At 62.9% G+C, this 57,341-nt stretch carries 50 protein-coding genes and 2 riboswitches (1 of these 52 running past the window's edge); of the genes, 31 read left to right on the top strand and 19 right to left on the bottom strand.

From position 1 onward, the window contains the following. Positions 1–335: 335 nt before the first annotated feature. The 4 genes from ABJO61_RS00300 to ppk2 all read right to left on the bottom strand — a co-directional run bounded on the left by ABJO61_RS00300 (position 336) and on the right by ppk2 (position 4,859). Positions 336–1,637, bottom strand: coding sequence for an MFS transporter (locus tag ABJO61_RS00300; RefSeq protein WP_348323404.1), 1,302 nt, complete (start codon positions 1,635–1,637; stop codon positions 336–338). A gap of 198 nt (positions 1,638–1,835) precedes the next feature. After that, positions 1,836–2,699 carry a 23S rRNA (adenine(2030)-N(6))-methyltransferase RlmJ gene (gene rlmJ, locus ABJO61_RS00305; protein ID WP_348323405.1) on the bottom strand — a complete coding sequence of 288 codons (864 nt, stop codon included), beginning with the start codon at positions 2,697–2,699 and terminating at the stop codon, positions 1,836–1,838. Then, positions 2,696–4,039, bottom strand: a complete 1,344-nt coding sequence (locus ABJO61_RS00310) for a DUF4010 domain-containing protein (protein WP_348323406.1) — start codon at positions 4,037–4,039, stop codon at positions 2,696–2,698. The genes rlmJ and ABJO61_RS00310 overlap by 4 nt, the downstream gene beginning before the upstream one ends. A gap of 4 nt (positions 4,040–4,043) precedes the next feature. Beyond that, positions 4,044–4,859, bottom strand: coding sequence for a polyphosphate kinase 2 (ppk2, locus tag ABJO61_RS00315; protein WP_348323407.1), 816 nt, complete (start codon positions 4,857–4,859; stop codon positions 4,044–4,046). A 180-nt stretch (positions 4,860–5,039) separates the two neighbouring features. Between ppk2 and ABJO61_RS00320 the strand changes: the two genes are divergently transcribed. After that, positions 5,040–7,148, top strand: a complete 2,109-nt coding sequence (locus ABJO61_RS00320; RefSeq protein ID WP_348323408.1) for a TonB-dependent receptor — start codon at positions 5,040–5,042, stop codon at positions 7,146–7,148. Positions 7,149–7,151: 3 nt separating this feature from the next. On the opposite strand, the gene ABJO61_RS00325 is transcribed toward ABJO61_RS00320, so the two are convergent. Beyond that, a complete protein-coding gene (locus tag ABJO61_RS00325; protein ID WP_348323409.1) occupies positions 7,152–7,835 on the bottom strand; it encodes a ChrR family anti-sigma-E factor in 684 nt (227 codons plus the stop codon). Beyond that, complete coding sequence (locus ABJO61_RS00330) at positions 7,832–8,500, bottom strand: sigma-70 family RNA polymerase sigma factor (RefSeq protein ID WP_348323410.1); 669 nt, start codon at positions 8,498–8,500, stop codon at positions 7,832–7,834. Before ABJO61_RS00330 ends, ABJO61_RS00325 begins: the two co-directional genes overlap by 4 nt. Positions 8,501–8,694: 194 nt before the next feature. Between ABJO61_RS00330 and ABJO61_RS00335 the strand changes: the two genes are divergently transcribed. The 7 genes from ABJO61_RS00335 to ABJO61_RS00365 all read left to right on the top strand — a co-directional run bounded on the left by ABJO61_RS00335 (position 8,695) and on the right by ABJO61_RS00365 (position 17,201). After that, entirely contained in the window at positions 8,695–10,071 is a 1,377-nt protein-coding gene (locus tag ABJO61_RS00335) for an FAD-dependent oxidoreductase (protein ID WP_348323411.1), read from the top strand. Next, positions 10,068–10,877, top strand: coding sequence for a DUF1365 family protein (locus ABJO61_RS00340; RefSeq protein ID WP_348323412.1), 810 nt, complete (start codon positions 10,068–10,070; stop codon positions 10,875–10,877). Before ABJO61_RS00335 ends, ABJO61_RS00340 begins: the two co-directional genes overlap by 4 nt. An 84-nt stretch (positions 10,878–10,961) precedes the next feature. Continuing rightward, on the top strand, positions 10,962–13,163 hold the full coding sequence (locus ABJO61_RS00345; RefSeq protein WP_348323413.1) for an EAL domain-containing protein: 2,202 nt from the start codon (positions 10,962–10,964) through the stop codon (positions 13,161–13,163). Between the two features lie 172 nt (positions 13,164–13,335). Beyond that, positions 13,336–14,529 (top strand): acyl-CoA dehydrogenase family protein, encoded by a 1,194-nt coding sequence (locus ABJO61_RS00350; RefSeq protein ID WP_348323414.1) that lies wholly within the window; start codon positions 13,336–13,338, stop codon positions 14,527–14,529. A gap of 13 nt (positions 14,530–14,542) precedes the next feature. After that, positions 14,543–15,640, top strand: coding sequence for an acyl-CoA dehydrogenase family protein (locus tag ABJO61_RS00355; protein ID WP_348323415.1), 1,098 nt, complete (start codon positions 14,543–14,545; stop codon positions 15,638–15,640). Positions 15,641–15,745: 105 nt separating this feature from the next. Beyond that, positions 15,746–16,024 carry a SemiSWEET transporter gene (locus ABJO61_RS00360; RefSeq protein ID WP_348323416.1) on the top strand — a complete coding sequence of 93 codons (279 nt, stop codon included), beginning with the start codon at positions 15,746–15,748 and terminating at the stop codon, positions 16,022–16,024. Positions 16,025–16,106: 82 nt separating this feature from the next. Next, positions 16,107–17,201: a zinc-binding dehydrogenase gene (locus tag ABJO61_RS00365; protein WP_348323417.1), complete on the top strand. Its 1,095-nt coding sequence runs from the start codon at positions 16,107–16,109 to the stop codon at positions 17,199–17,201. Positions 17,202–17,210: 9 nt separating this feature from the next. Here ABJO61_RS00365 and ABJO61_RS00370 read toward each other — a convergent pair whose 3' ends face one another. The 6 genes from ABJO61_RS00370 to ABJO61_RS00395 all read right to left on the bottom strand — a co-directional run bounded on the left by ABJO61_RS00370 (position 17,211) and on the right by ABJO61_RS00395 (position 22,881). Next, positions 17,211–17,813 (bottom strand): glutathione S-transferase N-terminal domain-containing protein, encoded by a 603-nt coding sequence (locus ABJO61_RS00370; RefSeq protein WP_348323418.1) that lies wholly within the window; start codon positions 17,811–17,813, stop codon positions 17,211–17,213. A 95-nt stretch (positions 17,814–17,908) separates the two neighbouring features. Continuing rightward, positions 17,909–18,391: a hypothetical protein gene (locus ABJO61_RS00375; protein WP_348323419.1), complete on the bottom strand. Its 483-nt coding sequence runs from the start codon at positions 18,389–18,391 to the stop codon at positions 17,909–17,911. Between the two features lie 4 nt (positions 18,392–18,395). Further along, a complete protein-coding gene (locus tag ABJO61_RS00380) occupies positions 18,396–18,896 on the bottom strand; it encodes a phage holin family protein (protein ID WP_348323420.1) in 501 nt (166 codons plus the stop codon). Between the two features lie 10 nt (positions 18,897–18,906). Further along, on the bottom strand, positions 18,907–19,167 hold the full coding sequence (locus ABJO61_RS00385) for a hypothetical protein (RefSeq protein ID WP_348323421.1): 261 nt from the start codon (positions 19,165–19,167) through the stop codon (positions 18,907–18,909). Positions 19,168–19,266: 99 nt separating this feature from the next. Further along, entirely contained in the window at positions 19,267–20,715 is a 1,449-nt protein-coding gene (locus ABJO61_RS00390; RefSeq protein WP_348323422.1) for a phospholipase D-like domain-containing protein, read from the bottom strand. A 39-nt stretch (positions 20,716–20,754) separates the two neighbouring features. Then, the gene (locus tag ABJO61_RS00395; protein ID WP_348323424.1) at positions 20,755–22,881 is read right to left on the bottom strand and encodes a TonB-dependent receptor; all 2,127 of its coding nucleotides are present in this window, start codon (positions 22,879–22,881) and stop codon (positions 20,755–20,757) included. Positions 22,882–23,087: 206 nt separating this feature from the next. On the opposite strand from ABJO61_RS00395, the gene ABJO61_RS00400 reads away from it, so the two are divergent. Together ABJO61_RS00400 and ABJO61_RS00405 are read left to right on the top strand one after the other, a co-directional pair. Further along, positions 23,088–23,741 carry a cytochrome c oxidase assembly protein gene (locus ABJO61_RS00400; RefSeq protein ID WP_348323425.1) on the top strand — a complete coding sequence of 218 codons (654 nt, stop codon included), beginning with the start codon at positions 23,088–23,090 and terminating at the stop codon, positions 23,739–23,741. 78 nt (positions 23,742–23,819) lie between these two features. Continuing rightward, on the top strand, positions 23,820–24,560 hold the full coding sequence (locus ABJO61_RS00405) for a rhomboid family intramembrane serine protease (RefSeq protein ID WP_348323426.1): 741 nt from the start codon (positions 23,820–23,822) through the stop codon (positions 24,558–24,560). Here ABJO61_RS00405 and ABJO61_RS00410 read toward each other — a convergent pair. After that, entirely contained in the window at positions 24,557–25,453 is an 897-nt protein-coding gene (locus ABJO61_RS00410; RefSeq protein ID WP_348323427.1) for an aldose 1-epimerase, read from the bottom strand. The genes ABJO61_RS00405 and ABJO61_RS00410 overlap by 4 nt on opposite strands. A 149-nt stretch (positions 25,454–25,602) precedes the next feature. Continuing rightward, positions 25,603–25,730, top strand: a riboswitch (guanidine-I (ykkC/yxkD leader). 92 nt (positions 25,731–25,822) lie between these two features. Between ABJO61_RS00410 and ABJO61_RS00415 the strand changes: the two genes are divergently transcribed. The 8 genes from ABJO61_RS00415 (at position 25,823) to ABJO61_RS00450 (ending at position 36,496) form a co-directional block, all read left to right on the top strand. Further along, on the top strand, positions 25,823–26,905 hold the full coding sequence (locus tag ABJO61_RS00415; protein ID WP_348323428.1) for a putative urea ABC transporter substrate-binding protein: 1,083 nt from the start codon (positions 25,823–25,825) through the stop codon (positions 26,903–26,905). Between the two features lie 30 nt (positions 26,906–26,935). Then, complete coding sequence (locus ABJO61_RS00420) at positions 26,936–27,751, top strand: ABC transporter permease (RefSeq protein WP_348323429.1); 816 nt, start codon at positions 26,936–26,938, stop codon at positions 27,749–27,751. Positions 27,752–27,753: 2 nt separating this feature from the next. Continuing rightward, positions 27,754–28,527 (top strand): ABC transporter ATP-binding protein, encoded by a 774-nt coding sequence (locus tag ABJO61_RS00425; RefSeq protein ID WP_348323430.1) that lies wholly within the window; start codon positions 27,754–27,756, stop codon positions 28,525–28,527. 117 nt (positions 28,528–28,644) lie between these two features. Beyond that, complete coding sequence (locus ABJO61_RS00430) at positions 28,645–29,481, top strand: urea amidolyase associated protein UAAP1 (RefSeq protein ID WP_348323431.1); 837 nt, start codon at positions 28,645–28,647, stop codon at positions 29,479–29,481. 4 nt (positions 29,482–29,485) lie between these two features. Beyond that, positions 29,486–30,115, top strand: coding sequence for an urea amidolyase associated protein UAAP2 (locus tag ABJO61_RS00435; protein WP_348323432.1), 630 nt, complete (start codon positions 29,486–29,488; stop codon positions 30,113–30,115). Between the two features lie 44 nt (positions 30,116–30,159). Continuing rightward, on the top strand, positions 30,160–33,780 hold the full coding sequence (gene uca / locus ABJO61_RS00440; RefSeq protein ID WP_348323433.1) for an urea carboxylase: 3,621 nt from the start codon (positions 30,160–30,162) through the stop codon (positions 33,778–33,780). After that, on the top strand, positions 33,777–35,585 hold the full coding sequence (gene atzF, locus ABJO61_RS00445; protein WP_348323434.1) for an allophanate hydrolase: 1,809 nt from the start codon (positions 33,777–33,779) through the stop codon (positions 35,583–35,585). The genes uca and atzF overlap by 4 nt, the downstream gene beginning before the upstream one ends. A gap of 89 nt (positions 35,586–35,674) precedes the next feature. Then, a complete protein-coding gene (locus ABJO61_RS00450; protein ID WP_348323435.1) occupies positions 35,675–36,496 on the top strand; it encodes a type II CAAX endopeptidase family protein in 822 nt (273 codons plus the stop codon). Here ABJO61_RS00450 and ABJO61_RS00455 read toward each other — a convergent pair. Beyond that, positions 36,493–37,617: a site-2 protease family protein gene (locus tag ABJO61_RS00455; RefSeq protein WP_348323436.1), complete on the bottom strand. Its 1,125-nt coding sequence runs from the start codon at positions 37,615–37,617 to the stop codon at positions 36,493–36,495. The two genes, ABJO61_RS00450 and ABJO61_RS00455, sit on opposite strands and share 4 nt — an antisense overlap. A 289-nt stretch (positions 37,618–37,906) precedes the next feature. On the opposite strand from ABJO61_RS00455, the gene ABJO61_RS00460 reads away from it, so the two are divergent. Both ABJO61_RS00460 and ABJO61_RS00465 read left to right on the top strand, forming a co-directional pair. Beyond that, on the top strand, positions 37,907–39,226 hold the full coding sequence (locus ABJO61_RS00460) for a tetratricopeptide repeat protein (protein WP_348330611.1): 1,320 nt from the start codon (positions 37,907–37,909) through the stop codon (positions 39,224–39,226). Between the two features lie 18 nt (positions 39,227–39,244). Then, entirely contained in the window at positions 39,245–42,313 is a 3,069-nt protein-coding gene (locus ABJO61_RS00465; protein WP_348323438.1) for a hypothetical protein, read from the top strand. Positions 42,314–42,384: 71 nt separating this feature from the next. On the opposite strand, the gene ABJO61_RS00470 is transcribed toward ABJO61_RS00465, so the two are convergent. Further along, positions 42,385–43,032, bottom strand: coding sequence for a TetR/AcrR family transcriptional regulator (locus ABJO61_RS00470; protein ID WP_348323439.1), 648 nt, complete (start codon positions 43,030–43,032; stop codon positions 42,385–42,387). Positions 43,033–43,183: 151 nt separating this feature from the next. On the opposite strand from ABJO61_RS00470, the gene ABJO61_RS00475 reads away from it, so the two are divergent. Together ABJO61_RS00475 and ABJO61_RS00480 are read left to right on the top strand one after the other, a co-directional pair. Beyond that, a complete protein-coding gene (locus ABJO61_RS00475) occupies positions 43,184–44,431 on the top strand; it encodes a parallel beta-helix domain-containing protein (protein ID WP_348323440.1) in 1,248 nt (415 codons plus the stop codon). A gap of 5 nt (positions 44,432–44,436) precedes the next feature. Further along, entirely contained in the window at positions 44,437–45,501 is a 1,065-nt protein-coding gene (locus ABJO61_RS00480; protein WP_348323441.1) for an SO2930 family diheme c-type cytochrome, read from the top strand. Between the two features lie 23 nt (positions 45,502–45,524). Here the strand turns inward: ABJO61_RS00480 and ABJO61_RS00485 are convergent, their stop codons facing one another. Genes ABJO61_RS00485 through ABJO61_RS00495 form a run of 3 tightly spaced genes read right to left on the bottom strand, consistent with a single transcriptional unit; the run spans position 45,525 to position 47,849 of the window. Further along, positions 45,525–46,208: an ATP-binding protein gene (locus ABJO61_RS00485; protein WP_348323442.1), complete on the bottom strand. Its 684-nt coding sequence runs from the start codon at positions 46,206–46,208 to the stop codon at positions 45,525–45,527. Continuing rightward, positions 46,205–47,521 (bottom strand): type II toxin-antitoxin system HipA family toxin, encoded by a 1,317-nt coding sequence (locus tag ABJO61_RS00490; RefSeq protein WP_348323443.1) that lies wholly within the window; start codon positions 47,519–47,521, stop codon positions 46,205–46,207. The genes ABJO61_RS00485 and ABJO61_RS00490 overlap by 4 nt, the downstream gene beginning before the upstream one ends. Next, positions 47,511–47,849 (bottom strand): helix-turn-helix transcriptional regulator, encoded by a 339-nt coding sequence (locus ABJO61_RS00495; protein WP_348323444.1) that lies wholly within the window; start codon positions 47,847–47,849, stop codon positions 47,511–47,513. Before ABJO61_RS00495 ends, ABJO61_RS00490 begins: the two co-directional genes overlap by 11 nt. Positions 47,850–48,071: 222 nt before the next feature. Then, positions 48,072–48,292: riboswitch (cobalamin riboswitch) on the top strand. Between the two features lie 96 nt (positions 48,293–48,388). On the opposite strand from ABJO61_RS00495, the gene ABJO61_RS00500 reads away from it, so the two are divergent. From ABJO61_RS00500 to ABJO61_RS00515, 4 genes are all read left to right on the top strand, one after another. Beyond that, positions 48,389–48,952 carry a hypothetical protein gene (locus ABJO61_RS00500; RefSeq protein WP_348323445.1) on the top strand — a complete coding sequence of 188 codons (564 nt, stop codon included), beginning with the start codon at positions 48,389–48,391 and terminating at the stop codon, positions 48,950–48,952. Beyond that, a complete protein-coding gene (locus ABJO61_RS00505; protein WP_348323446.1) occupies positions 48,952–49,785 on the top strand; it encodes a cobalamin-binding protein in 834 nt (277 codons plus the stop codon). The genes ABJO61_RS00500 and ABJO61_RS00505 overlap by 1 nt, the downstream gene beginning before the upstream one ends. 144 nt (positions 49,786–49,929) lie before the next feature. Next, on the top strand, positions 49,930–50,253 hold the full coding sequence (locus ABJO61_RS00510) for a type II toxin-antitoxin system RelE/ParE family toxin (RefSeq protein WP_348323447.1): 324 nt from the start codon (positions 49,930–49,932) through the stop codon (positions 50,251–50,253). Next, positions 50,240–50,515, top strand: a complete 276-nt coding sequence (locus tag ABJO61_RS00515; protein ID WP_348323448.1) for an addiction module antidote protein — start codon at positions 50,240–50,242, stop codon at positions 50,513–50,515. The genes ABJO61_RS00510 and ABJO61_RS00515 overlap by 14 nt, the downstream gene beginning before the upstream one ends. A gap of 6 nt (positions 50,516–50,521) precedes the next feature. Here the strand turns inward: ABJO61_RS00515 and ABJO61_RS00520 are convergent, their stop codons facing one another. Continuing rightward, entirely contained in the window at positions 50,522–51,505 is a 984-nt protein-coding gene (locus tag ABJO61_RS00520) for a KpsF/GutQ family sugar-phosphate isomerase (protein ID WP_348323449.1), read from the bottom strand. A 236-nt stretch (positions 51,506–51,741) separates the two neighbouring features. Between ABJO61_RS00520 and ABJO61_RS00525 the strand changes: the two genes are divergently transcribed. From ABJO61_RS00525 to ABJO61_RS00545, 5 genes are all read left to right on the top strand, one after another. Further along, positions 51,742–52,545 (top strand): metallophosphoesterase family protein, encoded by an 804-nt coding sequence (locus ABJO61_RS00525; protein WP_348323450.1) that lies wholly within the window; start codon positions 51,742–51,744, stop codon positions 52,543–52,545. A 188-nt stretch (positions 52,546–52,733) separates the two neighbouring features. Continuing rightward, positions 52,734–53,378 carry a polysaccharide biosynthesis/export family protein gene (locus tag ABJO61_RS00530; RefSeq protein ID WP_348323451.1) on the top strand — a complete coding sequence of 215 codons (645 nt, stop codon included), beginning with the start codon at positions 52,734–52,736 and terminating at the stop codon, positions 53,376–53,378. 479 nt (positions 53,379–53,857) lie between these two features. Then, positions 53,858–54,391 (top strand): hypothetical protein, encoded by a 534-nt coding sequence (locus ABJO61_RS00535; RefSeq protein ID WP_348323452.1) that lies wholly within the window; start codon positions 53,858–53,860, stop codon positions 54,389–54,391. Positions 54,392–54,533: 142 nt separating this feature from the next. After that, complete coding sequence (locus ABJO61_RS00540) at positions 54,534–55,811, top strand: outer membrane beta-barrel protein (protein WP_348323453.1); 1,278 nt, start codon at positions 54,534–54,536, stop codon at positions 55,809–55,811. 455 nt (positions 55,812–56,266) lie between these two features. Beyond that, a protein-coding gene (locus ABJO61_RS00545; RefSeq protein ID WP_348323454.1) for a polysaccharide biosynthesis tyrosine autokinase crosses the window boundary here: on the top strand, positions 56,267–57,341 show its 5' end (the start). The gene runs 1,097 nt beyond the window's last position; only the first 1,075 of its 2,172 coding nucleotides appear in the window; it begins with the start codon at positions 56,267–56,269; its stop codon lies beyond the right edge, outside the window.

The following is a 57,341-nucleotide window of genomic DNA, read 5'->3' on the forward strand; positions in this document are numbered from 1 at the left end:
TTCGCCACGTAGGCGGGCAATCTCGCACCGGTCTTCCAGAGTGAACTGCTTGTATTTGTGCCCCATCGCAACACCTTAAGCCCAAGCTGGTGTTGCACTTCGTTTGTGAACTCAGGGGACCCATTGGTTCCCTCAGCAAGAGCGGCTATCGGCTGCGCCAACGCCAAGCTTCATCGAATAGCCGAACCACGCATTGACGTGGATTGGGTCCCGGCTTTCGCCGGGATGACATTTGATTTTTGTCGGGCGTTGGAGGGTTACAGGAGTTTTTTCCCGACGCCGCGTTCCGCGGCTTCTGGATTGCTTCGCCTTCGGCTCGCAATGACGGGCTTTTTCTAAAGCAGTTTGCGGCGCTTTCGCGGCTCGTCGACGAAGAACATGGTGACGACGGATGTGGCGAGCACCGCGATGGCAAGGCCGAAGAGCGCCTTGAAGGATGCGCCATGCGCGATGACGCCGCCGAGGATCGGCCCCAGCGCCTGCATGAGCGAGGTCGCGGTGTTCAGTACCGCGATGCGCATGGGCAGGTCGTCGCGCGCGCCGAACTCCACGATGATGTTCTGGTTGGAATTCATGAAGCCGCCCTGGCCCGCGCCGAGACCGGCAAAGACGAGGGCGAGACCCCAGAGATCATTCGTGAAAAGGAGCGCGGTGATGGAAACAGCCCAGAGGCCGACCGCCGACATGAAGACGATGCGGTTGCCGATCCTGTCGGCGAGCGTGCCCCAGCCGAGATTGGCGCAGGTCTGGGCGAGCAGGAAGGCGGTCGAGAGGATGCCGAGATTGGTGCCCGAGAGGCCGATGCGTTCGCCCGCAAAGAGAATGTAGAAGGGAACCGCCATCGTGCCGAGCGCGGCCATGGCGGCGGCGACATAGAAAAGCGCCAGCGCGGGGTCGGCGCGCAGCATGGCCGGGATTTCGCGCAAGCGCCCGCCGAGACTGCCGCGCGCGCGGATGGTCGGCGGTTCGGGCTCGCGCACCAGCATCAGGAGCGACAGGCCAAGCGAGGTGAGCACGAAGGCGGCGAGGAAGGTCGTCGCGTAGCCATTGCCGAGCGCGTGGCCTTCGACGAAATATTTGCCGCCGAGATATGAGACGCCCGCCGCCGTGAGGCCCGCCGAGAAATTGCGGAAGCCGGTGAGGCGGCCGCGCAGGCGCAGCGGGATCACCTTGGCCATCAGCGTGTTGAAGATGACCGCCTGCATGCCGTTGAAAAGGCCGAAGAGGCAGAGGAAGCCGATGGCCGTGATCAGCGCGAGATTGTCGGGCAGGAAGAAGCCGCCAAGGGCGAGGCCGAGAACGCCGGCCCGCATGCCCCAGCCGATGAGAAGGCCCATCGGGAGCACGCGCTTTCTGTGTTCGATCAGCGTGGCGCCGAAAATGGACGAGGCGGAGGCGCCGAACCATTGCGCGGCGAGCGCGAGGCCCACGGCAAATTCCGAACCGGAAAGCAGGTAGATATAGGCCGGGACGAAGGTCGGCGCATTGACGAGGCGGAAGCCCGTCTGGCCGAGAAGGCCGTGGGCGAGGTTTGCGACATAATTGCGCGGGAGATTGCGCTCGACCTCGGCCTCATAGGCGGCTTCGGCGTCTGCGAGGCGGCGCGTGCGTTCTTCCTCGGTGAGCGACTGGTCCATCAAGCGGTTCCCGGGCGGCCCGCTTTCTTTTCCGACTTTTTGTCAGCGGTGCCGGCGCCTTTATAGACTCAAATCTTCCGTTGGGTCAGTCCCGGTGCCGCAAAAGTTTCAAGGAGCGCTGTTCGCTGGCGAACGGCTGGTATTTGTCTGGAGCATTTCCGGACGGAAAACCGGCGTCCACTTTTCCTGGAAATGCTCCTAGTTGCTCAGCCATTCCTCGCGCGCACGGGCGCCGGGGCCTTGTGACAGTGTTATCGCGAGCCAGTCGAGAAGCGAGCGTGCGCCGGAGCGGCCATCCGCGCCTTGTTCGATGAGGGAGAAGGGCGGGTTCACGACGATCATGCCCGAGCCCGTCATGCGGGCGGGATCGGATGCCATCACATGCAGCTCGAGCGCGAGGGTTTTCGGCGGACCGCCGGCGGCGAGGCGCTCCAGAAAGGCGCCGGAGACGGAGGGGTCTTTCAGCGGGTACCAGACGAGGAAGGTGCCGGTCGCGAAGCGGCGATGGGCTTCCATGAGCGAGTGGAAGAGCGCGTCGAACTCCGCGCGATCCTCGAAGGGCGGGTCGACAAGGACGAGGCCGCGGCGCTCCTTTGGCGGCAGCATGGCCTTGAGCGCGGTATAGCCATCCATCTCATGTGTCTTCACGCGGGCGTCGCGGCGGAAATTCGCGCGGAGGGATGTCGCGTCTTCCGGGTGAAGCTCGCAGAAGGCGAGGCGGTCGTCGCGGCGCGCCAGATGCGCCATGAGGGCGGGCGAGCCGGGATAGCGCGTGAGGGCCTCATTACGCTCCTGGCCACCAAGCTCGCGAATGGCGGTCAGATATTTTGCGAGGGCGGGATGCGGGTTTTCTGCGGCGAGGAGGCGCGCGATGCCCTGATGATACTCGCCGGTCTTTTGCGCTTCCACGCCGGAGAGATCCGTCATGCCGGTGCCCGCATGGGTGTCGAGCAGGAAGAAGGGCTTTTCCTTCTTCTTCAGGTGCTCGACGGCGAGCGTCAGAATGGCGTGCTTCATCACATCGGCGAAATTGCCGGCGTGATAGGCGTGGCGATAATTCATGCGAGGCTGAGCGTAATGACGGCGGCGGCAATGCCGCCAAGGGCGAGAGAGAGAAGGGCGATGGCGGGAACGATGCCCGCCGCGCGCCCCGCGAAGGAGAGCGTGTAGACGCCTTTCAGCACATTGTTGGAGGCGGCCGCAATCAGAATCGCGGCGGCGCTGACGGCGAAAGGCGATGCCCCTTGCGCTTCCTGTGCGACGGAGAGCACCAGCGGATCGACATCGGTGACGCCTGCGAGCGCGGCGAGAGCAAAGAGGCTTCCTTCGCCGAACTCCGTGCGGGCCCAGCCGACGCCAACCGAAAGCGCGATGAAGAGAAGGGCGAAAACGAGCGCAGTCTGGATTTCAAGCGGGTTCGAGGGCGGGAGCACTTCTTCCGCGCCCGCAGAGGCGCCGCCGCCGCCGCGCCAGTAGAGAAGGGTGGCGATGACAAGGCCCGCGGTGAGCAGCGAAAGCAGCGAGGGCGCCAGCACCTTCGCGAGCGCGAGATTGAAGATCGCGACGACGATCAGGATGCGCAGAAACATCACGCCGGTCGAGAGCACCAGCGCGGCATGGAGCATGGGCGCGCCACCGGAAGCGCGGGCGCGGCGGGAGAGGACGACGGTGGTTGCGGTCGAGGAATAGAGCCCGCCAAGCGCCGCCGAATAGAGAAGGCCGTGGCGCGGCGCGACGAAGCGCTGCACGAGATAGCTCGCATAGGAAAGCGTGCTGACGACGACGACGGCGAGCCAGACCTGATAGGGCGTGATGGAGGTGAGGTTCGTCACCGGCTCGTCCGGTACGAGGGGCAGGACGATGCCGATGATGATGAGGAATTTCGCCAGCGTCGCGAGTTCCGTACCGCCGACGGTTTCAGCAAAATTGTGAAGCCGCTCGCGCGCGCCGGTAAGAAGAACGGCTGTGACGGCAATGGCGACGGGCACCCAGAGCGGCTGGGTCAGCGTGACCGGCCCGAGAAGATAGGCGAGGAGATTTCCGACCAGCGCCATGATGCCGCCATCGAGACGGATGCCGGGCTCATGCTCGATGCGCGGTTCGGCGAACTGGATTTCCAGACGGTAGCGGTACCAGATGGCAAGCCATGCTCCGAGAACGAAGAAGCCGCCGAGAAAGAGCAGCGGCAGGTCCGGCATGAGTGCATAGAGGAGGCCGCCCGCCAGCGCGAGCAGTGGAAAGGTGCGTACCCCGCCCGGCGCCTTCAGCCGGCGCTGACCGAAATACTCCTCGAAGGCGAGGCCGAGAAAAAAGCTCAGGCCCAGCAGCACGGCCAGACGCTCCGGCGAGAGAAGCGCGTCCGGCAAGCCGTCGAGAAAGGGAAGCGCCGTTTGTTCTTCCATGTGCCTACTTTGCGAGGACGCCTGCCTGGAGAAGCGCAGGCTCGAAACGCATCAGAATGCGGTGATCGGGATGAATGCCATCTTTTGGCTTGCCGCGATAGCCGATGCGGCAGAGCAGATCGCGAATGATGTTGAGCCGCGCGTGGCGCTTGCCGTCGGCGCGGACGACCGACCAGGGCGCGGCCTCGCTATGTGTGCGGGCGAGCATGGCATCGCGGGCCTTGCTGTAGGACGTCCAATGCTTGATGGCGACGTCGTCGATCGGCGAAATTTTCCACTGTTTCAGCGGGTCCTTGCGGCGGTCGTCGAGACGCTTTTTCTGCTCCGGTTTCGAGATGTCGAGATAATATTTCATCAGCACGATGCCGGAGCCGACAAGCATGTCCTCGAATTGCGGGACGGACATCATGAAGCGTTCATATTGCTCGTCGGTGCAGAAGCCCATGACGCGCTCGACGCCCGCGCGGTTGTACCAGGAGCGGTTGAAGAGAACGAGTTCCTGCGCGGCGGGGAGATGTTCCGTGTAGCGCTGGAAATACCATTCGCTCTGCTGTCTGTCCGAGGGCTTGCCGAGAGCGACGACGCGCGTTTCGCGAGGCGAAAGGTGCTGGACGATGCGCTTCACGACGCCATCCTTGCCGGCTGCGTCGCGGCCTTCGAGGATGACGAGCACCTTGCGGTCCTTCGCGATGATGTCGCGCTGGAGCTTCACGAGTTCGACCTGGAGGCGGTAGAGCTCGTCCTTGTATTCCTTGTGCGAAAGCTCCGGCGGCAATTCGGGAGGCTTTTTCGCAGGCTTCGTCTTTCCTGTTTTCGGCATTGCTCATGGCCTCCAAAGCGGGAACAGGTAAAGCCTAGACCTCCCCCCTTCCGGCGGAAAGAGGCTCTACCGCAGCAGGCTCTCTCCCACGCGCCCCTTTTGCCCCGCGGGACTTGACCGGAACGGCATGCTCTGCCATGAGTGAGATGTTATAACGTAACATTATAAACAGGGGCAATCATGCAAAACCGGGCCAATCTTCGTGCCGCGCTATTATCCGCGGCCTCTCTCGTGGCGCTTGCCGCCGCCCTGCCTGCCTTTGCGCAGGAGGCACAGGAGGCAAAAGAGGTGCAGGCGGAAGAGGCGGAAACGGCAGTGTCGCTGAAACCCCTGGTGGTGACGGCCTCGCCCATTGCCTCCCCCCTCGGCGAGATTGCGGCGCCGGTCGATATCGTGACGCGGGACGACATCCTCACCTCATCGGCCACGACGCTCGGCGGTCTGCTGGGCGATCTGCCGGGTGTGACGCAGAGCTCCTTTGCGGCGGGCGCGAGCCGCCCCATTATTCGCGGGCTCGACAATACGCGCGTGCGGATGCAGGAAAACGGCATAGGGGCTGCCGATGTGTCGGCGGTGAGCGAGGATCATGGCGTGCCCATCGATCCGCTGGCGGCCGAGCGCGTTGAAGTGGTGCGTGGGCCGGCGACGCTGCGCTTTGGCAGCGAGGCGATCGGCGGCGTCGTCAATGTCATCAACAGCCGCATTCCCAAGGCCATTCCGCCCGGCGGCTTCAGCGCGGAAGCGGGCGCGAGCTACGATACCGTCAGCGACGGTGTGCAGGGGCATGGCAAGACGGAAGTGGCGGCGGGTAATGTCGTCTTTCACGCGGACGGTTTCGCGCGCAATACGGACAATTACCGCATTCCCGGCGCAACGAACCGCCAGAGCGAAACATGGACGGAAACCTCCGGTGTCGCGGGCGGTGCCTCCGTCATTCTCGGCAATGGCGACTATGACGGCTATGCGGGCGGCTCGGTCAGCTATTACGACAGCCAATACGGCATTCCCGCACCGGGCGATCCGCTGAACCCGGTTCATATCGACATGCATCAGACGAAGGTGCAGCTCGGCAGCGAACTCGATTTCACGAGCGGCTTCATCTCGGGGCTGAACCTTGCGGGCGGCTACAGCGACTACACGCATGGCGAGGTCGATGCGGCGGGGATCACCGGCTCGCGCTTCGACAATGAGGAATGGGAAGTGCGCGCGGAACTTCTGCACCGCAAAGTCGGCCCCTTCACGGGTGCTTTCGGTGTGCAGCTTCACAAGCGCGATATTTCGGCGACGGGCGAGGGCGGGGAACTGCTTGCGCCGAGCGAGACGGAATCGGCGGCTGCATTCCTTTTCGAAGAGATGCCGATTGCCGGCGAGACGCTGAAACTTCAGATGGCGGGCCGTGTGGAGCAGGTGGATGTTTCCGGCCGCGCGCTCGATACCAGTGTGCCGCTCTTGCCGACGGATTATGCGGTGTCGCGCAGCTTCACGCCGGGCAGCGTCTCGGCGGGGCTTGTCTTCTCGCCGGCCGGGAGCTGGGTGTTCGGCTTGACCGCGCAACATGTGGAGCGGGCGCCCGATGCGCTCGAACTTTTCTCCAAGGGGCCGCATGAGGCGACCGAGACCTTCGAGATCGGCGATCCGACGCTCGACAAGGAAAAGGCGCTGGGCTTCGAGCTCAATGCGCGCCGCGAGGGAGACGACTATTCCTTCGAGGCGGCCATCTTCCACACCTCGTTCAGCGACTTCATCTACAAGCGGCTGACGGGCGAAGTCTGCGACGACAGCTACGACACCTGTACGCCGCATGGCGCGGGTACGGAACTCGACGAGGTGCGCATCACGCAGGCCGATGCGACGTTCCGGGGCTTCGAGACGAAGGGAAGCGTGACGCTGATGCGCTGGGGCACCGCACGAGCGGGCGTCACCGGGCAATTCGATATGGTGCGCGCGGAACTCGATGCGGGCGGCAACGTGCCGCGCATTCCGCCGATGCGTGCGGGTGCGGGCGTCTTCTATGCGGACGAACAGCTTTCCGGGCGCCTCGGTTTCCTGCATGCCTTCAAGCAGGATCGCCTCTCGACGGGTGAGACGGAGACGGGAAGCTATACCGATCTCAAGGGTGAAATCCGCTATATGCTGCCGGAGCGTTTTGCGGGCGGACAGAAGATCGAGCTGGCGCTTGTCGGCGAGAACCTGCTCGATGCCGATATCCGCAACCACGTTTCCTTCAAGAAGAACGACGTGTTGCAGCCGGGGCGCAATGTGCGCTTCGTGGTGACGGCACGGTTCTGACGGTCACAGGCCGATAAAGGGCTGGAGCAGTTTTGCCATCCAGCCCTTGAAGCGGGTCGGACCTTCGGTGAGGGCGAGGCAGATGCATTCCTCGTCCTCACCCGTCCGCAAGGCGTGAACGATATCGCTCGTGCATTCCTCGATGTCGCCCGCGCGGAAAACACCGTGCGGGTCTTCAAGGCTGCCCTTCAGAACCAGCACCAGTTCAGTACCGCTATGGCCGTGCATCGGAATATCGATGCCGGGCTTCGCGCGCAACATCCAGAGCCGCTGGTCGTTCGGGCCGCCGCGCCAGAGATTGACCCGCCTCATGCCGGGGCCGAGCAGCCTCCAGGGCAATTCGTCGACGCTTTTGCCGAGCCATGCACGCAGCGGCGGCGGCAGGGGGTCGCCTGATGCCGCGGGAACGGGATGGGGCGCGCGTGCGGGCGCGGGTCCGGGTTCGTCCAGCAGGGCGAGCGTTTTTGCGAGCGCGTCCGGCGACATGGTGTCGGGTGCAAGTTTCTCGACCATGGCTCCGCCCACGGCCTCAGCCGCGGCGAGACGCTTGCCTGCGTCGTCCTGATAGCTCAGATGGGAGGCGACAATGAGGGACTGGCCTTCGCTGAGGCTGCCCGCAGCATAGGCCATCGTCCATTCATCGCCGAGGCGATGGGTCACGGTATTGCGCATGGCGGGCGCGGTCATTTCAAATCCTCCAGCGCCGTACGCAGACGGGCGAAAGCAAGTCTCAATCTCGACTTCACGGTGCCGAGGGGAATGTCGAGCCGTTCGGCGATGGCTGAATGCGCCAGGCCTTCCAGGAATGAAAGCTCCACGACCTCCGCCTGATCGGGCGGGAGGTCTTTCATCGCCAGGCGCACACGTTCGCCGATTTCAGCGCCTGCCATTTCCTCGTCGGCGGGGCGGACCTCTTCGGGTTGCAGCATCGGGTCCGCGGGATCAAGGCCGGGCCGTTTCTCGCGGCGCACCGTGTCGATGAAGCGGTTACGCGCGATGGTGAATATCCACGTGCCGGCGGATGCGCGGGCGGGATCGAACTGGGCGGCCTTGCGCCAGACGGTGAGCATCGCCTCCTGGGCGAGATCTTCCGCGAGGCGCTCCTCGACATTCATGCGCCGCAGATAGGATTTGAGGCGCGGCGCATAATGGCCGAAGAGGCGGGCAAAGGCCGTGCGGTCGGCATGGCTGGCGATGGCGGCAATGCAAGCCGCCATTTCACCCGCAATATCCGCGGCCGTTTCTCCCGGCGCATCGTCCCGATCCATCAGGCCCAGCTTTCTCAAATGCGGCCGCCAGATGTGGCGGCCGGTGCGGGCCGGTCCGATCTCCGATGCGCGTTCCTTCAACATATCGTCGATACGGACCGCGCCCCGGTGCGGATCACTCGCAAAAGAGGCCCATTTTCGAGTCTAGGGAAAATCGGGGCCGAACGAAAGCAAGGCGCGCACAAGGCGGGTGATCCGCCGCCGCGGACGCCGCGTAAGCAATGCAAGTTCGCGTCTATTTTCTTCATGGCCCCGGCGGGGTTTTTCAGAGGCTTTTCATGGCTCCCTTCGACGACCGTACTCCCCCTTCCCCCGAGCGGGGTTCGGGTCCGCGCCTCAGGATCGCCGTTGCCGGGACCGGCATTTCAGGTCTTGCTGCCGCCTGGCTTCTCTCCGGGCGTCACGATGTGACGGTCTATGAGAAAAACGAGCGGCCGGGCGGGCATTCCAACACGGTGATCGCGCCCTGCGCGGAGGGCGACGTGCCGGTCGATACGGGCTTCATCGTTTATAATGAAGCGAACTATCCGAACCTGACGGCGATGTTCCGCCATCTCGGCGTGGAAACGCAGGAGAGCAACATGTCGTTTGCCGCCTCGCTGGAAACGGGCGGGAAGCGGCGTTTCGAATATTCAGGCTCGGGGCTCAACGGGATTTTTGCCGACCGGCGCAACATCGTCAGCCCCCGGATGTGGCGGATGATCGGCGATATCGTGAAGCTTTACCGCGCCGCGCCTTCGCTCATGTTTGCGGAAGGATTGGACGAGAAGCCGCTCGGTGACTTCCTGCGTGAACAAGGCTATTCGGCGAGCCTTTGCGACGATCACCTGCTTCCGATGTGCGCGGCGATCTGGTCCTTGCCGGTGGAGCGGGTGGAACAGTTTCCCGCGCTCGCCTTTCTGCGCTTCTTCGACAATCACGGGCTGATGCGGCTGAAAGGCCGTCCCGTCTGGCGCACGGTGGCGGGCGGGTCGCGCGAATATGTGAAAAAGCTTGCCGCGCCGCTCGAAGGCCGCATCCGTTACGGTGCGGGCATTGCCGATGTGCGGCGCGATGCGAGCGGTGTGACCGTTACCGACGAGACGGGCGCGAGCGAACGCTACGACCATATCGTGATCGGATCGCATAGCGACGAGGCGCTGGCCATGCTCGGCGACGCGGATGGCGAGGAGCGGCGCTTGCTCGGCGCGATGCCCTATCAGCGCAATGTCGCCTGGCTGCATTCGGACGAGAGTTTCATGCCGCGGGAGCGGCGCGTCTGGGCGAGCTGGAACTATATGGGCGGCGGCGCGGGCAGTCCCGTCTGCGTCAGCTACTGGATGAACCGTTTGCAGAACCTGCCAACGGAGCGGCAGCTCTTCGTGACGCTCAATCCCTCGCATGAGCCCGCACCCGGCAGTGTGGTGACGCGGATCGACTATGACCATCCCATATTCGATGCGGGCGCCTTTGCGGCGCAACGCCAGCTCTGGCAGCTTCAGGGCAAGCGGCGGACATGGTTTTTCGGCGCCTATTTCGGTTCGGGCTTTCATGAAGACGGGTTGCAGGCAGGGCTCGCGGTGGCGGAAGAACTCGGCGGCGTGCGCCGGCCCTGGGCGGTGGAGAATGCGTCGGGCCGTATTCACCTCGGCGCGGTGGCGAAGGAGGCGGCGTGAGAGAAGAAACACGCTCGCGGCTCTATTCCGGCCTTGTGTTTCACAAGCGCTTGCGGCCGCGCGCGCATGAGCTTTCCTATCGCGTCTTTTATACGCTTCTCGATCTCGACGAATTGCCGGAGCTTTCGCGCAAGAGCCGTCTTTTCGCGCATAACCGCTTTTCGCTTTTCAGCTTTCACGACCGCGATCATGGCGATGGCTCGGGGCGCCCGGTCCGGCAATGGGTGGAGGCGCAGCTCATGCGCGCCGGGATCGAGACGGGCGGGCGCATTCTCGTTCTCACCTTTCCGCGTATCCTCGGCTATGCCTTCAACCCGCTGACGCTCTATTTTTGTCACGGCAGGGACGGTTCGCTCGCCGCCATGCTCTATGAGGTGAACAACACGTTCGGCGACCGGCACAGCTATCTCATTCCCGTGGCGGACGGGAATGCCCGGACGGTGACACAGGAATGCGACAAGGCCTTCTATGTCTCGCCCTTTATCGGGGTCAGGGGGCGCTATCACTTCAAGCTGTTGCGGCCGGGCGACCGGCTCGTGATGACGACCCGCGAGAGCGACAGGGAGGGCGCGCTCCTCACCGCCTCCTTCGCGGGCAAGGCGGCGCCTTTCAGCGACCGGGCGCTTCTCGGCGCCTTCTTCCGCCACCCGCTGATGACGCTGAAAGTCATGGCGGGCATCCATGTCGAAGCCTTCCGGCTTTGGCGAAAAGGCATCCGGCTCGCGGCGCGGCCGGCGGCACCGGCGAGCCCCGTTACAGTTGTCCCGATCCGGGACAATCCAGGTGCTACCGTTCCGCCTGCGTAACTCAATTTTAGTCTCCTTCTACGTATAAATGTCTGAGTTCACTCAAGAACCGGGAGTCCCGGTTTTCGATGCGGAAGGACAGGCGTGAGCGAGACGGGATCAGGCGAGGGAGAAGAAGCGGGCACAGCCCCGGCTTCTCCGGCAAGCGTGGCAGGCGCAATGCATGCGCTTGCCCGGCTGCGCGCCGCGCCCGCTTCGCTGCGGAAAAGCATCTCGAACCGCTTCGTCTCTTTGCGTGCGAAGACAGTCTTTCTGCTCACACTGATCGGTGCTGTCCTCATTTTGCTGAGCGGCGCTTACACGATCTACGATTTCTGCACGAGCCTCGACTTCAAGGCGTGGTCGCGGGCGGCGGGCGTCGGCGATGCCATCGCCTATGCCGCGCGCAACGCGCAGACGCTTGACGATATCGAGCCGGTGATCGACGCGGTGGCGGGTGCGCCTGACCTCAAGGGGGCGGCGGTAACCGGGCCCGACGGGCTCATCGCCGTTTCCTCCCTTCCCTCGTGGAAGGACAAGCCGGTGACGATCGATACGGAGCTGGAAGCAAACAGGCTGGCCCGGATCGCCCAGCAGACGCGGCTTGACGGCTATGGCAAATATCCCGGCGACTATGCCCTCACCGTGGACTTCCCGCGCATGGGGGGCAGCGCGACCGTGTTCATCCGGGTGGATACGGATGCGCTCGCCGCGAAAAGCGTCGCTCATGCCTGGAACCTGATGATGTGGCTCGTCGTCACGGTAATCGTGGCGATCCTTTCCATATCGCTGCTGCTGCACCGGATTGTCATCGCACCCATAGAGGGGCTGAAGCTGTTCGCGGAAACGGGTGGCAAGGGAAAGGCGGAACCTGCGGGACCGGACGATGAAATCGGCATCGTTGCGCGCGTGCTTGCGGATTCCTTCAGCGCAAAGAGGGACGGCGAGGCGCGGCTTGTCACGCTTGCCGCGACGGACGGACTTACCGGGCTCGGCAATCGAACGCATTTCAAGACGCAGCTCGGCGCGGATATCGCCGCAGGCGAGCGGCTGGATGGCCGCAATGTCGGCGTGATGATCCTCAATCTCGACAACTTCAAGGATGTGAACGATACGCTTGGCCATGATGCGGGGGACCGGCTGTTGCAGCGCACGGCGGAAATATTGCGTGGCTGTGCGCGCGAAGGCGACACGGTAGCGCGTATCGGCGGCGATGAATTCGGCGTCATCATGCCCGGTATCAAGAATGCGGATGATGCGCTTCAGCTTGCGAGCCGGCTTGTGCGCGCGGTCGGAGCGCCGTTCCGTCTCGGCGCGCAGGATGTGCAGCAGGCGGCCTGCGTCGGCCTCACGCTCTATCCGCAGGACGGCCGCGACGCCGATGTTCTCATCAAGAATGCCGATCTTGCGCTGTCGCGCGCGAAGCTGGAGGGCTCGGGCGCCTGCGTGCTCTATCGCCACGAACTTCATCTGCGCGCCATCGAACGCAACACCATCGAGCGTGACCTGCGCGCGGCGCTGGCGAAAGACCAGCTCATGCTTTTCTATCAGCCTAAGGTCGATGTGGTGACGGGCCGCGTTGTCGGCGCCGAGGCGCTGATCCGCTGGCGCCACGAGGATCGCGGCTTTGTGCCGCCTTCGCTTTTCATCCCCGTTGCCGAGCGGAGCGGGCTTATCGTGCCGCTGACGAAATGGGTGCTGGATGAGGCCTGCCGCCAGAACCGGGCATGGCAGGACGAAGGACTGCCGAAGATCGGTGTGGCTGTGAATGTCTCCGCCATCGACCTGCGCCGCACGGACCTGACGGACACGATTGCGAATACGCTGATCCGGCGCGGGCTGTCGCCGCAATATCTCGAACTCGAAGTCACCGAAAGCATGGTGATGCAGGATGTGGATGTGGTGATCGGGACGCTCAGGCGCTTGCGCAGCCTCGGCGTCGGCATCGGCATCGACGATTTCGGCACCGGCTATTCCTCTCTTGCCTATCTCAAGCGCTTCCCCGTGAAGCGGTTGAAGATCGACCGCAGTTTCGTTCACGATGTGGCCGACCGGCGCGACGGGCATGTGATCCCGAAGGTCATCATCGACCTTGCCCATGCGCTGGGTGTGAAGGTGGTGGCGGAAGGCGTCGAGACGGCCAGCCAGTACGACCGGTTGCAGGAACTTGGCTGTGACGAGGTGCAGGGCTATTTCGCCGGGCGCCCGATGCCCGCAGCGGAGTTCGAGGTGTTTCTGCGCAATTCGCCCGCAGGCGGGGTTCGCGCGGAGGCCAAATCCGCCAAGGCGGGCAGCACGGCGGCCTGATTTCCATTTTCATGCGATGTTTGACGCAGCGGCGCGCGCAGGATTTCCTTGCACGTACGGTGCTCCTTTACGAATTCGTTAGGGACGCTAAACTTCCCGCCACCCAAGCCAGAGCAAGGCAAACCAGAACAGAGCGCGGGGCAAACATGCCGCGCCGCCGGGAGACGTCAGGATGGATCTCGCTTACGGGCCCGAATACGAGGCTTTCCGCACGCAAGTGCGCGATTTCATTTCGAAGAACAAGGACAAGGCGCCGAAGCGCTTTGGGGTGTCGCGGCCTTCGGAGGAGTCGATCGCGTGGCAGAAGCTGCTTATCGAGCACGGGCTGACGGCGCGGACGATCCCCAAGGAATATGGCGGCTATGGCGCGGAGCCCGACATTTTGAAGTCGCGCATCATCGCGGAAGAATTCACGGCCGCGAAACTCCCGATGGGGCTCGCGAGCCAGGGCATATCGATGCTTGTGCCGACGCTTCTGGAACTGGGCACGGAAGAGCAGAAGAAGAAATGGATCGAGCCGACGCTGAAAGGCGAGGTCGTCTGGTGCCAGGGCTATTCGGAGCCGGGCTCGGGCTCGGACCTTGCCTCGCTGCAAACCAGGGCAACGGAAGACGGCGACGATTTCATCATCAACGGACAGAAGATCTGGACCTCGACGGCGCATGCCTCGGACATGATGTTCTGCCTCGTGCGCACGGAGCCCGATGCAAAGAAGCATGAGGGCATTTCCTATCTCATCTTCCCGATGACGACGCCCGGCATCGAAGTCCGGCCCCTGAAGACGATGACCGGCCATGCCGAGTTCAACGAGGTCTTCTTCACCGATGTGCGCGTGCCGCAGAAAGACATCGTCGCGGGTCGCGGGCAGGGCTGGTATGTCGCGAACGCCACGCTGAAGCATGAGCGTGGCATGCTCGGCGATCCGAACCAGGCGGGCACAAGGCTCAAGGAAATCGTCGACCTCATGCATGAGGAGACGGTGGACGGGACGCGGCTTATCGACCACCCGGTCTATCGCGACCGGCTGATGCAGTTGCAGGCGCGTGTGCTTGCGATGCAGTTCCACGGATTGCGGCTGCTGACGGCGGCTTCCAAGAAGGAAGATCCCGGCATTGCGCGGCTGATCGTGAAATTGCAGGGCTGCGAGATAAATCACCAGCTTGCCGCGCTTGCGATCGATGCGCTGGGCGAGATCGGTGTGCTTTACGGCGACAGCCCGCATCTCAGGGCGCATGGAAGCTGGCAGCACCGCTACATGTTCGACCTCGGCCTCATCATTGGCGGTGGTACGGCGCAGATTCAAAAGAACATCATTTCGGAACGCGGGCTCGGTATGCCGCGCGAACCGAAGCCGGCAAAAGCCTGAGGGAGCGGGACAAATGGAATTCGGATTGTCGGAAGACCAGAAGCTGCTTCAGGAAAGCATTGGCGGCACGCTGGAAAAAGTCTCCCCGCTGGAGCGCGTGCGCGAGGCGGCGGACAAGGGTGAAACGCAGGCCGCCGATATTGTCCGGGCGCTGGCCGAGCTTGGCGTTTACGGCATGATGGTGCCGGAAGAACATGGCGGGCTGGGGCTTGGGCTGCTCGATGCGGCGCTCGTGGCCGAGATGCTTGGGCGCCACGTCGCGCCTGCGGGCTTCATCGCGACGGCGGTGATGGCGCCTATCGCGCTTGCGGGTGCCGGCTCGAAAGCGCAGCAGGAAGCATGGCTGGCGAAGCTTGCAAGCGGCGAGGCGAAGGCGGGAGCCGCCATTGCGGAAGCAGCCTCCGGCGCGCGCGAAGGTGCCGGCGTTACCGCTACGGGCGGCAAGCTCAGCGGCAAGTCGCTCTTCGCGCTTGAAGCGGAAGAGGCCGATATCATCATCGTTGCCGACAAGGCGGGCGGGCTTCATCTCGTCAAAGGCGATGCGAAGGGCCTCACAAAGGTGAAGCTCACCTCCATCGACCTCACGCGCGGTCTCACCGAACTCCAGTTCGACAATGTGGAGGCCGAGCCGCTTTCATCCGGCGATGCGGCTGTCACGCTTCGCCGCCTGACCGATGCGGGCCGCGTAATGCTTGCCGCCGACACGCTGGGCGCGGGCTGGATGATGATCGAGAAGGCCGTCGCCTATGCGGGCGAGCGCAAGCAGTTCGGCCGCGTCATCGGCTCGTTCCAGGCGGTGAAGCATATGTGCGCGGAAATGGCCTCAGAGCTTGAACCCTGCCGGTCGCTCATCTGGTATGCGGGGCATGCCTTCGACACGATGCCGGAGGAAGCGAGCCTGATGGCGGCGCATGCCAAGGCGCTGACATCGGAAGTCGGCCGCTTCGTTGCGCGCACCGCGACGGAGGTTCATGGCGGCATGGGCTTTACCGATCTTCTCGGCCTTCACTACTGGTTCAAGCGGATCGGGCTCAACCGGCAATTGCTGGGTTCGCCGGAGCGCGTCCGCCACGAGGCGGCGGCGCTGCAGGGCTGGGTGGCGGCGGACTGAACGGCAAAGCGGAACGGAAGGGAGAGAGGGCGGGAGACACTTGCCAAGCCTGCGGGCGGGGCGTCATATGCGCACATATGATCACCCGTTTCTCCGGTGCGCCCCATGAGCCTTGTCGGTTATCTCGCGGCCTTTCTCACAACTTTCGCCTTTCTGCCGCAGGCGCTGAAGACGATCCGCACAAGGGACACATCGGGCCTTTCGCTTGCCATGTATGCCTGCCTGACCGTTGGCATCTTCTTCTGGCTGCTGCATGGCATCTATCAGGGCGACATGGCGCTGATCGGGGCCAATGCGATCACGCTGCTGCTGGCGCTGCCGATCTTCGCGATCGTGCTGACCAATGCGCGGGCGGCGCGACGTCAGCCGGACGAGAATAAATAGACTCTGGTCTATTTATTTGCTTGCGCGATGCCGCCCCGCCTGCTTGCATACCGGCCAAACAAGAACCTTCGGAGGACTATCGATGCGCGCAGCCATTTTCCGCGACGGCGATCTCGTTGCAGACGAAATGCCGGAACCGAAACCCGAAACAGGTCAGGTGCTGGTGAAGACGCTTGCCTGCGGCATTTGCGGTTCGGACCTTCACGCCTTTCACCATGCCGACAAGATGGTTGAGCAGGCGAAGCGGTCCGGTTCGGCGTTCGGCATGGACACGAAGAAGGACATCGTGTTCGGGCATGAATTCTGCGCCGAGGTGCTGGACCACGGGCCGGGCACGGAAAAGAAGCTGAAGCCGGGTACGCGGGTCTGCTCCATGCCGCTTGCCATCACGATGAATGGCGAGAAGGCGAAGGTGCACCCCGTTGGCTATTCCAACGACAAGCCGGGCGGCTTTGCCGAGCAGATGGTGCTGAACGAGCTGATGCTGCTTGAGGTGCCGAACGGCTTGCCGACGGAGCAGGCGGCGTTGACCGAGCCGATGGCCGTCGGCTGGCATGCGGTCGAAAAGGCGAACCTCACGAAGGAAGACATTCCGCTCGTGATCGGCTGCGGGCCGGTCGGCCTTGCTGTCATTGCGGGTCTCAAGATCAAGGGCGTTCACCCGATCATCGCGGCGGATTTCAGCCCCGCGCGGCGCAAGCTTGCCGAGCAGATGGGCGCCGACATCGTGCTCGATCCGAAGGCCGATGCGCCTTATGCGCGCTGGACCAAGGAGGCGACGCCGGAAGGCTACGATCCCGAGAACATCATGACGCTGCTCGGCATGGGCCCGAAGATGCGCCCCGGCGTCATCTTCGAATGCGTCGGCGTGCCAGGCGTCATCCAGCAGATTTTCGAGGGCGCGCCGAAGAATGCGCGCATCGTCGTTGTCGGCGTGTGCATGGAGCAGGACCGCTTCGAGCCCTTCTTCGGCATCAACAAGGAGCTGAATGTGCAGTTCGTCCTTGGCTATACGCCGGAGGAATTCGCACTGACGCTCAACCATCTCGCCGATGGGAAGATCGACGGTTCGCCGCTGGTGACAGGCAAGGTGGGCGTCGAGGGCGTGAAGGAAGCCTTCACCGAACTCGGCAACCCGGAAAAGCACGCGAAGATTCTCGTCGAACCCTGGCGCTGAGGCAGATAATCACACAGGAGGCGCGGTTTCGGTGAAGGAAGGACGCTTCGCGAAGTCGCGCCACCAGCCGGCGAGTTCGGTCTGGCTATCCTGCCATTTCATGTCCGCGTGGCGGAAGTCGAGATAGCCGAGTGCGGCGCCGACGGCGATGGAGCCGAGATCGACCGGCCCGTCGAGCGACACCACTTCATCTTCAAGCATGGCGAGGCTGCGCGAAACGGCGCGGCTCCAGCGGCCCATCCACATGTCCGAACGCTGGGCCTCCGGCCGCCCGCGCTCGAAGACGATGGAGACAGCGGCATCCATGATGCCGTCGGCGATTGCCTGATGACGCAGCACGCGGAAGCGTTCGATGTTGGAAGCAGGGATCATCTGCGGGCCTTCGAGCGTCACGTCGAGAAATTCGCAAATGAGCGGGCTGTCGAACCAGGACGTGCCGTCGGGCATGATGAGGGCCGGAATCTTGCCGAGCGGATTTGCCTCGTGAAGCGCGGCGGGGTCTTCCAGCGCGGAGACGGTTTCCTCGCTCACATGGGCGGTTGCGTCCTTTTCACGGATGAGAACGCGGACCTTCCGCGCGAAAGGCGAGGTGTGCGAGCAATATAGCTTCATGGAGAATCCCTCCGGGCTTCGATGCGGCGCATCCTAGAACCCTTCGCCGCTTCTGCAAACGGCGATCCTGCGCTGGCGGGTGCTTGAGGCCGGTGCTAGAGGCAGGCCGTGCCGGAGGTGTGTCCGTTCATGGCGCGGATGGTGCGCCATTCCACGAAGTCGCGGCAGGTGCGGCCCTTCTCGTCGATGAATTCACGGGTCGGCGTGATCTTGCCGCTCGCCTTGTCCTGGGCGGTAAACCAGGTGACCTGTTCGCGTAGCGGCACGGTCATCATTTTTGCGATGGCTTCGTCGCGCGCACGGGCGGGCATGCCGGTGAGCATCGGCCCTTCCGAGCCGCCGAGGGCATAACCGGCGGCGACGCCTGCCGCGACGGCCCATTCCGTCCCGCCGCCCGAGCCAATGGCCATGCCGAGAAGGGCACCGCCCGCAGGCCCCACGAGCCCCGTACCGCCATCGTCGATGGGAGGGTCGATCAGTCCTTGCGGTTTTCGCATGGTGACTTCGGGTTGGGGCAGGCCTTGCTGTGCGCAACCCGCGGCCAGAAGAACGAGAAGCCCGAGGATGGTCTTGCGCATCCGCTCAGTCCTTCCGCAGGAAAGGCATGATGAAGCGGCGAAGCGCGGGGCTCATGGCGGCGATGGCACCGACGATGATGGTGAGGAGCGGCAGGCTGCCGCTGCCGCCCTTGACGAGGCCGAGAACGCCGAGCGTCAGGTCGTTCAAGGTGCGCTCGATGACGTCGAAGTCGCGCTTCACGCCTGCGCGGGCCTGAATAATGGTCTGGTTCGCGAGTTCCAGTTCGAGGCGGTCGGCGCGTCCGGGGGGCTTGGCGGCGAAAAGGAGCGCGATGAAGGCGAGCAAGGTCAGCACACCGCCGGTGATGAGCGCGCCGAGCGGATAGCCGTAGAGTTCCGAGAGGTAGAGGAAGCCCGCGACGATCAGCATGGTGACGGCGAAGAGCGCGATGAAGATCGCGATGCCGACAAGGGAAAGGCGGCGGGCGAGGCGGCGCGCTTCGAGTTCGGCACGGTAGAGCTCGGCCTCCGCGAGTTTGCGGACATTGGGTGTGGGATCGATCACCTGGTCTCTCCTATCTCGTCAGCAGACGGCCGATGAGGAAGCCGATGCCGAAAGCGAGCAGGGCGCTCGGCACGGGATGCGCGTCGATCTGGGTCTGGATGTCCTGGAGCCCGTCCTGTACGCGCTCGCGAATGGCCTCCGCATCGGCAAGGACGCCTTCCGCCTCTTCCGGCATGGCGGCCCGGGCTTCGTCCAGCGCCGCCTGCAGCGCCTCGACCTGTGCCTGGAGCTCCTCGACGCTTGCGGCTCCCTGAGACTTCTTTTCGGCCATTTCGGTGCCTCCCGGACAAAATTCGGTGTGTTCACTATCGGCCCGCCCTCACATGAGCATAGTCCGCAAAAGGACGCAGGCAAGCCGGGCCGTGAATTCTTAGAGATAAGGCGAGGCGAGGCGGAAGAACGAATCCCTGATACGCAGCGGCAGCGGGCGGTTCGACAGTTCCTCATAGGAAAGAGGGCGGGCCGTCGAAATCCGGCGCTCGATCAGCTGATCGAGTTCATGCGCGAACTCCGTGCCGTAACATTCGAGGTTGAACTCGAAATTGAGGCGGAGGCTCCGGTCGTCCCAGTTGGCCGAACCGACCATCGCCCACATGCCGTCCACCGTCATCATCTTGGAATGATCGAAGGGGCCGCTCGTCTTCCAGATACGGCAGCCGGAACGGGCCAGCCAGGCGAGGATCGGTGTTGAAGCCCAGTCGCAGAAAGGCAGGTTGTTCGTCTGCGGCAGAACGATGTCGACGATGACGCCGCGCATGGCGGCGAGCGAAATATTGGTGCGCAGCGTCGAGTCGGGAATGAAATAGGGCGTGACGATGCGCACATGGTGCTGCGCTTCGGCGAGCGCGCCGAGCAGCGTCCAGCGGATCGGATTGAGTCCCATGTCGGGGCCCGCCGGAAGGCCGCGCGCGACAATGTTGCCCGCGGGCTCGATCTCGGGAAACCAGTCCTCGCCTTCGAGCACTTCGCCGGTCGTGAAATTCCATTCATGCGCGAAGGTATGCATGAGATGCGAGACGACCGGCCCTTCCACGCGGAAGTGACTGTCGTGGATCGGCTTTCGCGGGTCGTTGTCGATCGTGTTTCCTTCCGCGATGTTCATGCCGCCGGTAAAGCCGTGCCGTCCATCCACCACGAAAATCTTCTGATGGTTACGCATGTTGAGATAAGGCATCTGCCAGGGCATGAACGAATGCAGGAAGCGCGCATAGTCGATGCCGCGCTTTTCGAGCAGCGGAATGAGCGAGGGGCGCGAATACCATGAGCCGACGCCGTCGATCAGCAGGCGCACCCGCACACCGCGATCCATAGCGTCGGAAAGCGCATCGACGAAGCGTTCGCCCGCGCTGTCATTGTTGAAGATGTAGGTCGAGATGGCGATGGAGCGTTCCGCCTTCGCCAGCGCCTCCAGCATGGCGGGGTAGGCCTCGTCGCCATTCAGGAGAACGCCGACCGCGTTTCCCTGTTCGAAGCTTTCCGGCAATATTTTCTGGCCGAAGCGGGCAAGCCCTTCCAGTTCACGCAGACGGATCACACCTTCCGCCGCGCGGTCTTCCTCTTTTGCCGGCAGCGGCGCGAGAAGCAGCATGTCGTGCTTCTGGCCGCGCAGCACACGGGCGCGGCGCTGGATGCGGTTTACGCCGAAAAGCAGATAGACGATCCAGCCGACGAAAGGCACGAGCACGACGAAGCCGACCCAGCCCGCCGCGGCGCGCTCGTCGGTCTTGGTGAGCATGACGTGAACAGCCGCACCCGCCATGCCTCCGAACTGGATGAAGGCGAGCAGGAAAGGCCAGATATCCGAGAATCCGGTTTCCATCGGGCTCCAGAAAAAGGGCGCGGCCGCGCGCTCAAGGGATCAGAAACGTAACGCGGTACCTACCATCAGGCCGCGGTCCTCACCGGGAAAATATCTTGGGCTGCCGAAGCCGAAATCCGCCCGGTCGGCATATCGTTTGTCGAAGATATTGGTCAGTTTGCCAAACAAAGTCACGTGTTCCGCAAGGGCATAATCGAGGCGGAGATTGAAGATGTCGTGGCCGTCATATTTTACGCTGTTGGATGCATCCATCCAGTATGAACCAACGTGAACCCATTCGAGTTCCGTGCGGAGCCTGCTGTCGGGCAGGGTATAGCCGAGCCGGACATTGGCGAGCGTGCGCGGCGCGGTGTCGACATCGTCTCCGTCGCGGATGATTTCCGATCCGGCGACATTGTCGAAGGCATAAGTGTGATGGGCGTAGGTGCCTGCGGCGGCGATATCGAAGCCCGCGCCAAGTGCGGCGGCGAGTTCGAGTTCGATGCCCGCGTGATGCGTCTTGCCGTTGGAGACGTTGAAGCCGTTTGCATCGCGGAAATAGTAGTTCTTCTTCTCCATGTAGAAGAGGTTCGTTTCGTAGAAAATGCCCTGCCAGTCGCCGCGCGCACCAATCTCGATGCTGTCGAGCGTTTCGGATTTTGCCTCGCCCGGCACCTGCAGGCGCTGAAGCCGGTAGAGATCAGTCGTCTGCGGCGCACGTGAGCCGCGTGCGACATTGATATAGCCGGTCACCGCGTCGTTGAACTCGTGCAGCAGGCCGATCTTCGGCGTGACATCGTTGAATTCGTCGACGCGGCTCGGAATGCGGAGAAAGCGGCCCGTGATGCCGTTCGGCGCATTGTTCGTGTAATCGTAGCGCGTGTATTCGAAGCGAAGCCCCGCCGTAAAGATGGTGGCAGGCGCAAGCTGCCATTCGCTGTGGATATAGGGCGCCAGTACCAGCGCCTTCACGTCGTAATCGTAATGGACGCCTTGCGGAAAATCTGCGGGTGAAGGAGGGCCCGGCGGCGGAAGCGGATTGTATTGTATCTCGGACAGCCAGCCATCCGTATATTCAGTATCGAAACCGAAGATGACAGAGTGGCCGCCATCGAGATCCATGACGAGACTCGAAAGCAGACCGCCGCTCCAATGACCGTTCTCCTCCACCGGTGTACCCGGCAGGAAATGCATGAGGAAGTTCATCTCGTTCTTGCGCGCATAGGGCGTGAGCACGAGCGTCAGATCGTCGGAAAGATCACGTTCCATGCGCACCGCCGCGCGCACGGCCCAGGCATCGCGATAGGCGTCGGGGTCCGCGTTGTTCTTGTAGATTGCGGGGTTTGTGTAGGAGCTCGCATAGCCCGCTGTTTCCTGATTGGTGTTGACTGCGGTGAGCGTTGCGGCGATGCGCGTGTCCGGCGCGGTGAAGTCGTAGCGGAAGCGGCCCTTCTGCTGTTCAAGGCCAGAGCTTGCGCGAAAGCCGCCATCGTCGAGGATCGAGAAGCTGCCGCGAAAGCCGTGGCTCGTGTTGTTTGGCCCACTGGCGGTTTTGCTTGCGGTGCCGGTCGCCTTGTAGCGGTCATAGGAACCGTAGGAGAGGGTCAGTTCCGCATCGCCATCGGCGGCGGGCGGGCGGCTCAGGAAATTGATGAGGCCGTGTTCGGCGTTGGAGCCGTAGCGTGCGCCGCCGGGGCCGCGCACCACCTCGATCCCGCCCGAGACTTCGTCCATCGCCTCCATCATCGCGTTCACATTAGCGAAGCCTGCCGCGCGCATGGGTACGCCGTCCTCCAGATAGAGGAAGGAGCCTGCGCCAGCGCCGCCGGTGAGCACGGGGGAACGAATGGCGGTCAGATGTTCCGCGCCGCTTCCCTGCTGGATGCCGAGGCCGGGCAGGCGGTTCAGCGCTTCGGCGGGCTGCAGCGGGGCGATGAAAGCGGCTTCATCGCCCGTAATCCTGGAAATATTGCCCATATGAGTTGCGCGCGGGGTGCCGAAGCCCGTCGTTGTGACGGTCAGTTCGTCGAGTATCGGGATGGGCCGGTCCTTCGGCTGGTCCTCTTCGGCGGCGAGCACCGCCCCGGGGACGAGGCCCTGTGCAAGGGAAAAGACCCCGAGCGCGAGCGCAACATGAACCGAAGCGCGTATTGCGCGCTCAACCGGGCCGAACCGAAAAACCAACACTGAAAACTCCCCCGGGGCTTCGCCCTCTTCCTCTTTGCCGTGGCGTGCCTCCTCCCTGCCGGGGCCGCCTCTGCAATATTGTTATCATGCTGGGCGCGGAGGTCGAATCCGCAGATTCCGGCTGGAAAAGCGCGTCAATCGGCCACGCCGGAGCGACGCAGGGTCAAGCTTGCCCGGCCCTGCCGCCGGTCATAGAGTCCCTCACCATGAAAATTGTCCCCAGATCCATACCGCCCGTCGCCTTGTCGCTGACGCTGCTTGCCATCGCGACGACGGCAGTCGTCTATTCGCCGACGCTCTACCGGATGTTCTGCGAGGCAACGGGATATGGCGGCACGGTGAGCGTAACGAAGGCGCTGAAGCCGGAGCAGAACGGCAATGTGGGGCCGGAAGTCGCGGTGCGCTTCGATGCGAATATTTCGCCGGGCCTCGGCTGGGAGTTCGAGCCCGAACAGCGCCAGGTGAAGACCCATATCGGTGTGCCGACGACGGTCTATTACCGCGCGAAGAATATCAGCGATCACACCATCGTCGGACGGGCCACCTATAATGTGACGCCGGATTCGGCAGGCTATTATTTCAACAAGACGGAATGTTTCTGCTTTACCGAGCAGAAGCTCGAGCCGGGCGAAAGCGCGGACATGCCCATCGTCTTCTTCCTCGACCAGGAGATGATGGAAGATATCGACACGAAGAGCATCCGCACGATCACGCTTTCCTACACGTTTTTCCGTCAGGATTCGGACGAGGAAGCCATTGCCGCGGCAAAGCCGCTTCGCGAGGAATCGGAAGCGCGCGCAAAGGCCCTTGAGACGGCGGAGACGGCTGAATTCTCCAATCACACGCTGCGGCCGCAATAGGCTCCGCGAAAGACCTTCACTGCGCGCGCAAAGTCTGTAGGCTCATGCTTCGTTCGCCAACGGAGCATTATCCGCCTCATGTTTCCTATCTCCGATGACAACCCGGAACCCGGCATTCCCTTCGTGACATGGGGACTGATCGCGATCTGTTGCGCGGTTTTCTTTCTGCAAGCATCGCTCCCGCCCGGCGAGGCGGAGCTCGCCGTCTATCAATACGGGCTCATTCCGGGCGTGCTGTTCGGTTCGACCGCGATGATGGACGCGCCGGTGCCCGCATGGGCGACCATCGTCAGCTCGATGTTCATGCATGGCGGCCTCGCGCATCTCGGCGGCAACATGCTTTATCTCTGGATATTCGGCGACAATATCGAACTGGCGATGGGGCGTTTGCGGTTCATCCTCTTTTATCTCCTGACGGGCGCGGCCGCCGCACTCGCGCATGCCTTTCTGGTGCCTGCGTCCACCGTTCCGCTTGTCGGCGCAAGCGGGGCCATTTCCGGCGTGCTCGGCGCCTATCTTCTGCTTTATCCGCGCGGCCGTGTGCGGGTTCTCTTTCTGCCGTTCCCGATCATTTTGCTGCGCACCTTCTATGTCCCGGCCATTGTCGTTCTCGGGCTCTGGTTTCTCATTCAGGTGGCGAGCGGCCTGATGAGCCCGGTGGAGGAGGCGGGTGTCGCGTTCTGGGCGCATGTCGGCGGCTTCGTCGCGGGGATGGTGCTGGTGCCTTTCTTCAAGCGCCGCGACGTGCCGCTTTTCCATCCCGCACAGCCCAGGGTTTTCGACGGGCGTGCTGGCGCGCGGCGCGGTCCCTGGGGCTAAAGTCTTTCCACCGCGAACAGGCAGCGCAGTGTCATGGTCTCGCCGGCTGCGAGGCTTTTCAGGCCCGTTACATCCGGCGCTTCGGGGCGGTTCACGGCGTCGGGCGCATGGCTTACGGGTTCGGCGCAAAAGAAGTCCTCGCCCGGCGGCGCGTAGACGATCGCATGGGGCGCGCCTTCCGCCTCCATGCGAATGGCGAAGGGGCGGCCGGCCCAGGCGATGGCGAAGCGGCCGGCGCTGCCCGAAAAGCAGTGATCGACCTCCACATCCTTCATCGGGCGCGGCTCATCGAAGCGCCATTTCTCCGGCGTTGAAACGAGGCCGAGGGGAATGCCGTCCGCACCGCTCTCCCAGACGAAGGGAAGGTGCGTCTTGAGCCTTGCTTTCGAGCGGGCCTCGAAGAAGGGGTGAAGGCCGAGGCCGCCCGGCATGGGCGTGTCCGCGCGGTTGGTGAGCCTCATGGTCACGGTGAGTGATTTTTCCGACAGCTCGAATATCTGTTCAGCCTCGAAGCTCCAGGGCCAGGGCCAGGGCCAGGCCGGATCCCCCGCCTCATGCGCAAAGCGCAGGCGCGCGAAGGCCGGACCCTGTTCCGCGACGTCCCATGATGTTCGCCAGCCTCGCCCGTGGATCGCGTGGGGTATGCAGATCTCGTCCGGCGGCAGGTGAATGTCGCGGCCGCCATAATAAAAATGCGCATCGGTGATCCGGCCCGAGAAGGGGACGAGCGGATAACACGCCATGTCGAGCGGCGTTGGCCGGCCGGTTCCGGCGGGCAAGGGGCGCAGCAGTTCCTGCATGCCTTCCTCATGGCGCACCGTAAAGCGGGCAATCGAGCCGCCCGTCTCGGGGGCGAGGGTAAGTTCGAGAGCGCCGCAGGCAAGGGTCAGCATGTTCGGGTTCCGCCGGTTCGGGTTTGCTCAAACATAAGGCAGGCCGCATCGCCGTCTGCTTGATTTGTGAGCCTGCACCGGGCGCGCGCTGCCGCCAAGGGGGCGTTTTTGCGCTGCAACGAACTGGCACGGGCCTTGCGAAGAAGGATACCGGCAGCGGCTAGGGTTCCGGCTTCGCGCGTATATCGAGCGGTTTTTGCGAAGTGTCTGGTCCGAGAGCCGCACCCTGTCCGGTGAACAGCGGGCAGGTACACGGCGGGATAAAAGCCCGGGAGACGGATGTAATGCGAGGGTTGGCATTGCAGAACCGCCGTGACGCCAATCCTCCGCTTTTTGAAACGCGATCACTTGATCCGGAGGACTGGCTATATGACTTCATTCAGACTCTCATCACTCAAATTGTTTGCGGCGGCTCTTGTCGCCACCGCGCTTACCTTCACCGCGCTTTCGCCCGCACATGCCGAAGAGAAGAAGGATTTCAAGGTTGCCTGGTCGATCTATGTCGGCTGGATGCCCTGGGGCTACGCGATGGATAACGGCATCGTGAAGAAGTGGGCCGACAAGTACGACATCAATATCGAGCTCGTTCAGTTCAACGACTACATCGAAGGCATCAACCAGTTCACGGCGGGCGCCTATGACGGCGTGATGGCGACGAACATGGATGCGCTCGCCATTCCCTCGGCTGGCGGCATCGACTCGACGATCCTGCTGATCTGCGACTATTCGGACGGCAATGACGTCATCATCCTCAAGGGCAAGGACGAACTTGAGGACATCAAGGGCCAGAAGGTCAATCTGGTCGAGCTTTCCGTCTCGCATTACGTGCTTGCCCGCGCGCTCGAAAATATCGGCATGTCGGAAAAGGACGTGACGGTCGTCAATACATCCGACGCCGACATGATCGCGGCCTATGCGACGCCCGACGTTACGGCGATGGTAACGTGGAACCCGATGGCGGCCGAAATCCTTCAGGAAGAGGGCGCTTACAACGTCTACGACTCGACGAAGCTTCCCGGCGAAATCCAGGACTCCCTCGTCGTCAACACGCAGACGCTGAAGGACAACCCCGCTTTCGCCAAGGCGATGACCGGCATCTGGTACGAAACGATGGCGCTCATGTCGGGTGAGGGCGATGCGGCAACGGCCGCCAAGACCGCGATGGGTACGGCTTCCGGCACGGATCTCGCCGGTTATGAAGCGCAGCTTGCTGCGACCGAAATGTTCTACACGCCGCAAGACTATATCGAGTTCACCGAAGGCAACCTCGGAGAGCTGACGAGCTTCGTCACGAAGTTCCTCTTCGACCACGGCCTCCTCGGTCAGGCGGCGACGTCGCCCGGCTATATCGGTATCGAGCTTGCGGATGGAACGGTGGTCGGCGACGAGAACAACGTGCTGCTCCGCTACACGACCGAATACGCACAGATGGCCGCCGACGGCGAACTCTGAGCGTCATCCCGTAAAGAGGCCAGTAACGCCATGCGTAGATTGATCAACCGGCAACCGGACGTCGCGGTCAGGTTTGGGCTCATGCTCATTCCCTTCGTCATCGTCCTCATCGCCTACATGCTTGCGTCGGAAGCCCGCCTTTCGGTCAACCCCAACGACAAGCTGCTGCCGGGATGGTCCACGATTGCGGCAGCGATCGAGCGCATGGCGTTTCTGCCCGATCCGCGCAGCGGCAATTATCTGCTGCTCACAGACACGATATCGAGCCTTACAAGGCTCGGTATCGGTGTCGCCGTCGCGACCGTCATTGGCGGTGTCTTCGGCATTCTTCAGGGGCTCATCCCCTATTTCCGCTCCACCTTCAACGCGTTCACCAGCGTTTTGTCGATGATCCCGCCGCTCGCGGTGCTGCCCATTCTTTTCATCGTGTTCGGTCTCGGTGAACTTGCGAAAGTCGTGCTCGTCGCGGTCGGCATTACGCCTTTCATCATTCGCGATCTCGCGCTGCGCACGGCGGAAATCCCGCGAGAGGAAATCATCAAGGCGCAGACGCTCGGCGCGTCCACCTGGCAGATCATCATCCGCATTGTGGTGCCGCAGATGATGCCGCGCCTCATCGACGGCGTACGCCTTTCGCTCGGCGCAGCCTGGCTCTTTCTCATCGCCGCCGAGGCCATCGCGTCCGATAGCGGGCTTGGCTATCGCATTTTCCTGATGCGCCGCTATCTCGCGATGGATGTGATCCTGCCCTATGTCGCCTGGATCACCATTCTCGCTTTCGCGCTCGATTTCGCGCTGCGTCTTTTCCAGCGCTTCGCTTTCCGCTGGATGTATCGGGGTAACTGAGTATGACGCAGGTCACCGTCGAGAATGTGTGGAAGGTCTATGGCGACCAGACCGTGCTCGAAAATATCAATCTCGAAGTCGAGGCCGGATCTTTCGTTGCGCTGGTCGGCCCGTCGGGCTGCGGCAAGTCCACCTTTCTGCGCATGATGCTGGGCGACGAGGCACCGTCGAAGGGCCGCATCCTGCTCGATGGCGTCGCGCTCGATGCCGAGCCCTCGCCCGATCGCGGCGTCGTCTTCCAGAAATATTCCGTCTTCCCGCATCTCACTGCCTTGCAGAACGTGATGCTCGGCCTCGAATTTGCGCAGAGCCCGTTCATGGGCCGCCTGTTCGGCAAGGCGAAGAAGCTGGCGAGAGCAGAGTCTCTCGAAATGCTGAAATGCGTCGGGCTTTCGAATGCGGCCGGTAAATATCCCTCCGAGCTTTCGGGCGGCATGCAGCAGCGCCTCGCCATTGCGCAGGCGCTGGTGAAGAAGCCGAAAATCCTGCTGCTCGACGAGCCCTTCGGCGCGCTCGATCCCGGCATCCGTGCGGAGGTGCACGAAATCCTGCTCCGGCTCTGGCGCGAGGAGGGCATGACCATCTTCATGGTGACGCATGATCTCTCGGAAGCCTTCAAGCTCGGCACCCGCGTCATCGCCTTCGACCGCCTGCGTACGCGGCCCGAAGAAATGAAAGCCTATGGCGCGACCGTCACCTTCGATCTCGACGTCGACGGCAAGAGCGTGCCGCCGCGCCCCGAAATGCGCGAGGAGCTCGCAGCGGCGGCGCAATAGAAGTTTTCGGACGGGACGGCCCGTCCGGTTTCGCAAAACCCCGGCAAGACGGGGATGGTGCCTGGACGGCCAGGCTTCGGCCCGGGGAAACCCGGCGCGCAAAAGTGGAGACGCGCGATGGCGGAAGCATCACGCAGCGGAAAATATGAAGGCCCCTATGCCGCCCAGCAGGAGCGGTATTACCGTCTCTTTGGCGGTGCGAAGGCGAAGGCTCGCGATTTCAGCGAGGCGACGGGCAATCCGAAGGTGATTGCGGACAATCTCATCCGTATGAAGGAAACCGTGCCCGGCGGATGGGCCCATGCCTTGCCGCTCGCACGCGGCGAGACGCTGCGCGTGATCAATGCGAACGCCACACCCGGTGTTTCGCTTCTCTTCTACAATGCGAAGGATCGGAGCGAGCGCTTTAACGCGGGCGACACGGTAAAGATCCAGTGGAATGCGCGGCTCTCTCGCGGGCGTGTTCTTTTTTCCGACATGGGGCGTGTGCTGGCCTCCATCACCGATGACACATATGGCCGCAACGATGCGCTGACGGGCGGCTCGTCGAAGCTGACCAACGCCGGAAAATATGGCGATGCGTCGCTCCGCAACACGCGGGACAATTTCGTTCTGCTTGCCTCGAAGCACGGGCTCGACAAGCGCGACGTACCGCCCTGTCTCACGCTTTTCGCGCCGGTGGGCGTCGATGGGGCAGGCCGCTTCCGCTGGGAAGGCGAGGCGCCCGTGCCCGGCGACCATGTGGATCTGCGCGCCGAGCTCGATCTTCTCGTCTTTGTGTCCAATGCGCCGCATCCGCTCGCGCCCGGCGACTATGCGCCGAAGGATATCGACCTCCTCGTATGGAAATCGCCGCCGCCCGCGGCCGACGATTTCTGCCGCACCGCGACCGAAGAAGCGATTCGCGGTTTCGAGAACAATGCGCGCTATCTCGCCGCGCTCGGGGAGGAATGAACCCATGACCATTTCCAACAAGCTCGAAGAACACGCCTTCTACGATTTCACGGTCCCTGCGCTGCATCCCTGGTCGCATGTCGTGAAGAAGGGACAGACGCTCCGCATTGTCGATCTCGAAGGCTGTCAGGCCGTCGATACGCTTTTCTACAATGCTGCCGATCCTTCCGAGCGTTACAGCGCGCAGGACACGGCGCTGGCGCAAGGCTCGCCTTATGTGACGGCGGGCACGACGCTCATCTCGAATGAAGGCAATCCGATGGCTGTCGTTACAGCCGACACGGCGGGCAATCACGACACTTCGGCGGGTGCCTGCTCGGCGGAGGCGAACACGGTGCGCTTCGGCCATGAGACGCGCTACATGCATAGCTGCCGCGACAATTTCGTGCTGGAGCTTTCGAAGCACGGCATGACCAAGCGCGACATCGTCTCGAACATCAACTTCTTCATGAATGTGCCGGTCGAAGAGGACGGAACGCTCGCCATCGTCGATGGACTGTCGAAGCCGGGGGACTACGTCGAGTTGCGCGCGGAGATGGATGTGCTCTGCGTGATCTCGAATTGCCCGCAGGTGAACAATCCCTGCAACGCCTTCAACCCCACCCCCGTTCGCACGTTGATCTGGGAAGCGTGAGCTTGCCCTCCGGCGGCGTTGTCCGCCGGGCACCAGGAGGCCAGATGTTCGGCAAGGTATTGATCGCCAATCGCGGCGAAATCGCAGTTCGCGTCATCAAGACGCTCCGGCGCATGGGTGTTGCGTCCGTCGCCGTCTATTCCGAAGCGGATCGCTTCGCGCCTCATGTCCGCCTTGCGGACGAGGCCTGTTGCATCGGTCCTGCGCCGGTTGCGCAAAGCTATCTCGATGCGGATGCCATTCTCGCCGCCGTGCTCGAAACAGGCGCGGAGGCGGTGCATCCGGGTTACGGGTTTCTCAGCGAGAACCCGGAATTCGCTGCCGCGCTGGCGCGCAAGGATGTCGCCTTTATCGGCCCGCGCCCGGAGCATATGCGCGCCTTCTCGCTCAAGCACACTGCGCGCGACATTGCGGAGAAGAGCGGCGTGCCGCTTCTTCCCGGTTCCTCCCTCATCGTCGATCTCGACGAGGCGCTGACCAAGGCCGAGGAAATCGGCTACCCCGTCATGCTGAAAAGCACGGCGGGCGGCGGCGGCATCGGCTTGCAGCTTTGCCATTCGGCGGAGGAGCTGCCGCGTCTCTACGATACGGTGCGGCGGCTTGCGCTGGCGAACTTCAAGGATAGCGGTCTCTTCCTTGAAAAATATGTCGCCCGCGCGCGCCATATCGAAGTGCAGATATTTGGCGATGGCGAAGGCAATGTCATCGCACTTGGCGAGCGCGATTGTTCCGCGCAGCGCCGCAACCAGAAGGTGATCGAAGAGACGCCAGCGCCCAATCTGGGCGAGGCCGAGCGCAAGGCGCTTCACGAGGCGGCGGTGAGCCTCGGTGCGGCGGTGGCTTATGCATCCGCCGGTACGGTCGAGTTCATCTATGACGAGGACGAGAAGAAATTCTACTTCCTTGAGGTGAACACGCGCCTCCAGGTCGAGCATCCGGTGACGGAAGAAGTGACCGGCCTCGATCTCGTGGAGATGATGGTCGCGCAGGCGGCGGGCGAGCTTGGGCCACTCGAAGACTACAAGCGCGTGCCGAAAGGTCACGCGATGGAGGTGCGCCTCTATGCGGAAGATCCGGGCCGCAACTTCCAGCCTTCCTCCGGTCTTCTGACAGAGGTCGTGTTTCCCGAAGACATTCGCGTCGATGGCTGGATCGCGACCGGCACGGAAGTCACCCCCTTCTACGATCCCATGCTCGCAAAGCTGATTGTGAAAGGGGATACCCGCGAGGAGGCGGCGGCGAAGCTCGCGGCGGCGCTGGAGGCGTCCCGTGTCTATGGCATCGAGACCAATCTCGACTATCTGCGCTCCCTCGCGCATGCACCGGCTTTTCTGGAGGGTAGGCTCCTTACCTCGACGCTGGCCGCTTACGATTATGAGAACCCCGGTATAGATGTGCTCTCGCCGGGCGCGCAGTCGAGCCTGCAGGATTATCCCGGACGTATCGGTTACTGGAATGTCGGTGTGCCGCCGTCCGGTCCGATGGACGGTCTCTCGCATCGCCTCGCAAACCGCATCGCCGGAAATGCGGAAGATGCGGCCACGCTGGAAATGACGCTGAACGGGCCGTCGCTGCGTTTCCGAACCGATGCCGTGATCGCGCTTGCGGGCGCGGAGATGCCCGCGACGATTGATGGCGAGCCTGTGCCTTTCTGGTGCGCGGTCAATGTCAAACGCGGTCAGACGCTCGAACTCGGTCAGGTTACGGGGGCTGGCCAGCGCGCCTATCTCGCCGTGCGTCACGGTTTCGATGCGCCGGTCTATCTCGGTTCGCGCTCGGCCTTCACGCTCGGGCGCTTCGGCGGTCATGGCACCGGCGCGCTCAAGACGGGCGATGTGCTGCGCATCAATCGCGAAGGCGCTACAGCCGCGCCCGTTGCCGAGCCGCTGCCGCAATCCGCGCGCACGCCGCTCACCCGCGAATGGGAAATCGCGACGCTTTACGGGCCGCATGGCGCGCCGGATTTCTTTCTCGACGAGGATATAGAGACGCTCTTCAACACGGCTTACGAGGTTCATTACAACTCCGCGCGCACGGGCGTCCGTCTCATCGGGCCGAAGCCCGGATGGGCGCGCAAGGACGGCGGCGAGGCGGGGCTTCACCCTTCCAACATTCACGACAATGCCTATGCCGTCGGCACGATCGACTTCACGGGCGACATGCCGATCATTCTCGGTCCCGACGGGCCGAGCCTTGGCGGCTTTGTCTGCCCGGCAACGCTTGCCAAGGCCGAGCTCTGGAAGATCGGGCAATTGAAGCCGGGCGACAAGGTGCGCTTCCACCGCGTCACGGAAAAGGAAGCCACGGCCATGCGCCATGCGGAGGGGGCATGGGTGAAAACGCTGAAGCGCGGCGTCGCGCCCGTCGCGCAGCAGGTGCAGAAGGAAGATGCCGTTCTCGCACGGATCGGCGATCTCGAAACCGAAGTCACCTACCGCCGCGCGGGCGACGACTATCTTCTTGTCGAATACGGGCCCATCGTTCTCGACTTCGCGCTGCGCTTCCGCGCCCATGCGATGATGATGGCGCTCGAAGACCGCGCCCCCGAAGGCATCATCGAGATGACGCCGGGTATTCGTTCGCTGCAGATCCATTTCGACCCGGATGTGCTGCCTTCGCGCAAACTTCTCGACATGCTCGAAGAGATGGAGCGCAAGCTCGGTCCCACCGCCGATATCGAGGTGCCGAGCCGCACCGTGCATCTGCCGCTGTCATGGGACGATGCCGCGGCGCGGGAGGCGGTCCGCAAATATGCAACGCTGGTCAAGCCCGATGCGCCCTGGGTGCCGTCCAATATCGAGTTCATTCGCCGGATCAACGGGCTCGACAGCATCGCCGATGTGCGCCGCATTCTTTTCGAGGCGGACTACATGGTCTTCGGTCTCGGCGATGTCTATCTCGGCGCGCCGGTCGCAACGCCTCTCGATCCGCGTCACCGCCTCGTCACCACGAAGTACAACCCGGCGCGCACATGGACGCCGGAAAATGCGGTCGGCATCGGCGGCGCCTATCTCTGCGTCTATGGCATGGAAGGCCCAGGCGGCTACCAGCTCGTCGGCCGCACGGTGCAGATGTGGAACAGCTGGCGTGAAACGAAGAACTTCGAGAAGCCCTGGCTGCTCCGCTTCTTCGACCGGCTGAAATTCTTCCCCGTCCCGGCGGAAGAACTGCTCGATGCGCGCGAGGCCTTCCTGCATGGCGAATATGAAGTGAAGGTCGAGGAGGGAACTTTCCGCCTCAGCGATTATTTTTCCTTCCTGGAGGAAAATGCCGAGGGGATTTCCGCCTTCCGCGTCTCGCAGCGCCGCGCCTTCGAGGAAGAGCGCAAGCGCTGGGAAGAGCAGGGCCTCGCCATGAGCGCGGTCGAGCCCGACGCGCCCGCCATCGAGGAGGTGACAGACATGCCGGAAGGCGGACGCCTCGTCGAATCCGGTGTGCCTGGCAACGTCTGGTCCATCGGCGTTTCGCCGGGCGACGAGGTTGCCGCCGATCAGACGCTTGTGGTGCTGGAGTCGATGAAGATGGAAATCGAGGTGCGCGCGCCCGTCGCCGCGCGGGTTCACGAGGTGCATTGCGCGCAGGGCAAGATGGTGCAGGCGGGGCAGGCGCTCGTTACGCTGGTTCCGCTCGACGCGGCGGTACAGGAAATGGAGGCTGCATCGTGAAGGGTCTTTCCTTTTCGCTTCCCTCGCTCATGGCGGCGATGGCGTCCGGCGTCCGCGCCGAGGACATTGCGCGCGAGGCGCTTTCCCGCGCCGATGCCTGCAACGATCCCGCCATCTGGATTTCGCGCTTCGAGGATGAAGAAGTCATCGCCCGGGCGAAGGCGCTGGATGAATTGCCGCGTGAGGTCCGGGCGCGCATGCCGCTCTTCGGTGTGCCCTTCGCGGTAAAGGACAATATCGATGTCGAGGGACTGCCGACCACGGCGGCCTGCCCCGCCTTTGCCTATCAGCCGAAGGAAAGCGCCTTTGCCGTCCGCCAGCTGATCGAGGCGGGTGCGGTCCCGCTCGGCAAGACCAATCTCGACCAGTTCGCGACCGGCCTTGTCGGCACGCGCTCGCCTTTGGGGGCGCCCCGTTCCGTCTTCAATCATGATTATATTTCCGGCGGATCGTCGTCCGGTTCCGCCGTGGCGGTCGCCGCCGGTATCGTCACATTCGCGCTCGGCACGGATACGGCGGGCTCTGGCCGTGTGCCTGCATCGTTCAACAATATTGTCGGGCTGAAGCCGACGCGCGGGCTTCTCTCCACGCGCGGTGTCGTTCCCGCCTGCCGCTCGCTCGATTGCGTGTCGATTTTCGCGCTCACGGTCGCAGATGCTGAAGCCGTCTTCGATGCGGCGGCCTCTTTCGACCCGCAGGACATCTATGCCCGCGCGCGCATGGCCGAAACGCCCGCGACGCTTGGCGAGGGGTTTACCTTCGCCGTGCCGCGCGCCTCGGACCTCCAGTTCTTCGGCGATGACGAGGCCGCGCGTTTGTTCGGCGAGGCCTGCGAAAGGCTGGAAGAACTTGGCGGGCGCGCCCGCTGGATCGACTTCTCGCTTTTCGCTGAAGCGGCAGCCTTTCTTTACGATGGGCCCTTCGTCGCGGAGCGCACCGCCGCTATCGGCAAATTCATCGAGGCGCATGAGGCGGAAACCGACCCCACCGTGCGCGGCATTGTTCTGGGCGGGCGTGATCGCAATGCCGTCGAAACCTTCGAGGCGATCTACCGGCTCGAAGCGTTGAAGCGCCGGGCGATGACGCTGTTTGCGGATATCGACGTCCTCGTCGTGCCGACCGCGCCCACCATCTACCGGGTGGACGAGATCGCTGCCGAGCCGGTCAAGCTCAACAGCCGCCTCGGCACCTATACGAATTTCATGAACCTGCTCGACATGGCGGGCATCGCGGTTCCGGCGGGCATCCGCGCGAGCGGCAGGGCGGCGGGGCTTCCTTTCGGCGTCACGCTCTCAGCGCCCGCTTTTTCGGAAGGAAAGCTCGGCGTGCTTGCCTCCGCCTTCGAGCGCGCGCAAGGGCTCACGCCCGGCGGTCCCGTTCCGCCTGCCGCGCCCGATGAAGGCTTCATCGAGCTTGCCGTTGTCGGCGCGCATATGTCGGGCCTGCCGCTCAATCATGAACTGACCTCGCGCGGCGCCATGTTCGTCGAGCGCACGAAGACCGCTCCCGTCTATCGCTTCTATGCGCTGGCGGGCGGTCCGCCTTTCCGTCCCGGTCTCGTGCGGGTGCCGGAGGGGGGAAGTTCCATCGAGCTTGAAGTCTGGCGTGTGCCGCGTTCCGCCTTTGGCGGCTTCATGGCGGGCGTACCGCAGCCGCTTTGCATCGGTACGCTCGATCTCGTGAGCGGGCGCCGCGTCAAGGGCTTCCTCTGCGAGGAAAGCGGGCTCGACGGTGCGGAGGAAATCACCTCCTTTGGCGGCTGGCGGGGCTTCATGGCCTCCAGAGCGGAGCAGGTTCCGGGCTGAGCGGGGCTTAAGAAGTGGCGTTCGCGGGCCGAAGCCGATTATTCTCCTGTTCATGACGCAATTCACCGATAGCGCGGGCCGGTAGAGACATGGCGATCCGGGTCCGGGAAGCGGCATCGGCGGAGCCCGATCCTGCCGAGGGGGCGCCGCCTGCAAGCTCGCGGGCGTTGCGCTGGTACGATGTTGTTCTTCTGCCGGCGGGGGCCTTTTCGGTGGCCTTCGTCGCGGCCACCGCTGCTTTCCTCATCGACTGGTATCTTAATGCCCCGGAGGGCCTTGGCCTGCGCTTCTGGGCGCGCGGCACCTCGGCGACGGTCTGGTTTGCCTATACCGTCGAGGTCGCGCTCTATGGGGGCTTCATCGCGACCGGCTTTTTGCTGCTCAGGCTTCGCGGATACCGTCTTTCCGGCGTCTATTTCGCGCCTGTCCGCTGGCGCAGCCTGTCTGCGGCGGGCGGCCTCGGCGCGATTTTCGCCGGGCTTTTCATGTGGCTTCTCTCCCTGCTTCCCGCCGAAACGCAGCAGGAACTGATCGAGAAGAGCGAGCTTCTCTCGCCTTCGAGCGGCGCCGAGGCGCTGACGCTTTTTTTCATCGCCGTGCTGCTCGCGCCCGTAGCCGAGGAACTCTATTTTCGGGGCGTCATGTTCCGGCTTCTTTCGAGGCGGGTTTCCTTCGCTGCGAGCGCGGGCCTCACGGCGGCGCTTTTTTCGCTCGCGCATGGGCATCTTTTCATGCTGCCGGGGCTTGGCGGCTGGACGCTGAGCATCCTGCTTTTCGTGATCGGCTTTGTCCTTGCCGGCCTCGCGCGCCTTACGGGCTCGCTGCGCGCATCCGTCATCATGCACGGCGTCTATAATGCCGTCCTGCTCGGCCCGAGCGTTGTCGCCGTGATTGCGCGCCTGTCCGCTTAGCCGAGGCTCTGCTTCAGTTCCATCAGACGCATGATGTCGCGCAGCGCGACAATGCCGAGAAGGGTTCCGTCCTTCACCACCAGAAGCCGTGAATTGCCGCTCTCGCTCATCTGGCGAAGGGCGGCTTCGGCGCTGTCGCCGGGGGAAATGGCGTTCGTTTTCGACAAGGGCTGCATGATGTCGAAGACGCGCCGCTTCTCCCATTCCGCGCGGTCCGTCTTGCGCAGTTCCGCGACACCGGCAAGCCCCACGAGCCGTTCGCCTTCCATCACCGGGAATGCTTCGTGGAAGGAACCATAGACATAGCCGTCCACCAGCTCGCGCAGGCTGATGCCTGCGGGTACCGTCACCGGATTTTGGGTCATGAAGCGCGAGACGGGTTCGCTCCCGAGCAGCACATGCGCCTGCAATTGCGCGTAGGAGCCGCGCGAGGCCGAATAGAGAAAGAGCCCGATCAGGCCCCACCACAAGCCGCCGATCAGATTGCCGGTGAAAAGGCTCACCACGCCCAGCGCGATCAGGATGAGGCCGAAGGTCTGCCCCGCCGAGGATGCGCGCCGCGTCGCCTCGTTGAGATCGCCCGAGCGGCCCCAGAGCCAGGCGCGGTAGACGCGCCCGCCATCGAGCGGGAAGGCAGGCACCATGTTGAAGACGGCGACCATGAAATTGATGAGGGCCAGATACCAGGCGACGCCTGTCACCGTGTCGCCGAGTCCGGCTGCATGGGCGATGGAGGCGGCCATATAGAAGAAGACCGCGAGAACGAGGCTGGCGATGGGCCCGGCAATCGCCATCAGCAGTTCAGAGCGCGCCGTTGGCGGCTCCTTCTCCATGTGGGCGACGCCGCCGAAAATGAAGAGCGTGATGCCTTTGATCGGAATGTCGAAGCGACGTGCGACGAGCGAATGCGAAAGCTCGTGCAGGATGATCGAGATGAACAGCCCCGCCGCGCCGACAATGCCCATCGACCAGTATGCGGGCGAGGTGAGGCCGGGATAGACCTCCGGGAAATAGCCCGTCGCCAGCGTCCATGTGACGAGCAGGGCAATGAAGATCCAGCTCAGATCCAGCGTCACGTCGAAACCCGCCAGACGGAACAGCCTTATCTGATGTCCAAACATCGCGCTCCCTTTCGTTTTCCACATCCTACACCTGTTGAAGCCCGGATCGCACGGGTGGCAGATGCGCGCAGCCCGTTAGTCCATTTGGGTCATGCGGCGCCGGGCACCCCTGCCTAGTCTCCCGGCACCAAAGGGCATTCCGGCCGATTCACCTCTCGTTGCGTTCCGCGCGGAGGCAGCGGCCGGGCGCGGATGTAACAAGGGGTGAGATGTGACGATGTCGAAATGGGCGCGCGGCCGGGCCGGTTGCCGCAAAGCGGGCACGGGGTTTTCAAACAGCAGACGGCAGGTGAGGGGTCTTGCGCTGGCGGCCGGGCTGGCGCTGGCCGCAGCGGGTGCCGCAACGGCAGGCCCGATGGAAGAGGCGAGCCAGCACCTTTCGCAGGGTGACGCAGCGGGCGCTTATGAAATTCTGAAGCCTGAAGAGCGCGCCCGCGCGGGCAATCCGGGTTACGACTACATGCTCGGGCTTGCCGCGGTCGATTCCGGCCGCCCGGCGGAAGCCGTCGCCGCTTTCGAGCGCGTGCTCGCGGTCGATCCCGGTCATCTTCAGGCGCGCGCGGAACTTGGCCGCACCTATATCGCCATGAACGAGCCCGAGGCGGCGCGGCGCGAGCTTGCCACCGTCGAGGCGCAAGACAGCGTGCCCGACAGCGTGCGCGAAACGATCGACCGCTACGTAACCGCCCTCGACACCGGTCTTTCCGGCGGCGGCACGCAGATTTCAAACCGCGTCACGGTCCGCGGCGGTTATGACAGCAACGTCAACAATTCGACGAGCGACAGCCGCATCCTCATTCCCGCCTTCGCAGGGCTCGGCTTTGCGACGCTCGGCGCGGGCGCGACTTCGCAGGACGATGCGTTCGGCGAAGTTTCCGGGCGCAGCTCCGTGACGCATGGCATCGCCATCGACAAGCAGCTCCTGCTCGATCTCACCGCGTCCTACCGCGCGAACTCGGATCTCGATCAGTTCAACCAGGGCATTGCGGGTATCAATTTCGGCTATTCGCAGCGTACGCCCGATCACGGCACGTTCACGCTGAGCGGTCAGGCGCAGTCCTACTGGGTCGATGACGAAGTCTATCGCTACACCTATGGCGCGCTCGGCCAGTGGACCTATCGCACGGCGGGCATGACGGACTATGCCGTCTACCTGCAATATTCGAAGCTCAATTATCCCTCGAACAGCGTTCAGAACGCGAACCGCTATACGGCGGGCGCAACCGTCGGCCAGTCGCTTGGCGGCGCGGGCGACCCTTACGTCTATGGCGGCGCCTATGCAGGTTACGAAAAGCTCACGGATTCAACTTTCGATCATCTGAGCTATGCCTTTGGCGGCCTTCGTCTCGGCGGCGAGGTCGGCCTCATGCCGCGCCTTCGCGGCTATGCGAGCGTTGCGGTCGAGGCCTCCGAATACAAGGAGCCCGATCCGCTTTTCCTCGAAGAGCGTTCGGTCATCCGCGCCGATGCGACGGCGGGTCTGCGCTACGCCCTTACCGACGACCTCACCCTCGGCACAGAGGTCGCCTATACGCGCTCCGACAGCAACATCGTGCTCTACGAGTATGACCGCGTCGTCGCTTCCGTTTCCATCAGTCTCGATTTTTGATCCGAAGGAGCCAGACACATGAAAAAGATTTCGATCAACCGGCTTCTTGCAACGACGGCCGTCGCCGCCGCGCTTGCGCTTTCGGCAACCGGCGCTTCGGCGCTCCCCGTTCTCTTCGGCGGCGCTTCCGTCGAGGGTGGCGGCAGCGATGTCGCCAATATCGAGCCGGGCCAGACTGTCACAGCCACCACGCTGCTCCAGCTTCAGGCGCCGGATGGCAGCATCGTCACCATCGAGCCCGGTTCCGTCTTCACCATAACGGGTGAGGGCGACAGTCTTTCCTTCGAGCTCGTGTCGGGCGCGATCCGCGTTGCCTCAAGCGGCATGCCGATTTCCGTCTCGAAGGGCGGCGTTACGATCGCCACCACGGGCGGCGCCTTCTCTGCCTTCGAGGGCGAGGATGGCGGACTTGCCGGCCGCGTCAATCAGGGCATGGCGACAGTCGCGAATGGCGGCGGCGAACGTCAGTTCTCGGCCGGCCAGGGCTATGAGGCGAGCGAAACCAGCATCGCCGGCACCTTCACGCCGCCGCCGGTCAACACGACGCAAATGACGCAGTCCGGGCCGGACGACACGAACTACTCGCCCGCCGATGAGCAGGGTTCGGAAGGTTCGGGGGTCGTCGAGGAAGCCGCGGGTGGCGGTGGCAGTGGTGGCGGCGGCGGCGGAAGCGGTGGCTATGGCGGCACGCCGCCCGTCACCGGGGTCGTCGTGCCCGTCACCGGCACGGAAGAGACGGGCTATGTCATCGCCTATGCGGCGGATGCCATCGGCATCGATGCGCGCGACGATGTAACCGTTACCATTGGTTCTGGCGGCGAGCTCAACCGCTACAAGGTCGGCGACGGTTCGAGCGAAGACCTCGAACGCAATTCGAACGATTCACTTGAGCGCGCCAATTCCAACGGCAACGTGTTCATCGAGCGCTGGGCGGGCGGCGAGACGCATGGCAACTACTACAACGACTATAACGGCACGACCTTCTCCGAACTTGGCCGCACCAGCTATCAGGGCTTCCACCTGATGTATGGCAAGCCGACGAACGAAGCGAGCATCCCGACGAACGGCGTCGCGACCTACGATCTCGTCGCCGCGACGAGCCCGACCATCGACGATGGCAGCTTTGCGCCCGGCACCTTCGATGGCGAGCTTGGCATTCTGTTCGGCCCGATCTTCAAGGTCGGTGTCGATTTCACGGTCGATATGCCGGGTGACCATGTCTATGTGATCCAGACCGCGGGCGGGGCCGCCGCGCCTTCGGCCGCACCGCAATACAAGGATCTCTCGCAAGGCATCTTCCGTCTCAACGGCATCCAGATGGCGCAGGCCGGCGCGGCTTGTCCGACCTCGAACTGCGATGCGTCGATCTACGGCCTCTTCACCGGCGATGCGGGCGAAGATGTCGGCATCACCTACCAGATCATGGACTTCTCCGCGCCGTCCGACGATCTCTATCGCGCGAAGCGCATTTCCGGCGCGGCTGTCTTCGCCCAGGGTTCCTATACGCCGGGCGAAGCACCGCCTCCGACCGAAAGCGGCGAGATCGACGCGCCGCTCGGCAGCGGGCCTTATCAGGTCGCCTTCAACGGTGTTTTTGTCGATGACTCGACCATCGAGCTCGATCAGCGCGGCGCACTTTCCTCTTTCGTGAGCGACTACACGGGCCCGGACGGTACGGACCGGGGCGATACGAAGGTTGCCGATCTCTGGGGCAATGAGGATGTCACCATCGGCCGCTGGAACGACGGCACGACAGAGGGCTATCTCGCCACCTCTCTCTCGGCGGATATCCAGTCCTATCATTATGCGGTGGGCACGGCGGCGACGAACCTGCCGACCTATGGCGTCGCCTATTACGACCTTGCCGCGGCGACCTCGCCGACCTTCGCCGATGGCGGCGGGCTGCCGGGCACGCTTACCGGCGGCATGTCCATCGGTTACGGTTCGGGCATGCCCGCCGTCGGCCTCGATCTCGAAATCGACATGCCGGACGATCACATCTATGTGGTGCAGACGCCGGGCGGCCTCGACATGCCGCATCTCTCGCCCTTCGCCGTCTATACGACCGGCTCCATCTATCCCACGAACAGCATCGTGAAGATGGGGCAAGGCACCTTCACCATCGACGATGGCGGGCGCGCCTGCGAGTCGAACTCGAGCTGCTTCTTCTCGCTCTACGGTTTCGTCTCCGGCGAGGGCGGTTCTTCCGCCGCACTCAACTACCAGATCTGGCAGAGCGCCTATCTGGGCCGGGCGATCTCCGGTTCGGCTGCCTTCACCACGGACGGCGCGGAAGTGGCGTCCCTGTCGGACCCGCTGGACACGCCTTTCGCGGACGGCAACTACTCTGCTGTCGTTTCCAAATATGGTAGCAACGCCGTCTTTACCGATCAGGCAGCGGTTTTCGGCGAGGACGGTTCGCTCATCAGCTATCAGGTCCGCACCAATCCGGGCTCGGAATCGACGCCCAATATCGGCACCAATGGCATGGCCGAACTCGGACGCAACGATGACGTCATGTGGGGCCGCTGGACCGGCGGCGAGACGGGCGGCACCGGCACCTATAACGGCTATGTCGGCGCCGACCTGACGGGCGACAAGGGCATGCACTGGATCGTCGGCACTACCGCCACCGATCTTCCCGCCAGCGGTACGGCGGAGTACGAACTCGCCGGTTACACGGCTCCCGTCTTCAATGACGGCCGTTCGGCGCCGGGCACGCTTTCGGGCGGCATGGTCGTCGCCTGGAACGGGGCAAGCACGAAGATCGGCACGGATCTCGACGTGTCGATGGCGGGCGATGCCGTCTACAAGCTGACGACGACGGGCGGTCTTGCCACTCCCTCCACCTCGGAGCTCACGATGGGCACGGACGGCAAGTTCAACGGCTCGCTGCCCGTCACCTTCACGCCGGATGGCGGCGGCACGGGTGCGGCCTGTGCGATTACGCCCTGCAGCGCTGCCGTTGAAGGTCAGGCCTTCGGTCAGGGCGGCAAGACGATCGGCCTCGGATACGCAATCGGCTTCGGCGATTACGGCATCACCGGCGCGGGCGTCTTCACGCAGGCTCCCCCTCCGCCTCCGTGATCCCTCGATCTTCTCTCTGGATGCGCTGAAACTCAGGCCGGGCGGCAATGCCCGGCCTTTCTTTTTGCCTGTCAGCGTCCCGGACGGATTGCGCGCCTGAGCGCGAGCAGCATATGCGCCTCGATTTCCTCGCGCCGCGCCGCTCGCTCTTCTTGCGTTCCCGGCGTCACGAGATAGAGGTCGACGAGATTGCCGATCAGCACGTTCATGAAATGCAGCCGCGCCGGGTCGAGACGTGCATCGGGCGCAAACCTCTTGAGGAAGGGCGCGATGCGCTCGCCGATGATGGTGACATTCGCCGGGTCCTGCTCTTCCTCCGTCGTGCGGATCGAGCGCATGGCCCGGAGCAGGTTCGTATGGGACGGGATCGCTTCGGCCTCGTCCAGATAGACCCGCAGGAGAAGGCGCGCCGCATCTTCGACATCCGTCTCCTCGCCGAGACCCGCCAGCCGCTCGACGCTCGCCGCCGCGATCCGCTCGACGGTGGCGTCATAGGCGGCGAGAAGCAGCGCGTCGCGGTCCCTGAAGTAGCGGTAAAGGCTCCCCACCGCGACGCCGGTGCGTTCGGCAACGCTCGTCGTGGTGACCGCCTCCGCGCCGTCCTCCGCGACGATCTCCTCCACCGCCGCCAGCAGCGCGGCCCGCGTCTTCAGCGCCCGCGTCTGCACGGGAACGCGCTTTGCCCCTCGCAGGGGTGTTTCTGCCGTGCTCGCTCGCATTCCCGGGTCCGGTGCTGTCTCTCTCAAAAAGTGAAACTATTTCATTTTTGTTGACAGAGCCAGCGCGAAGGCCGCATTTTGTCATCAGATGAGTGCCCGGCAGCTTCCTGTCCGGGCTCTCGGTCTTTGCATGGGCTTGGGGGAGAAGCAGATGAAGTTGAACTTTTCAGCGGGAGCGCTCGCATTCACGCTCGCCATTCTTGGCGCGGGGACGTCATGGGCAGCGGAGGTCCGGCTCGCCCCGGCCGATGGCACGGAGAAGCTCATCGAAACGCTCATCATGGCGGAAGAGGGCGACACCATCCTGCTTGAAGCCGGGCGCTGGGACATTGCAGACGGGCTGGTCCTCGATGCCGATGGCGTGACCATCCGCGGCGCGGGCGCGGAAGAGACCGTGCTCTCCTTCAAGGGGCAGACCGGCTCGGGCGAGGGCCTGCTCGTCACCTCCGACAGTGTGGTGCTGGAAGATTTCGCGGTCGAGGATACGAAGGGCGACGGCATCAAGTCGAAGGGCTCGGACCGCATCACCTTCCGCAATCTGCGCGTCGAATGGACCAACGGCCCGGATGAGAAAAACGGCGCCTATGGCGTCTATCCCGTTTCCTCCACCAACGTGCTGATCGAGGGCGTGACGGTGCGCGGCGCGTCCGACGCCGGTATCTATGTCGGCCAGAGCCAGGACATTATCGTCCGAAACAGCCTCGCCGAATACAACGTCGCCGGCATCGAGATCGAGAACTGCTTCCGCGCCGATGTCTATGGCAACATGGCGCGTCACAATACGGGCGGCATCCTGATTTTCGACCTGCCCAACCTGCCGCAGCAGGGCGGACACGATATCCGCGTCTTCGACAATTCATCCATCGACAATGACACGCCGAATTTCGCCCCTGCGGGCAATATCGTCGGCTCGGTGCCGATGGGCACCGGCATCATGGTGATGGCGAACCGCAATGTGCACATCTTCGGCAACCGCCTTTCGGGCAACGGCACGGTGCATGTTCTCGTCGCGGCCTATCCGAATGACTATGACGACGACAATTACATGTTCGTGCCGCGCGGTGTCTTCATCCACGACAACAGCTATGGCGAGGGCGGGGCTGCGCCGGACAACGAGATCGGCGAACTTCTCGCGGAGCGGGCGGGCACACCGATCCCCGATATCGTCTGGGATGGCGTCACGCGCATTCCCGAATGGTTCACATGGGTTGCGGCGGAAAACCGGATCTATGTGAAGGAAGCCGAAGGCACGACATTTGCCAACGCGAAGATGATCTCGCACATGCTGCTCCCCTGGGAGACCAGCCCCGACCGCGACATCGCAGATTACGAAGGCAGCCTGCCCGAGCCCGCGGCGGTGACGCTCCCGCAGGACATGGCGCCGGACGTGGAAGGCTGAACCCTGTGGCAGCGCGCGCTCCCATATCGCTCCTGAAGAGGGCGCTTTTCGCCGCGCTTCTTCTCGGTGCGACAACCGGGGCGGCATCTGCGGTTGACGACCAGGCGATCCTCGCCGCGAAGCCGCCCGCGAAACTTTCCGCCTTCGGCTTCTTCGCCGATGCGCCGCGTCAGGTGCCCGCACCCGGCGTTCTTCCTTTCGCGCCCGCGACGCCGCTCTTCACCGACTTCGCGGAGAAGCGCCGCTTCGTCTATGTGCCAAAGGGCGAGAGCGCCGCCTACAACGCACATGAAGCTTTCGACTTTCCCGTCGGTGCTGCACTGGTCAAGACCTTTGCCTATGAGGCAGCAGGCCGTCCCGGCGGCTTGCGGCTCGTCGAGACGCGCGTGCTGCTTCACCAGAAAAAGGGCTGGCAGGCCTGGGCCTATGTCTGGAACGAGGAACAGAGCGACGCGGAACTGAAGATCGTCGGCGCGAAAATTCCGATGACGGTCCCGCTCCCCGATGGCGGCGCGCAAGAGATCGTCTATGCCGTGCCGAACAAGGCCCAGTGCAAGGGCTGCCATGAACTCTCGGGCGAAATCGTGCCCATCGGTCCCAAGGCGCGCAACCTGAACCATGCTTTCGATTATGACGAGGGGCCGGAGAACCAGCTCCTGCGCTGGGCCTCGGCGGGCATTCTCGTTAGCCTCCCCGATATGACGCATGTGCCTGCCGTGCCCGACTGGCTCGACGAGACCGCGCCGCTCGATGCGCGCGCCCGCGCCTGGCTCGACATCAATTGCGCCCATTGCCACCGGGCGGAGGCAGCGGCCAGCAATTCCGGCCTCTTTCTTACATGGGACGAGAAGGAACCGGCGGCGCTTGGCATCGGCAAGCATCCGGTGGCGGCGGGCCGTGGCGCGGGCGATCTCAAGGTCGATATCGCGCCTGGCGATCCCGATGCCTCGATCCTTGTCTATCGCGTGGAAAGCACGGAGCCCGGCGTGATGATGCCGGAGCTTGGCCGCTCGCTCACCGATGCCCGCGCCGTCGCGCTGCTGCGCGAATGGGTCGCCCGGATGGAATGAGACGATGGTGTGACGCCCGGCTTCTAGACCGGCATCACGTCCGTATAGACGAAGCCTTCGCGCGTCACCGTCTCGCCGATGGTCACGGGGATTGCACGGGTAAACATTGGCCCCGCTGTGACCACGGTGTGAAACTCGCCATTTTCGCCGCAGGGGTCGGCGCTTGCGGGCAGTTCCGCGAGCAGCGTTTCGTCGAAGCGCCGCCCGGAAAGCGCTGCGGGCACCTGTTTCGGGTCCACGCAGGCGAGATGCGCGACGAGACCGCTCGCGATCATCTCGCGCGCGAGTGTTTTCGTGTCGCGTCCCCAGAGCGGAAAGAGGCCTTCCATGCCGGCTGCCGCAAGGCGCTCCTCGCGATAGGCGCGGATGTCCTCAAGAAAGAGATCGCCAAAGATCGTATGGGTGATGCCGTCGGCCTGAATGCGCGCCATCGCTTGCCCCATCCGCTCTTCATAGACCTCATTGGGGCAGGGCCAGGGCAGCTTCACCTTGATGAGCGGCAGGCCGGCTGCCTCCGCCTGCAGGTCGAGCAGGCTTTCGCGCACGCCATGCATCGCGACACGCTCATGGGTTTCGTTGACCGTGGTGAGAAGCGCGACGACATCGGCAAGCCCCGTGCGCCTCACTTCATGCAGCGCAAAGGCGCTGTCCTTGCCGGAGCTCCAGGAGAGTATCGCTTTTGGTTTTGCTGCCTTCGATTGTTTCATGCGTCGATGCGGTCTTTCATCCGTGCAAGCTTGTCCGGTGCGCCCTCGAAAATGAAGGGATTGAGGAACATGCGGGTGCCGAGCAGCCTCCGGTCGATTTCGTTCAGGGCGGCTTCGTCGCAGGTCTCGTTCCAGTGTTTGCCGACGGTCTCGATCTGGATGGCGGCGATCTCTTCGGCCTGTCTCGCATCGAGCTGAAAATGCGGCGCGGCTTCGAGGCACGTCGCGAGATTGCTCAGCCGTTTGTCTCCCGTGATGGCCATGGCCTGGCTTGCTTCATTGCCGGTGCGGTTCTGCGGGCAGATGTCATAGGCGGGCGTCAGGGTCAGTCCCTTGCCATCCCAGAAGGCAGCGTGATTGCGGGCGTGGTCGTCCGTATTGCTACAGAGGATGTTGAAGGTCAGACGGGCGAAGAGTTCGTGCAATGTCGCCTTCGGCGCGGTGAAGCGATGGCGGACGATTTCCGCGAGGTCTTCATAGCTCGCATAGCGCGCCATCATTTCGTCGAGGCCGAAAAGCGTGAGCGCGGAGACCATTGCCTTTCGTTTCCAGCCGTCCGGCCCTTTCTCGCGGTCGAAGCGTTCGACCAGCAGCACGTCCTTTCCTGCCACCCGTTCGAGACGCACGGGCGCGGCGTCGAGCCCGGTCTTCGCGGCGAGCCGCATGGCCAGATATTCCGCCTTCACCACATTGTAAGTGTCGGTCGAGGACGAGAACTTGGCGATGAGTTTTCGTTTGCCATCCTCGATCAATGCCTTGGGGCGGGCGCCGCCAAGCGAGCTGCCGTGAAAAAGTGCCTGGTCGAGGCCGGGCGTCAGCGGTACGCCTCGTTCCACTTTCTCCGCGGCGCTCAGCAATTCTTCCATCGTTGCCGTCTGGGCGGTGCGGGGCATGTAGTCGCCCGGCGATGACTGGAAGTCGAGCGCGCCGATCCGGTCCGAACCGGACGCAAGCAGATAGCTCAACTCGTCGAGCGCGCCGATATCGGCGTCCCGTCCCTTCGCGCCCAGCAACCGGTTCATGATGACGCGGCGGCCCCATGCATCCGGTGCGCCGTCGCGCAGGCAGCCGGCGATGGCGAGTCCCGCTTGCGGCGGGATTGCGCCGTGCTTCAACGGCAGTTCGGGTTCGTAGATTGAGATGGCATCGCGCCGGTCGAGATAGCTCCGGCCGTAATTGAAGATCAGGCGGCCGCCGTCGCGTTCGAGGCGTCCCGCGACCACGGGGTCTGTGCTGCCAGGGAGCCATACCCACACATAAGCCTCCTTCGGGGCGTCCTCCGGCGTGTCCCGGGGTGAGGGGTCAGAAGTCATCCTTCACTCCCTTCGCGCCGGTGCGAACCGCTTTGGGCAGCAGGGTCAGCTTGTCGCGCGTCATGGCGAGGTGCCGGGTCAGCATTGCGGGTTCTGCCTCGAAGAGACGCACGCCGACGATAGCCGCCAGTTCGAACGCGGCGCCGATGGAGGAGCCCGGTTCGCCTTTTTCGATCCGCTGAACGAGACCGCGCGAGATGTCCGCGCGCTCGGCAACCTCCGCCACCGTCAGCCCGCGCTCGATCCGCGCGTTGCGGATCGTAAGGCCGAGCAGCTCGGCGGCTTCGCGGGCATATCGGGAATAGCTTCTGGTCGCGGGTTTCGCCATCTATATCTGCTCTATAAACAGGCCGTGGAGCTACTTTAAGACTTGTTTATAGTGCTTTTCTTTGGGTATCAAGTCTGTCTTTGAGTGATGCTCCATAAATAGGGCATATATTCATTTTATGATCTGTTTATGGATCTGTTCTTGCGAGATATCCAGGCAAGAGGGGAATGCCCGCCGCTGGCCGCTTCCGCAAGCCTGTCTTGACACAGACCCCAATATGTTGACCCTCGTGCCCGTCACGGTTCCTTGAATTTCGGTTCAAGGTGAAAAGGGAATCCGGGGCGCCGATCCTCTTTCGAGGCAAAGCGTAACCGGAGCTGCCCCCGCAACTGTAAGCGGCGAGCATCTTTTCCACCAAGCCACTGGCGCTTCATGCGCCGGGAAGGCGGAGAGGATGCAGCGACCCGCGAGCCAGGAGACCTGCCGCGACGGAGACTGGATTTTTGGGCGGGGTGCCCGGGAGCCGTCGGCGGTCCTTGCTTCCTCGCATCCGCCTGCGTCTTTGGTCATGCCCGCCCGCCATAACGAGGGTATTGGCCATGACCGATATGACAAACACATCTTTCCCGCTATCCGGCAATGCGCGCCGCCTCGGCTGGGGCGTCTTTCTTGCGGCTGCCGCGACGCTTTTCAGCTTCGTCTTCGCCTGTGCGGCGCCTTTCGCGGCGCTGGCGGCCGTCGCCGCGCTCAATATGCGCAGGCTCGATGCGGCGCTGACGATCCTGCTCGCCTTTGCCATCAATCAGGTGGTGGGCTTCGGCTTCCTCGATTACCCGCATGATGCTGCCACCATCGCCTGGGGTGCGGGCATCGGGGTCTCCGCCATGCTCGGTCTTGGCGCGGCGCTCATCGTGGCGCGTCTTGCCTCCGGCAGCGGCTATGTCATTTCGCTCGCGCTTGCGTTCATCGCTGCTTTCGCCGCCTGTCAGCTCGGGTTTCAGGGCGCGGGCCTTCTCATCGGCACGGGCGAGCACGGGCTTTCGGCGGAGGTCGTGCGCTGGGTCTTGCAGATGAACGCGCTGGCGCTCGCGCTTCTCGCAGGCGTTCAAAAGCTCGGACAGCTTGCGGGCGTCGCGGCGCCGCTTCCTGCGCGGGCGGGCTGATGTTTCCGCCCGAAAGAATCGTCTGTCTCACGGAGGAGACGGTCGAGACGCTTTACCTTCTCGGCGAGGAGGACCGTATTGTCGGCATTTCCGGCTATACGGTCCGCCCGCCTCGGGCACGGCGTGAGAAGCCGCGTGTCTCGGCTTTCATCTCCGCCGACGTGCCGAAGATCCTCGCGCTCGAACCGGACCTCGTTCTCACCTTCTCGGATATTCAGGCCGAGATCGTTCGCGACCTCGTGAAGGCGGGCGTCAATGTCCATGCCTTCAACCAGCGGACCATCCCTGAGATCCTCGACATGATCCACATGCTGGGTGCGCTCACGGGGAAGGCCCGCGAAGCGGAGGCGCTCGTTGCTTCGCTTGTGGAGGGCATGGAAAAGGTGAGGGCGGAGAGCGCCGCGCTTCCGCTTCGCCCGCGCGTTTATTTCGAGGAGTGGGACGAGCCCGCCATCTCCGGCATCGCATGGGTGTCCGAACTCATCGCCATCGCGGGCGGGGACGATATTTTCGATGACCTCGCCTCGCGGCGCTCGGCGAAGGACCGGATCATTTCCTATGAAGAGGTGGCGGCGCGTGAGCCCGATCTCATCATCGGTTCATGGTGCGGAAAAAAGTTCAGGCCGGAGAAGGTGGCGGCCCGGACCGCCTTCGAGGATATCCCCGTTATTCGCGACGGGGCCCTTCACGAGATCAAGTCGTCGATCATCCTGCAGCCGGGTCCGGCATCGCTCACCGAGGGGCTTGCCGTTTTGCGGGATATCATTCACGCGCGCGCCCATGCGCTGGCGGAGGGCAAATCCCCGGGGCGGGGACAAGCCGCCCGGATGTGACGGTTTGGTGACGGTAAGATGACGGTCGAGGTCAGGGCACTTCAGGATCGTGCGGCAAGTGACTGGAGTGCCTGGAAGATTTGCCGGTTGTCTCGGCAACCTTGAGGATGTTGATTTTTTGTATCCCATAGGATACAAAATGCAATGATGACAATCCGGCAAACTCTCGTCTTTTCCCGCTGGCTCGCCGGATTGAAGGATACAAAAGCCCGGGCGCGCATTCTGGTCAGGATCGACCGGCTTGCTCTTGGCAATCCAGGAGACGTGAAGCCGGTCGGCCAGGGCGTTAGCGAGCTTCGCATTTCGTATGGTCCCGGCTATCGCGTCTACTTCACGGGAAGAGGCGAAACGCTTCTGCTCCTTCTCTGCGGCGGCGACAAGGGCAGCCAGCGGCGAGACATTGCCGAAGCGCTCGCGCTTGCCCGGCGGATCACAAGTGAGGATGAAGGTGGCAGTGAAATCAACTAGTTACGATAGCGCGGCCTATCTGAAGACCCGTGAGGACGTGGCGGCCTATCTCGAAGCCGTATTCGAGGATGGCGACCCGGCACTCATTGCCCATGCGCTCGGGGTGGTGGCGCGGGCCGAGGGAATGACCGAGGTGGCGAAGGAAACGGGGCTTACCCGGGCCAGTCTCTACAAGGCCTTGTCTGCGGATGGGCGCCCGGAATTCGCGACCGTGCTGAAAGTGGTGAAGGCTCTGGGCCTGAAAATGACGGTTGCCGCCTAAAGCTTGTCAGACGACGCCCGCCTTCAGGAAGTCGTGGATATGGACGACGCCCACGGGCTTGCCGTCCTCGACCACGAAGAGGCTGGTGATCTTCTTTTCGTTGAGGAGCTTCACCGCTTCGGAGGCGAGCATGTCGGGGCTTACCGTCTTCGGCGAGGCGTTCATCACCTCGCTTGCCGTGCGCGCCAGCAGGTCGCTGGAGGAGTGACGGCGGATATCGCCATCGGTGATCATGCCGTCCAGTTTGCCGTTCTTATCCACGATGCCCGCGCAGCCGAGGCTCTTCTGCGACATCAAAAGCAGCACTTCGGACATCGGCGTGGCGGGTCCGGTAAGCGGCAGTTCGTCGTCCACATGCATCACCTCGCGCACATGGGAGAGCATGGCGCCGAGCTTGCCGCCGGGGTGGAAGACCTTGAAGTCCTTGGCGGAAAAGCCTTTTTTCTCAAGCAGCGCGATGGCCAGCGCATCGCCGAGCGCGAGCTGCATGGTGGTCGAGGTCGTCGGCGCGAGCTTGTTGGGACATGCCTCTTCGGAGCGCGGCAGGATGAGCGCCACATCGCCTGCGCGGCCAAGCGCGCTGGCCGCCTCAGCGGTCATGGCAATGAGCGGGATCGCGAAGCGTTTCGCATGGGAAATGATGCTGGAGAGCTCGGCCGTCTCGCCCGACCAGGAGAGCGCGAGGATAACGTCGGCCGCCGTGATCATGCCGAGGTCGCCGTGGGAGGCCTCGCCGGGATGCACATATTGAGAAGGGGAGCCGGTGGAGGCGAGGGTTGCCGCGATCTTGCGCGCCACATGGCCGGATTTTCCCATGCCCGTCACGACGATCCGGCCTTCCGCACGGCCCAGCGTTTCGACCGCCTCGATGAAGGGGCCGTCAAGCGAAGCCATCAGCGCCTTCAGCCCCTCGATCTCGAGCGACAGGGTCCGGTGGGCGGAGGCAAGGTGGCCGCTTTCGGCTGTTGGTCTGGTCGTGGTGCGGGACAAGCTACGCTTCCTTGTGGCGCGGTAACGTGCCGCGTCGAAGTGATTTGGCCCTTTTATATCGCAATTGTCCTTCACTCTACAGTTGCCCTTTCGAATGTGGCCAAACCGTCCAGGCCATAACAAAACCGGTCAATGCGGCGGCGTATCTCTTTGTTTGCACAGGGGATTCCATTAGGCTGGCGGGTAAGGAAAGATTGCGGTGCCGGCGGAAAACGCGGCGGCGTGAAAGGTTTTGCGTGCAGGGCGGATTTCTGGATCGACTTAAAAGCGCGTTTACGCGCCCGGCGGATGAAACAGGTCTGCCCGAGGGCCTGCGTATCTACGCGGTGGGTGATGTTCATGGGCGGGATGACTTGCTTGCCGAACTTCACGGATTGATTGAGGTCGATGCGAAGGCCCGGCCTTTTGATCGTAACATATTGATTTACCTAGGTGATTATGTCGATCGCGGGCTTCGCTCGAAGGAAGTGCTGGACCGGTTAACCGGCAATCGGCTTGACGGGTTCGAGCAGGTATTCCTCAAGGGCAATCATGAGCTTGCCATGTTGCAGTTCCTTGAGGATGCGAGCTTCGGCAAGGACTGGAAATATTATGGCGGGCTCGAGACGCTCCATTCCTATGGCATCAAGGAACTGACGCTGACCGACGACCCGGCGGCCTTCGAGCGGGCGCGGGAGGATTTCGAGGAGGTGCTGCCGGCGGCTCACCGGCATTTCCTCGAGAATCTCGAAGTTTCGGCGGAGTTCGGTGGCTATTTCTTCGTTCATGCCGGAGTGCGACCTGGGATCGCGCTTCATCGTCAGATCGAGGAGGATCTGCTCTGGATTCGCGAAGAGTTTCTGACCTCACGCGGCTCGTTCGGCAAATGCGTGATCCATGGGCATACACCGAACGAAGAGGTGGTCGTGCGGTCCAACCGCATCGGCATAGATACAGGGGCATATATGACCGGCGTCCTGACCGCGCTGGTGCTCGAGGGTGGGGGACGACGGTTTATTCAGACCGGTGCGAATGCCAGGGCGCTGACGCAGGCAGGTTAACCAGAAGAGGAAAAACCGGTCTCCTCGCTATCTTTCACCTCAATAGTTCAGCTATTAAATGCTAATTAAAGCCAACCTGTTTATCGACCAATAGCCGCGATCCTTAAAGGGCCATTGGCCTTGGGGAGACCCTGCATCCGCCCGCATGGGCTTTTATTGCGTAGCGCGGCTGAGGAAGGACGAGGATAATGATCCGATCTGGAACTACCACGTTTTTCGAGGCGTTAGGCGCCAGAGCGAGCCAGGTTGCGACCTTCCTGCTTGTGGCAGTGCTGATCGCTGGCTGTAGCGGCGGACCTCGCGCAGCAGCGCCGATGCCGGCGCCAGCCGTGCCGCAGAGCTCGGGGGCCGCGCCGGTTCTCCCGGAGGATGCCGAGGCGGACTACGCCTTGGGGACGGGCGATAAACTCCGCGTCATCGTTTTCGGCGAGCCCGATCTTTCCGGCGAATTCGACGTCAGCGGTTCTGGCAATGTGGCGCTACCGCTGATCGGCCAGGTGCGTGCCAGGGATCTGACCTTGAGCCAATTCGAGGACGCGGTCGAAGCAAAGTTTAGCCAGGGCTATCTGAACAGCCCGCGCGTGAGCGTCGAGGTTCTGAACTACCGGCCGTTCTATATCTATGGCGAGGTCGAGACTTCCGGCCAGTACCCTTATACGAGCGGCATGACCGTCCTGAACGCCGTGGCTGTAGCGGGCGGCTATACTTACCGTGCCAACACCGAGCGCGTGTTGATCACGCGCGGAGAGGGGACGGAACAGGAGTATCCCGCGAGCCAGGCGGTCAAGGTGTTGCCCGGTGATATTGTCCGGATACCCGAGCGCTTCTTCTGATCGCGTTTATCCGGATGTCTTGGAGCCGGGCCTCCTGCGTACAGCCTGTATGTGTCCGTCATGAAGGCCGGTGATGCCGGATTGGTTTTAACTTGCGATTTTGTAAGTGAAATCAATTTTTCGGTGCGTTTCAGGAGCCCTTCGGAGCCGTTCCTGTCTGTTGCGTGAGTCAAGTTGGCTGGGAGGAAGAGTTGTCAAGGCGCTATTGGTCCGATGTATTTGTGCCACGCTAGTCGATAACCATAGATTAACTATAAATTTTGCGTGTTCGACTGGTCCAGTTTGATATTAGATTTCGCTTGGAATTGTGCCGGAATCCCGAGCCCGTTGATTAAGTGCAGAGCTTGGGTCGGCACCCTTGCAAGAGAGCTTGAGCCTGCGTTCGGGAGCAGTCCTGCGCGGCCAGGGAATTACGATAGGCACGTGAGGCTCCTGATTTGAAGGATGCCTCGGGCTGTTTTGAAAGAGGGAGTGCCGTGATGAAGAAGCTTTTGTCGGTCATGATCGTAGCCGGTGCCATGGCTGTGGCGCCCACCATGTTTGCCGCGATGCCGGCGATAGCGCAGGAAGCCGGTGCGGAAACGCTTGATGCGATGGAAGCCGATATCGAGGCGCTTCTGATCGCCAATGCAGGCGACGAAGACGCGTTCGCGGCAGCCGTCGAGGCTTATCTCTTGGCCGCAGTCGATCCGGAACTTGCAGGCGATGCCGTCATTGCCGCGCTCGCTAACCCGAGAAGCGACGCGGCGCGCGAAGCGCTGGCGAGCAATCCGGGCCTCAAGACCGCGGGAGGCGCGGCTCTCGGTGCTGCCATAGCGCAAATTGGTCTCACGAATCCGACGGCTGCCGCCAACATGCAGGCGAAGGTCGCCGCGACCAACGATGAGACGCTTCAGGCTTCGGTCAGCCAGGGGACTGCAACTGCAACGACGAACAGGCAGGCGCAACAGGGTGACGCGGCGTCAAACCCGAACCGGGATACGACACCGGAGACACCGGTAAGCCCGAACTGATCATGCCAGTCAGGGTGCCCTGTAGGGGCACCCTGTTATTCCATCTGTTTTCTGTCGGCCCGCGCCTATAGCCTACGGCTCAATTCCTAAGCGGCAATTTCGGAATGGCGCAGGTCTTGAAAGAACCATCGGGAGATAATTCATGTCGTCGTCATTCGTCTCAAAGGCCATGGTCGCGGCCATTGCTGCGACAGCCTTTTATGTGGGGCCAATCAACTCTGTCGGTGCGCAGGATCTCGAGATTACCGATAACCGCAATGTGAGCGTTCGAGATCGCGTTCGCCCCGGCTATGATGCTGTTGGTATGCGCGCGGGTGCCTTCACGGTTTTCCCGGAAGCCTCGGTGACGGGCACCTTTGACGACAACATCTATGCGACTGACACCAATACCGAGAGCGACTTTATCACGACGCTTGCAGCACGGCTTTCCGCGTCGTCGAACTGGAGCCGTCATAGTCTGAACCTGCGTGCCGGCCTCGCGCAGAAGCTTTATGCAGACAATAATGATGAAGATCGTCTCGACTGGGATGTGGGCGCTGATGGACGTCTCGACCTCACCCGCGATACGAATGTGACCGGCGGGGTGTCTTATGCTGAGCTCAGCGAAGACCGTGGAGCGCCGAACGCCATCGGCCTTGCGGCAGAGCCCACCGAATACTCGCTCCTGGAGGGCAATGCGGCGCTGAATCACCGTTTCAATCGTGTCACAACTCGTCTTGGCGCAACCTATTCTGACTACGATTATGACACCGTCCCTCTGACCGGTGGCGGTGCCCTCAATCAGGATTTCCGGGATCGCGAGGAATATACGCAATTCCTGCGCCTGGGTTACGATGTGTCGCCGGATACGAATGTCTATGTTCAGGGCACTATCAATCAGCGCGAATATGACCAGAAGCCGCCTGTGGTAGCCCTTAACCGCGATTCCGATGGTTATGCGGTTGTCGGTGGTGCAGATTTCCGTTTGACCAACCTGGCGCAGGGCGGTGTCTTCGTCGGTTACCAGTCGCAAGATTATGACGATCCGACCTTGCCGGAAATTGACAGCATCGCTTTTGGCGCCAATGTGGATTGGTTCGTGACGCCGCTTACGACGATCCGCTTTGAGGCTGCCTCCTCGATCCAGGAAACGATTGCAGCCGGTGCGTCGGGTTATACGGACAGTTCTGTCGGGTTCCGCGTTGATCACGAGCTCATGCGTAATGTGATCGTCGGGGCCAGCGCTGGCTTTGCAAACCAGGACTTCGAGGGTATCGCACGTGATGACGATATCGTGCGGGCCGGTCTGGGTGTTGATTACCTGTTGAACCGCAATTTCTCGATTCGTCTCGGCTATGATTACACCGATCGGGATTCGAGCGTAGCGGGTTTGGATTACAGCCGGAACGAAGTGGGGCTCACGCTTAGCGCCGGACTCTGAACGCTTCATCATGTGCTGACGCTTGCATGTCCGATAAGGCATAAGAAAAAGGGCAGCGGGATCGTTCCGCTGCCCTTTTTCCATTGAGAGGGGCGACGCGGCGGAGCGTAATTCTTCTCTTGCGATTAAAGCCCCCCGGGCTTTGCTCGGGGCAATTTTTTGCCGGTACCGCCGGGCCCGTTAATGCGCGATGCGTGGATGCCGGGCTAGACTTTGAGAAACCCGCACGAGGGACAGTCCTGGGGGGAATAGAGTGTCCTCGACGCGGCGGGGCGGTGGTGTGTAAAACAGCGGTCCGGTGGGCATTGCATTGCTCGCGACAGGCGTGCGATCTGGAGGCAGTGAGGAACGTGGCGATGAATGCACCGGTAAAGGGCGGAACCTCCAAAGGCGGGGGGCCTTCATATGAAGGCCAAAATCCCGATGATGGCGACGGTTTCCTCGAGTTCGACCTCATGGCGCTCTACCGGACGTTGCGCAAGCGTCTGGGGCTGATCGTAAGTGTGATGCTGGGGCTCACCGCGTTGGCGATGGTTGTGGTGCTGCAGCAGACGCCGCTTTATACCGCCGAAACGCAGGTTCTGCTCGACCGCCAGAAAATGCAAGTCACCGACATGGAAGCGGTCATGTCGGGCATGCCGGCGGATTCGGCCACCGTCGACAGCGAGGTTGAAATCCTCCGCTCTCGGGCTCTTGCCGCACGTGTCGTTGATCATCTCAATCTGATGGAGGATCCCGAATTCAATTCCAGGCTGCGCGAGCCTTCGGCGTTGCGCTGGCTCGATCCGCGAGTCTGGATTGGCGAAGCGCTCTCGCTTGTCGAGGCCGAGCGGCCCGAGATCAATGAGGACGTTCGCGCCCGGGCGGAATTGAATGCGGTGATTGACAGCTTGTTGGGACGTCTTACCGTCTCACGGCAGCGCCTCACCTATGTGATCAATATAAGCTTTGTCTCGGAAAGCCCCGAAAAGGCCGCCCGGATCGCTAACGTGATTGCGGATACCTACATCCTCGACCAGCTCGAGGCGAAGTTTGAAGCGACACGCCAGGCCAATGAATGGCTGTCGCGTCGTCTGGATGAGCTGCGTCGTCAGGTCCAGGATTCCGAGCGGGCCGTGGAAATTTACCGCTCGGAGGAGGGGCTCGAGTCGAGTGCGGGTATGACGGTTTCCGAACAGCAATTGTCGGAGCTCAATGCCCAGCTTATCCTGGCTCGAACGACGCTCGCGGAAGCGCGTGCCAAATATGATCGCGCCCGGCAGATCCGCTCCTCGGGAGGGACGATCGAAAGCATGGCGGATGTCGTCCAGTCGTCTACCATCTCGCAGCTTCGCCAGAAGCAGGCGGAGTTGGCCCGAGAGCTGGCTAACCTTGCCTCGCGCTACGGTCCGCGTCACCCGGAAGTCGTGAATGCCGAAGCTCAGCGCCGCGACATCGAGCGCCAAATCGGCTCTGAAATCGCGCGCATTGTGGGCAGCCTGCAGAACAATGTCGCCGTCGCGGAGACGCGCGTCGCCTCTCTTGAGCAAA

This window comes from Parvibaculum sp., from assembly GCF_039973015.1.
Lineage (GTDB): Bacteria > Pseudomonadota > Alphaproteobacteria > Parvibaculales > Parvibaculaceae > Parvibaculum.

Excerpts from the sequence above, each read along its gene's own strand:
- ABJO61_RS00300 (WP_348323404.1), bottom strand. The coding sequence starts at position 1,637 with ATGGACCAGTCGCTCACCGAGGAAGAACGCACGCGCCGCCTCGCAGAC.
- rlmJ (WP_348323405.1), bottom strand. The coding sequence starts at position 2,699 with ATGAATTATCGCCACGCCTATCACGCCGGCAATTTCGCCGATGTGATG.
- ABJO61_RS00310 (WP_348323406.1), bottom strand. The coding sequence starts at position 4,039 with ATGGAAGAACAAACGGCGCTTCCCTTTCTCGACGGCTTGCCGGACGCG.
- ppk2 (WP_348323407.1), bottom strand. The coding sequence starts at position 4,859 with ATGCCGAAAACAGGAAAGACGAAGCCTGCGAAAAAGCCTCCCGAATTG.
- ABJO61_RS00320 (WP_348323408.1), top strand. The coding sequence starts at position 5,040 with ATGCAAAACCGGGCCAATCTTCGTGCCGCGCTATTATCCGCGGCCTCT.
- ABJO61_RS00325 (WP_348323409.1), bottom strand. The coding sequence starts at position 7,835 with ATGACCGCGCCCGCCATGCGCAATACCGTGACCCATCGCCTCGGCGAT.
- ABJO61_RS00330 (WP_348323410.1), bottom strand. The coding sequence starts at position 8,500 with ATGTTGAAGGAACGCGCATCGGAGATCGGACCGGCCCGCACCGGCCGC.
- ABJO61_RS00335 (WP_348323411.1), top strand. The coding sequence starts at position 8,695 with ATGGCTCCCTTCGACGACCGTACTCCCCCTTCCCCCGAGCGGGGTTCG.
- ABJO61_RS00350 (WP_348323414.1), top strand. The coding sequence starts at position 13,336 with ATGGATCTCGCTTACGGGCCCGAATACGAGGCTTTCCGCACGCAAGTG.
- ABJO61_RS00355 (WP_348323415.1), top strand. The coding sequence starts at position 14,543 with ATGGAATTCGGATTGTCGGAAGACCAGAAGCTGCTTCAGGAAAGCATT.
- ABJO61_RS00360 (WP_348323416.1), top strand. The coding sequence starts at position 15,746 with ATGAGCCTTGTCGGTTATCTCGCGGCCTTTCTCACAACTTTCGCCTTT.
- ABJO61_RS00365 (WP_348323417.1), top strand. The coding sequence starts at position 16,107 with ATGCGCGCAGCCATTTTCCGCGACGGCGATCTCGTTGCAGACGAAATG.
- ABJO61_RS00370 (WP_348323418.1), bottom strand. The coding sequence starts at position 17,813 with ATGAAGCTATATTGCTCGCACACCTCGCCTTTCGCGCGGAAGGTCCGC.
- ABJO61_RS00375 (WP_348323419.1), bottom strand. The coding sequence starts at position 18,391 with ATGCGCAAGACCATCCTCGGGCTTCTCGTTCTTCTGGCCGCGGGTTGC.
- ABJO61_RS00385 (WP_348323421.1), bottom strand. The coding sequence starts at position 19,167 with ATGGCCGAAAAGAAGTCTCAGGGAGCCGCAAGCGTCGAGGAGCTCCAG.
- ABJO61_RS00390 (WP_348323422.1), bottom strand. The coding sequence starts at position 20,715 with ATGGAAACCGGATTCTCGGATATCTGGCCTTTCCTGCTCGCCTTCATC.
- ABJO61_RS00400 (WP_348323425.1), top strand. The coding sequence starts at position 23,088 with ATGAAAATTGTCCCCAGATCCATACCGCCCGTCGCCTTGTCGCTGACG.
- ABJO61_RS00405 (WP_348323426.1), top strand. The coding sequence starts at position 23,820 with ATGTTTCCTATCTCCGATGACAACCCGGAACCCGGCATTCCCTTCGTG.
- ABJO61_RS00410 (WP_348323427.1), bottom strand. The coding sequence starts at position 25,453 with ATGCTGACCCTTGCCTGCGGCGCTCTCGAACTTACCCTCGCCCCCGAG.
- ABJO61_RS00415 (WP_348323428.1), top strand. The coding sequence starts at position 25,823 with ATGACTTCATTCAGACTCTCATCACTCAAATTGTTTGCGGCGGCTCTT.
- ABJO61_RS00420 (WP_348323429.1), top strand. The coding sequence starts at position 26,936 with ATGCGTAGATTGATCAACCGGCAACCGGACGTCGCGGTCAGGTTTGGG.
- ABJO61_RS00425 (WP_348323430.1), top strand. The coding sequence starts at position 27,754 with ATGACGCAGGTCACCGTCGAGAATGTGTGGAAGGTCTATGGCGACCAG.
- ABJO61_RS00430 (WP_348323431.1), top strand. The coding sequence starts at position 28,645 with ATGGCGGAAGCATCACGCAGCGGAAAATATGAAGGCCCCTATGCCGCC.
- ABJO61_RS00435 (WP_348323432.1), top strand. The coding sequence starts at position 29,486 with ATGACCATTTCCAACAAGCTCGAAGAACACGCCTTCTACGATTTCACG.
- uca (WP_348323433.1), top strand. The coding sequence starts at position 30,160 with ATGTTCGGCAAGGTATTGATCGCCAATCGCGGCGAAATCGCAGTTCGC.
- ABJO61_RS00450 (WP_348323435.1), top strand. The coding sequence starts at position 35,675 with ATGGCGATCCGGGTCCGGGAAGCGGCATCGGCGGAGCCCGATCCTGCC.
- ABJO61_RS00455 (WP_348323436.1), bottom strand. The coding sequence starts at position 37,617 with ATGTTTGGACATCAGATAAGGCTGTTCCGTCTGGCGGGTTTCGACGTG.
- ABJO61_RS00465 (WP_348323438.1), top strand. The coding sequence starts at position 39,245 with ATGAAAAAGATTTCGATCAACCGGCTTCTTGCAACGACGGCCGTCGCC.
- ABJO61_RS00470 (WP_348323439.1), bottom strand. The coding sequence starts at position 43,032 with ATGCGAGCGAGCACGGCAGAAACACCCCTGCGAGGGGCAAAGCGCGTT.
- ABJO61_RS00475 (WP_348323440.1), top strand. The coding sequence starts at position 43,184 with ATGAAGTTGAACTTTTCAGCGGGAGCGCTCGCATTCACGCTCGCCATT.
- ABJO61_RS00485 (WP_348323442.1), bottom strand. The coding sequence starts at position 46,208 with ATGAAACAATCGAAGGCAGCAAAACCAAAAGCGATACTCTCCTGGAGC.
- ABJO61_RS00490 (WP_348323443.1), bottom strand. The coding sequence starts at position 47,521 with ATGACTTCTGACCCCTCACCCCGGGACACGCCGGAGGACGCCCCGAAG.
- ABJO61_RS00495 (WP_348323444.1), bottom strand. The coding sequence starts at position 47,849 with ATGGCGAAACCCGCGACCAGAAGCTATTCCCGATATGCCCGCGAAGCC.
- ABJO61_RS00500 (WP_348323445.1), top strand. The coding sequence starts at position 48,389 with ATGACCGATATGACAAACACATCTTTCCCGCTATCCGGCAATGCGCGC.
- ABJO61_RS00505 (WP_348323446.1), top strand. The coding sequence starts at position 48,952 with ATGTTTCCGCCCGAAAGAATCGTCTGTCTCACGGAGGAGACGGTCGAG.
- ABJO61_RS00510 (WP_348323447.1), top strand. The coding sequence starts at position 49,930 with ATGATGACAATCCGGCAAACTCTCGTCTTTTCCCGCTGGCTCGCCGGA.
- ABJO61_RS00530 (WP_348323451.1), top strand. The coding sequence starts at position 52,734 with ATGATCCGATCTGGAACTACCACGTTTTTCGAGGCGTTAGGCGCCAGA.
- ABJO61_RS00535 (WP_348323452.1), top strand. The coding sequence starts at position 53,858 with ATGAAGAAGCTTTTGTCGGTCATGATCGTAGCCGGTGCCATGGCTGTG.
- ABJO61_RS00540 (WP_348323453.1), top strand. The coding sequence starts at position 54,534 with ATGTCGTCGTCATTCGTCTCAAAGGCCATGGTCGCGGCCATTGCTGCG.